Source organism: Rhabdaerophilum sp. SD176 (assembly GCF_030143245.1).
Classification (GTDB): domain Bacteria; phylum Pseudomonadota; class Alphaproteobacteria; order Rhizobiales; family Beijerinckiaceae; genus Rhabdaerophilum.
In genome coordinates, this window is the sequence record NZ_JARJNS010000007.1 from 112,513 (window position 1) to 168,874 (window position 56,362).

Consider the following 56,362-nt stretch of genomic DNA (forward strand, 5'->3'; position numbering starts at 1 on the left):
TCGCAACAAAGCTTGGTCTCGGCCTGCATCCCATCAGCCAAGCCCTGCAGGAATATCCGGAAATGACGCCCCTTTTTGCCGAGGCGCGGCGATTGTGCAGGGTTGAAACGGGCGAAACACTTCAAATGCTCGCTCGCCTCGGCTACGCAGATCCAGTTGCGCCAACGCCACGTTGGCCGTTGGAGGCAAAGCTGATCCGCGCATGACCAATCCGGATGCCTTCTTCGCATTCTTCACAGAAGTCGGCATCCTTGCGCAGCTGTCTCAGACACAGTTCGAGCGCTTGATGCCGGCGGGGATGACCCTCGCGCAGTTCACCGTCCTGAACCATTGCGTGCGCGTTTCGGACGGGAGATCTCCCGCAACACTCGCACGCGCCTTTCAGGTGACGAAAGGAACGATGACAAGCACGTTGCAACGATTGGAGCAGAAAGGTCTGGTCGTCATCCACGCCGACCCCAAAGATGGCCGCTCGAAGATCGTGCGCATCACAGAGGCGGGCCGTGCCATGCGGGAGGCCTGCATTGCCACGACATACCCATGGGCCGAAGACCTGCTTGCGAAATTCGATGCAAAAGAGATCTCGGAACTCATCCCGCGACTCGCTGCGTTGCGCAGTATTTTGGATGCGGAGCGGGATTGAGCGTTCTTACCCAGCCATTCCCCAGAATGTATTTGCAATAGCGGCTGGTTTTGGTGATCCGCAACGAAGCACCGGAACGACTGAAACGGGGGCGCGAAGCTGACGACTCCAAAAAGCAGTCGTCAAGGCTGGCAGACTACATCATGCCCTGACGAGGCTGTCGCCTGCGACCTTGCGGAAGCGCCGCAGCGCATCAACCGCCCAACGCCCGGAGAGCAGGAAGCGCACCGGCGAGGATGGCTCGAAATGTCCTGCGACCCACGGGCCTTGCCCTTCGCCCCAGGCCGGAATTGCCGCGCCCTCCTTTCGCTTGCGGAAAATGATGGTTGTGCCGTCACTCCGAAAGCGTGGATCGGGCTCGAGCCCCGCGACCATGCCGGCCCAGATGAGCGCCTGCGGCGTGAAGTTATAGACATGCGCGAAATGGAAATGCTGGAAGCTGTGCCGGCGCTTGCCCAGCGCGTTCGGCACGGACACGAATAGCACGCCATCTTCCGCTAACCATTCAGCCATGCGCTTCAGCGCGCACACCGGTTCGCGCAGATGCTCCAGCACGTGGTTCGAGGTGATGACATCGAAGCTGCCGGGCGCGAAATCCACCTGCTGCCAAACCGCACTTTGAACGGGTACGCCATACTCTTCGCGCGCGAAGTCTGCGAAGCTCTCGCCTGGCTCGATGCCCTGAACCTGGTGCCCCGCCTTGGCCGCGAGCGCGAGAAACTCGCCGGAGCCTGAGCCGAAATCAAGCAGCCGCTTTTGGCCGGGAAGTGCGGGTTCAAGCAGCCGAAGCCGCGTCTCGGCATCCCGCTGGCTGCGGGTGATATGAAAGCGCGGCGGCTTCTTCGAGAACGCGAACTGGTAATCAAGCCGGTATTCGCCCGCGTAATAGGCGTTGAGCTCCGCATCCGTGGGCATCGGATCGGTGCGGATCAGCCCGCATTGTTCGCACGCCACGGTTTTCAACGTCTTCAGCCGCCGATCGGTCTGGCTGATCGTGAGTTTGTGATGCGAGCCGCAGAGATTGCACGGCACGTCCTCGCCGCGATAGGCGTAGGGCGTAAGCGGGATCTGGTTGCGGATGGTGGCGAGAAGCTTCGGCATCGACTTGACCTCGCGAGGATGAGCCCCGAGCTATAGGGACCGAGCCTGACGGGAACCTGATGGATGAAACTGCTGCTGATCGAGGATGTGCCGCCACTGGCCCATCTCACCCGCGAGGCTCTGGAAACGGAGGGTTTCACCGTGGACCATGCGGCCAATCTAGAATCCGCGCGCGCCATCGTCTCCGTTGCCCCACCGGATGTGATCGTTCTTGATCTCGGACTGCCGGATGGCGACGGGCTCGACCTGCTCCATGGCCTGCGGAATGCGGGCAATGCGATTCCGGTGCTCGTTGTCACCGCGCGAGCAGGCCTCAATGACCGGATCGACGGGCTCGATCGCGGCGCAGATGATTACATCGTGAAGCCTGCGGCTCCGGCCGAGATTGCCGCGCGTTGCAGGGCGCTTCTTCGCCGCCCCGGCGGGTTGCTGGGACGGAAATTGCAGCTCGGGAATCTCGCCTTTGACACGGCATCACGGAGCGTGACGGCTGCCGGACGACCGGTTGCGCTCGCGCGCCGCGAAATCGATGTGCTTGAAGTGCTCTTGCGCAAGCTCGGGCAATCCGTCCCGCGACGGGTGATCGAAGATGCGATCTACACCCTGGATGAAGCGCCCGGCCCCAACGCTCTCGAGGCGTCCGTGTCGCGCCTTCGGCGGCAACTGGCCGATGTCGGCGCGAATGTAGAAATCCATACCATCCGGGGCATTGGCTATCTCATCACCGAGGCGGGCGGAGCATGAGCCAATCACTGGTTACTACGCTCATCCGCCGGCTTCTGCTGGCCGGCGGGCTGCTCACCCTGCTCAATATCGTCTTTGTCACGGCCTATTACAGCGCCGACCCCGAGGGTTTGCGGCGCGAAAAGGTGAGCCACCAGATCGATCGCCTTGCCGAGGCGCTGAAGGTGGGGCCGGATGGCCGTCTTGCCTTCACGCCTTCGGAACGGCTGAAAGGCACCTTCACGCGCCATCCGGATGCCTATGCCTTCCGCATCGAGGACAGCGCGGGCGGCGTTCTGGGCGAGGCGAATGTCTCGCTTGTGCCCGCCGAACGCTGGAACGTGCCCAACGGTCCGGATGCGTGGTGGAGCGATGTGCAGGTCAACGGCCGATCCGTTCTCGTGGGTTCACGTCGGGCGAATGTCGCGGGCGAGCCGGTGCGCATTGCCTTCGCGGCAGCGGGAGACCCCTCGAACCTGCTGCTCTTCGTCTATTTCGACGAGCTTTTCGTGCATGTCGTCGTCTCGCTCCTACCCTTCGCCATCTGTCTGATGATCGTGAATGCAGTGACCGTGCGCCAGTCTCTGCGCTCGCTGGTTCATGCCGCGGACGCCGCGCGGAAGGCCGGCCCCAGCCATGGCATTGCCACCCTGCCCACGCGCGGGCTACCGACAGAAGTGTTGATCCTCGTCGAGGCCATCAACGACGCGCTTCGGCGGTTGGGCGAGGCGCTTGAAGCCGAGCGCGCTTTCACCGCCGAAGCCGCGCATGCCTTGCGCTCGCCACTCGCTGTGCTGTCGGCACGCATCGAAACGCTGCCGAAAAGCGGCGAAATTGATGCTGTTCGCGCTGATATCGCGGCCTGGCGGCGCCTTGTGAACCAGCTTCTTTCGGCTGCTCAGGCCGATACGCTTGTGGTCGATCCAGCGCGGCAATGCGATCTCACTGCGATCGCGGAGGGGGTCGTCAGCGCGATGGCGCCGCTGGCGATCCGCGAGGGGCGCGGTCTTGCGCTGGAGGGCGCTGCGCCGGGCATGGTCCGTGGCGATGCCGACGGTATCGCACATGCCCTTCGCAATCTCGTCGAAAACGCCCTGCGCTTCTCTCCGCCCGGCGAGGAGGTTCTCGTGCGCGTTACGGAGCCTGGGCTTCTCGCGGTACTCGATCGTGGGCCGGGCATTCCGGATGAGCAGAAACCTCTGGTTACGAAGCGGTTCTGGCGCGCCAGTGCATCGGATCTGGGCGGCACCGGCCTTGGTCTTGCGATTGTCCAGCGGATTGCCGAGGCGCATGGCTCGACGCTGGAGATCCGGGACCGGCAAGACGGCGGCACAGTGATTTCGCTTCAGTTTTTACCGCCCTCTACGCGATGAGTTCACTCAAGGCACGGCAGAACAATGTCTGCTACTGGGATATCAGTTGATCGATTTTTACGACCGAAACGGGCGCGCGGAGCGGTCGATCAAAGCAGTGTTGATTTATCTAGAGAGTCGGGTTGGCCGCGTCCCATAGCCGTTCTTCTGTGACCCTCCGGCGTAGCTGTGGCCCTTGCCGGATGGTTGCTTCGGAACTGAGCCATCCCGAAAAATCGGCTGTGGACAACTTCAATTCCGTGGGAAATCTCGTGGGAAATATCGTCGGCAATAGGCGTCTAAACCATTGATTTGTATAGAGCGCTGAGAGTCCCTCCCTCTCCGCCATTAACTTCTTGTTAATATTTATTTTGACGCCCGCATCAATGCGACGGCCTTGCGGATCGGTTGAGCACCACCCGCCTCGGCGCCTTGCCCCAGGGCGCCTGTTCAACCGGAACCGATAGAGCGGCATGACATGCCAACGCCCGGGTCAATGTTGCGATGGCAGCTTGGGGCTTTGCGGAATGCCCGGTTCCTCACGCATGATGTGAAGAACCTTCCGCTCGTAGATTTGACAAGACGTCCAAGTGCCAGGTCGTCAGTTCTGCCCGGCAACCCAGCCCATGAGTTACAGAACTGGATTGACGCGGGGTTTGCTGGCGATGATGTAGGGGTTCTGTGGATAGGCTCCCAGAATGCGCTGCTCAACGATCTCCAGACCGGCGGCACCGATCATGGCCCGCAGGTCTGCAATCGTCAGTCGGTGCGCCGGCGGGAACAGGCCGACCATGCCCATGGCACGAAACAGAAAGCGCAGCTTGCGGCTCAGATCCCCGAAACACCATGTCTTGCTGATCAGAAGGCCGCCGGGCTTAAGATGATCGTGAATGTCAGCAAGCAAGCCCGCCGGATCATCGACCAGGTGCAGCACATTGAAGGCACAGATCGCGTCAAACGGGCCGGATGAAAAGCTCGCTTCGGCATCGGCAACGCGGAACTCAAGATTGCCCGGTGCCGGCTTCGCCCTGGCAATCCGGATCATCTCGGCAGAAAAGTCCGTTGCGATGAATTGCGCGACATTCGGCGCCAGCCGGATCGCGGCACCCCCGGTTCCACAGCCCAGTTCGAGCACCGTATCGTCCGGTGTCAGCAGCGAGGCCGCATCGGCAATCAGGGCTTCGTAAGCAGCGACGTCCTTGATCTGGCGAGCGGCGTAACGTTCCGCGAAGCGGTTCCAGAACAACTGCCCCTTCGGGTTTGTCATGGGCCATCCGTCCGTTGGGCTGTGGAGAGGAGCGCTGGAGAACCTCCCCCGCCCTGATCGCTCGATACTGGGGGTATGGACGATCCTGGCGGGGGAGGAATGCAGCCGCGAGAAATGGCTGCACGCTCGATATCCAACTTATTGGCCAATCACCCGGATCGCCGGATTCGCCACCTTGTCGGCCATTTCCTTCGGGTTGGCCACGGCCACGCCTTCGATCAGCGCGTCTGGCGTCAGCTTGCGATTGGGCAGGTAGATCGCACAAACACTGATCTTCCCGCCCTGCTTCAGAAAGCGTTCCGCAAGGGCCTTGACCGAGGCCCCTTGCGGCGTGACCGGGGCCATCTGCGCAGCCGGTGCGGCTTTCAGGACGATATCACCCGCCTGGCCACAGAGGAGCACTTCAACCGCATTCCCGCTTCCCTGCATCTGATTGGCGAGAACAAACGAGAAGGCCTGCGATTCTGCCGTTTCAGCAGAAAGGAGCGACAAAATGGACTGGCCAGCAAAGGCGGGTGTGGAACCGAGCAGGACAAGACCGGCAAGAAAAGACTTGAGAGTGATGGTCATGGTCATGATCCTTACCTGGATTACTGCTGAGCCATCGGGAACTTGGCCTTGTCGAGCTTGTAGCCCCACGGAAGGCCGGCGTTTTTCCAGCCATCGACCAGGCGCCAGTTCTGCTTGTCGCCCGCTTTTACGGTGTCGCCTTCAAAGCCGTCCGTCACGACGTAGACCTTCGAATAGCCCTTGCCCCAGAGTTCCTTCGCAGAAGGGGCTCCGCGCTCACCGCCAGACCGGCACATGAGAAGGATCGGCGTATCTTTGGAGAGGCCTCTTGCGGCTAGGGCCTTGGCAAGATTGGCCTCGAAGTTCGGATCTTTCTCGACCTGATAGACCGAGCGCTGCTCGTTCCATTTGCCGCGATTGGCGACCATGAAGGGCACCACCACATCCACAGCCGGAGCAAAGCCGGTGAACATGATCTCGATCGGATCCCGCACATCCACGAGCAGAACCTTGTCGCCCTGCGCCTGCTTCATGGCGAAGGCTTCCCTTGAATCGACATAGAGTTTCCAAGGCGTCTGGCGATCAGGATTGGCGGGCTCGGGAGCAGCCAGCGCGGAGACTGTGCCGAGAGCCAACGCGCCTAGAACGGTTATGTGTCGAAGTTTCATGATGATCACCTTGGTCAAGGAATGTTGGAAGGATGGAGGAAGGCGAGGTTCAGCGCCGGAAGGCGCGTGAGTGATCGGAATTGTCGCGGACGATCAGGCTGAGCCCGACATAGGCCACCATGGTGGCGCCGATCACTCCGGCCACCCAGATCGCGATCGTCAGCAGCCAGTCGATCGGCCCGCCGAGGAGATCGCCCGGGCTTGAAGCCGTCACCCACATCATCAACGCGACGGCCGCAAAACCACCGAGGAGGCCGATCAGCTCGGCACGGATCAGGCGCCGAGAATGCACGCCACCATCACGGATGAGGACAACGAGGAGGGCCAAGGCCCCCACTAGAATGAACGCGATGAGCGGCCAGAAGAGCGGTCCCAGCATCTCCTGGAACACGACAACAAAAACCATGGGATCTAGCTGTTTCATGGGCGTTGCTCCTCAGGCCTGTCCGCGCAACATGGCGAGATAGGTGGGTTTCAGGGCGATCTCCTTCATGACCCAGGAAATCCAGAGCTCCTCAAGCGGCGCGATGATCCCCGGGAACGAAGGCGTCAGATTGTTCTCGTAATCGAACTCGACGAGCATCGCCCGGCCGATCCGGGTAATGAGCGGGCAGGATGTGTAGCCGTTATACGCCTCGCTGGACGTGCCGCCGGAGAGGCTCGCCACCAGATGATCGACGGCAACCGGCACCTGCCATTTCACGCTCGCAGCGGTCTTGCCCTTGGGCACGCCGGCGACATCGCCGACCCCGAATACATTCGGAAAGCGCTTGTGGCGGAGCGTTTTCATGTCAACTTCCATCCAGCCATCGGCTGCAAACGCGCCGGTTTGCCAGGCCAGAGCGCTTTCGCGCACAGCCTTGGGTGCCCGCATCGGCGGAATGACATTCACGAAGTCGTAGCGGATCTCCTGGCTACCGGCCGGCGTCCTGAACGTGGCAATCTTTCGGCCGGGATCGATGGCGGTCATCACATGGTCGTGGACCATTCTCACGTTCCGGTCCTGGAACAGCATCCTGACCTTTTCGGAGACGATCGGCACGGAAAACAGTGCCTTGTTCTGCGCGGCATAAATCAGTTCGGTCTTGCCGCGCGTGCCGGCACGACGCAGGCGATCATCGGTGATGAAGGCATATTTCAGGGGCGCGCCGGCGCATTTCATTTCCGTATCAGGGCGGTGGAACAGGCCCACCCCACCCGTGTCGGTAAAGCGCGCCATTTCCCGCCAGGTCGCCTCGGCCGCTTCCGGCCCTGCATAGACCGAACCGATCCCGTTCTTGCCGATCAGCCCGGTTTCCATGCCGGAAATCGCGCCGTAATCGAGCTGAAGTCCGGTGGCGACAATCAGGAAATCATACGGAATGGTCTGCCCGCCTGTCGTCTTCACCCGGTTCTGTTCGGGTTCGAAGGCGGCCACGCTGTCCTCGATTAGGGTTGCACCGGCAGGGATGTAATCCCGCGTCTGGGAGATCGCGTAATCCTTCGGCTTGAGGCCTGCGGCGACGAGTGTGAAGCCGGGCTGATAGAAATGCGCCTTACGGGCATCGATCAGGGTGATCGCGGCCCCATCGAGGCGCTGTACCAGCCGCGATGCGCTCGCAAGCCCGGCCGCCCCGGCACCGACAATGACAATCCGGGCTTTTGTCGCGAGCCGAGCCTGCGCGGAGGCCGGACGGCTCAGGATGCCAGCCGTCGCGGCCGCTCCCAGGGACAGAAGTGACCGGCGCGAAAGTGAATTGATTGACTTCGAAGCCATGCGTGAACCTCCCCGCCTGCCGCGATGTTCCGGCCCGACTTGATCGGTGCCCGGCGGCGAACGGAGAGATACATGCGATTTATCGCATGTGATCGAAATGCGAATTCGCAATGGAAGAACGAACCAGTCTTCAGAAGGCTGCCAACGCCATTGAACTTTCGATCAAGCGTCGATCAGACGACGAAGATTGGGCACATCGCACAGGAAGTGATTGGTGCGCGGTTCGGAGATGAAACCCTGCCGCTTCAGCTCCGCCATGGTCCGGCTGGCCGTCTCGGTGGTCAGCCCCAGAACGGCACCGAGATCTTCGCGGCTGAAAAGATCGCAGCGCTCTCCGTCGTGCCGTTCCGTCAGCCAGAGCAGCAGACGCACGACACGATCGCGCGATGAGCCGGTCGAGAATTCGGTGATCCAGCGATCGGCATTGCTGAGCGCCTTGTGCCAGCGTGCCATCAATTCATGGAAGAGCTGGGCGTTGCTCTGCGAGAGCATGCGGACGAAATCCACCGGCAGCCGGCAGATCTCCGTATCCTGGAGCGTTGTCGCTGTATGGGGATATTCCGGTTCGATCAGGGCTTCGAGACCGATGAGATCGGTCTTTCCCATCAGGCGGACAATCCGTTGCGTCCCGTCGGGCAGGAACTGGGTAAGCTTCACAAGCCCGTTCCGAATGGTGAAAAGCGAACCAGCAGGATCGCCGGCGGAATAGATCACGGCGCCGGCAGGGAAAACCGACTGATCGATCGGCCGGTGAAACCGCTCGAAATCATCTTCCTTCAGCCCGGCGAACAACACTGAGTTCCGGATCATGCAATTCCGGCAATCCGCCGTTCCGCTCCAGGCCTCATGCAATCCGATACGCTTCACAACATCTCCCCCTTAATCGGCGCGAGAGTGTCTGGGCCCCTCGGGGATTGCAAGGCTGTGCTTGCTTATCGCGACAAGTTGACCGGCTTCCAGCCGGAAGATCTCGTCCATCTCGGCAAGCCCGGCCAGCCGATGCGTAAGCAGGAGCAGGCTTGCTTCTGGATGATCCGCGAGGACAGCTACCATGACGGCGGATTCGGTTTCTGCATCAAGCCCCTCGGTTGGCTCGTCAAGGATCAGGATGGCGGGCCTCCGCAACAGCGTTCTCGCCAGAAGCAGGCGCCGCGCCTCGCCGCCGGACAAGGCCCGGCCATGCGCACCGACCCAGGTGTCGAAACCTTCCGGCAGGCTTTCGATCAGCGGAAGAATCTGCGCCGTCCGACAAGCCTGTTCCAGGGCCACGTCCGATGCATCAGGATCGGCAAAGAGCAGGTTGCCGCGAATCGTCCCGCTGAAGATGTGATCGTTCTGGGCCAGCAACGCGATATGCTTCCTGAGATGTTCGCCGGAGAGCTGCCGGTAGTCATGCCCGTTCAGGACAAGGGCACCGTGTTGCGGGGCGAGGAACCGAAGGGCCAGTGCTGCCAGCGTGGATTTGCCGGAGCCGCTGGCCCCCAGAATGGCGATGCGCTGCCCTGGTTTCAGCACAAGGTCGAGATCACGCAAGCCTTCACCCGCCGCTCCGGGATATCGGAAACACATATTGCTGAAATGCAGGGTCAGAGGTGCGAAAACCGGTTCGGGTTGAGCCGGCTCCGGGACCGCTTGCTCACGATCGGCGATCCCGAAAACACGTCTTGCCGAAGCCAGCACGACCGGAACGGACTGGACCGCCAGCGGCCATCCGGCGACGGCGTCGAACAGAGCCACTGTCATGAGCAGAAGCATCGGCAATTCGGCCGGCGGCAAGCCCCCAGCCTGTACAGCGGGTATGCCAATCACCAGAAGAATGACAACGCCGAGATGCGCGAAAAGCGGGATCGCGGCATTGCCGAACGCTTGCCCGCGCGCGAGCCGATCTTCCGCAGCGAGCAAGCGATCCGAATGGCCGATCAGGCTTTTCCGATGGAGGCCCTCCGGATCGTAGATTGCAAGTTCCGCCTGCCCTTCGATCGCCTCGACCGATGCGGAATTCAGATCGGCCGTCGCCTCGGCTGCGATTGCGGCATCGCGTCGGTGGATCGCGAGGAGCACGATCGGAACGCCCATGCCGGCACAGGCGAGGAGCGCGCCAAGCACGAAGGCGACAAGCGGTTGGCTGATCGCAAGCCAGATCAGCACCGGAAGGATGACCAGCATACCGGCCAATATGGGCGCCACGATCCTCAGGAAGGCGAGTTCCATGCGGTCAATATCGACACGCAGGCGCGTCAGCAGATCGCCCGCCGAAATGCCTTCGAGCGAAGCCGGGGCTGCCCGCTCGATACGGCCAAAGAGCCAGGCGCGCAGGCGGGCAACAAACCGCAAGGTTGCCTCGTGGCCAACCAGCCGCTCGGCATAGCGGCCCGCCGTTCGAAGGATGGAGAATCCCCGGATCATCGCGGCCGGCGTGAAGTAGTTCATGGAAAGACCGGCCAGTCCGGCGAGAGCCATGGACGTAATGAACCAGCCCGATGTCGCCATCAGCGCCACATGGGCCGCAGTCGCCACGGCCGAGACAAAGACCGCCAGCACCATCCAGCCCGCATGGGGCCGCATGAGCGAGAGAAGACGCCAGAACGTCATCATGCCGATGCATCCGCCGGCGCCAGCCCGACCCGGCCCGCGTCGAGCCAGATTGTCCGATCCGCCAATGCCCGCGTTTCTCCACGATGGGCAATGATCAGGAGGGTCCGGCCCGGCTTCAGGGCTCTGATGGACCCGTGGATCAAGGCTTCGGTTTCCGGATCGAGATGGGCCGTCGGCTCATCCAGCAGCACGAGCGGCGCATTGCGATAGAAGGCGCGTGCGAGCCCAATCCGTTGCGCCTCACCGCCCGACAAGGCATGGCCGCTGGCACCGATGACGGTGGAAAAGCCCTTGGGCAGTCCAGCGATCCGTTGATCAATCCGGGCCTGCTCAGCGGCCCGGCGCACTCGATCCGCGTCGGGGTTTCCATCACCGAGTGCGATATTGGACGCGACAGTTCCGGTGAACAGTGTCGGCTGCTGGGGGATATAGGCAATCGAGCGCCGGAGTGCCGCCAGCGGGATCGTTTCCAGCGCCTGCCCATCGATCCGGATAGCACCTGAATCCGGCATCACGAAGCCCATGAGAAGGCTGAAAAGGCTGGATTTTCCGGCACCGGATGGGCCCGCAATCGCCACGCATTCGCCAGCGGCGACAGCAAGGGTGATGCCCGTCAGGCCTGTTCGCTCGCCGGGATAGGCAAGGTGCACATCCTCGATCGTGAGCGCCGGTGCATGACGGAGCAGCGGGCCTGTCATGCTTGCCGGCATTTCATCCGGCCGCGCCAGTTCAGGCATGGTCTCCAGTGCAGCCAGCCGCTCAGCGGCTCCCAAAGCCTCCATGCGGGCGTGATAGGCCGTGCCCATCGCGCGCAGGGGCAGATAGAATTCCGGCGCCAGCAGCAGGATGAAGAGCCCGTGCTGGTAGCTCATCTCGCCCCAGAGCAAACGGAACCCGATCAGCACAGCAATGATGGCGATCGAAACGGTAGCAAAGAATTCAAGCGTCAGTGCGGAGAGAAAAGCGATCCGCAGGACCCTCATCGTTTCCAGGCGGTAGGAATCCGCCGCTTCGGCCACGGCCTGCTGCATGCGCGGACCGGCGTTGAAGGCCTTGATGGTCGCCAGTCCCTGCATCGCATCCAGGAAATGGCCGGACATACGCTGGAGCTTCAGCCATTGCCGCTGGTTCAGGGCCTCGGCGCCCTTGCCAATCAGCACCATGAAGAACGGGATCAATGGAGCCGTGATCAGGAAGGCGAGGCCGGAGATCCAATCGAGCGGCGCAACGACAGCCAGAATGCCGAGGGGCAGCATCGCGGCTTGTGCAGTTGCAGGCAAATATCGGGAGAAAAAAGGCTCAACGCCACGCACGCCTTCAGCGAGAGCGGAGACGACCTCGCCAGTCGGGCGCGTGGAGAGACCAACAGGCCCGACCCGATCCACCTTCTCCAGCAGGGCCGATCGCAGCTTCGGCAGAATGGCGAGTGCTGCGGCAAAACCGGAGCGTTCGGCGATGTAGCTCGCCAAAATTCGCGCCAGGACTGTCAGTGCAAGCAGGACGATCAGGCCAAGCACAGTGTCCAGCGCCTGCTTCTCGACCAGCACCCGATGCAGGATCATCGCCAGCAGCCAGGCCTGCCCGACAATCATGATGCCGGAGATGCCACCGGCAATCATCGCGCGGGTCAACGGCTTCCGCGCGCGGGGCCGCCAGCGTTTCAGGAAGTCCAGCGCCTGAGGAGAGGAACTCGCCACGAGATGTCCGTTTCAACAGTCGCTGGGCCGCCTTGAACGCGCTTTCCTATCGTTCTCAGCCATGCACCTTGCGGCTGCCTGCCGATGCCGCCTCCGTCGCGGCCTCTTCGCTCTCGAACTCGTTCTGGAACTCATACCACATCACATTGATGACACCGAAGGCGAGAGCAGCCGTGACACCAAGAATCCACGCAAAATACCACATGATTTCAATCCTTTTCCGAGGTTCAGTAAGCGGAGTGCTTGTTCGCTTCGATCTGCGCGAGCGTGACCCGGCCCCACATCGCGCGATACGCCCAGAGCGTGTAAGCGAGCACGATGGGCAGGAAGATCAACACCGCAAAAAACATGATCTTCAGCGTGAGGTGACTTGAGGCGGCGTCCCAGACCGTCAGGCTGGCATTCGGCTGCGTGCTCGAGGGCAGGAGGAAGGGAAACATGGCAGCGCCCGCTGTTCCGATGATCCCGGTCATGCCGAGGCTCGAGGCAACAAAACCGATGCCCGGTCGGCCCGCCCTCGACAGTTGACGCGCGGCAAGCGGCATCAGAAGGCCCGTGATCGGCAGGAGCATGGCGACGGGAAGTTTCGCATAGATATCGAACCACGCGCCGGCCGCGCGTACCACTTCCTTTGCCAGCGGGTTCGGCAGTGCTGAATGCGCCGGCTCGGAGACGATGCGATAGCCATCAATGCCCAGCCACAGCCAGATCCCGCCCAGTGCGAAAGCCGCCGGAACGACAAGCCCGAGGCTGCCGATCGCGGAACGTGCCCGGTCAGCAATCACGGTATCCGCCCGCATCTGCAACCAGAGCGCGCCGTGCAAGGCCAGCATCGCGACGCTGATCGCACCGGCGAGCAGCGCAAACGGATTGAGCAGCGGCAGAAGCGCCCAGATAAAGCTGCCCTCGAAATGCGGCTTCAGGAAGCGATCCAGATGGAACGGCACCCCCTGAAGCAGGTTGCCGAACGCTACGCCAAAGATCAGCGCCGGCACGAGCCCGCCGACGAACAGGCCCCAATCCCACGCATTGCGCCATTTCGGATTCTCGAGCTTCGAGCGGTAGTCAAAGCCGACCGGCCGGAAGAAAAGCGCAACGAGCACGAGCAGCATCGCGAGATAGAAGCCCGAAAAGGCTGCCGCATACACCGCTGGCCAGGCCGCGAAGATCGCCCCGCCCGCGGTGATCAGCCAGACCTGGTTTCCATCCCAGTGCGGACCGACCGTGTTGATGATGACGCGACGCTCCGCGTCATTCTTGCCCAGGAAGGGCAGCAGCATGCCGACGCCCATATCCATGCCATCGGCAATGGCAAAGCCGATCAGCAGCACGCCGACAAGCACCCACCAGACGAGTTTCAGGGTTTCATAATCCAACATGGCCCGTTCCTTTCGTCGGTTATTCGGCAGGCTGGAAGCGCGCCGTCATCGGTGCTCCCCGCTCGTGGTGGTAACGGCCGGTATGCAGCGAACTGGGGCCCAGCCGCGCGAAGCGGAACATCAGGTACATCTCGATCGCGAGCAGCACCGAGTAGAAGACCAGGTAGGCCGCCATCGAGGTGATGATGTCGGTGGTGGTGAGTGCCGAGGTCGCAAGGAAAGTCGGCAGAACCTCACCGATGGCCCATGGCTGGCGACCATACTCGGCGACGAACCAGCCCAGCTCGCAGGCGAGCCACGGGAGCGGAATGCTCCAGACCAGAAGGTGCAGCAGCCAGCGGTTCTGTTCGAGCCGGCCGCGCGCCAGCAGATAGAAGGACAGGCCGAACATTCCAAGCATCGCAAAACCGAGGCCGACCATGATCCGGAAGCTCCAGAACAGGTAGGGCACGTAAGGCACGCTGTCCCAAGCCGCTTTCTTGATCTGCTCCTCGCTCGCCTTGGCCGGATCCTCGACATAGCGCTTCAGGAGAAGGCCATAGCCGAGATCCCTTTTGTGCTGGTCGAACAGGCTCCTGGTCGCTTCGCTCTTGTCGCCGGCCCGCAGCTTTTCGAGCGTCGCGTAAGCCGTGATCCCCGAACGGACGCGGATCTCGTTCTTCGCCACCAGCTCCGTGATGCCCGGCACTTCCTTGTCGAGCGAGCGCGTCGCGATCAAGCCCATCGCCCAGGGAATCTGGATTTCGAAACGGTTGGTGCGGTTTTCCTGATCCGGCAGGGCGATAACATTGAAGTTCGCCGGTGCCTGCTGCGTGTGCCATTCCGCCTCGATGGCGGCGAGCTTCATCTTCTGCACATCGCCCAGCTCGTAGCCGCTTTCGTCGCCGAGCACGATGACCGAAAGGGCCGAGGCGAGGCCAAAGCCGGCCGCCACCGCGAAGGAGCGCTTGGCAAAGGCCAGATCCCGTCCCTTGAGGATGTACCAGGCCGAGATCCCGATCACGAACATGGAGGCCGTGACATAGCCGGCCGCGACGGTGTGGATGAATTTCACCTGGGCGACCGGATTGAACAAAACCGCCCAGAAATCGGTCATCTCCATGCGCATGGTCTCGGCGGAGAATTCAGCCCCGACCGGGTTCTGCATCCAGCCATTGGCCACGAGAATCCAGAGCGCAGAAAGGTTCGTCCCGAGGGCAGTCATGAACACGACGCCGAGGTATTTCACCTTCGTGAGCCGATCGCGTCCCAGCAGCAGCAAGCCGACGAAGGTCGATTCCAGGAAAAAGGCCATCAGGCCTTCGATCGCCAGCGGTGCTCCGAAAACGTCGCCCACATAATGCGAGTAATAGGCCCAGTTCGTGCCGAACTGGAATTCCATCGTCAGGCCGGTGGTCACGCCAAGTGCGAAATTGATCGCAAAAAGCTTGGTCCAGAACCGCGACATGTCGCGGTATACTTCCTTGCCGGTCATGACATAGACCGACTCCATGATGACCAATATCCAGCTCAGGCCAAGCGTGAGCGGGACGAACAAGAAGTGGTACATGGCCACGGCAGCGAACTGCCAGCGTGAAAGATCAACGAATGTCTGGTCTATCATGGGATCATTCCTGTCTTGGCCAGGCCTGTTCGACATCCGGTTGCTCGTTTGGATGCCGCGGGCTTGTGGCCATGAATGATCGCTAGAACCAGAGCCGGTCTATCTCATTGAGGATCGTCAACGGGTGCGAAATCACGCATGCTCATATTGTCGCAGCGCCTCGTCCCGCGCGCATGCCGCCTGAGCACCGCATGTGCCCATTGCTCCATCGCAGCATTGGCGACCGGCATCGGTGCTTCGAGAAAGCTGATGACGAAGCGATCATCGAGTTCGCAGATCCCGATCGAGCGTGGGCGCAGCGCAAGGATTTCCGGGCTGGGAATGGAGAGCCCGAAACAGAAGACAATGTTGCGGGCATCCCGGATACCTTCGGCAATCTCGCCGTCAGCCAGTCCGCGCGTATGCGCGTAATGGTCGAAAATGCCGACGAACCGTGCATGACGATGGGCATCGATCCGTGTGCGGAAATGCGCAATCATCCCGTCGAGGGAAGCGATATCCGTCTCGCGCCGGGGCACATCGAGGATGAAGACGGGAAAGCGTTCATAGATGACGCGCTGTTCCATCAGGGCCTCCCCGTCATTCCGGGATGCAGATCTGGTGGCGGAACGCGGCAATGACCGTCCGCAGAAGCAGCCCGGCGATCACGACCGAGGAGACCGCGAGAAGGGCCAGCCCAGCGAACAGATATCCACTGCTGCCGGTCATCTCATGCATCACGAGCGTGGCGATCGTGATCGCGGCGAGCGGAAACGAGTAAGCCCACCACGAAACGAAGAAGGGAATACTCCGCAACCGATTGAGCTGCGAGAGCGCCAGCAGCGTCATGAAGACAGCGGTGAAAAAGAGAATGCGGGCGAAGCCGTCGAGGGTCTGGGTAAGCTTGATATAGGCGATGAAGCCGATGGCTGGCGGCGGGATCAGAATGAACAGCGTCGGCATCATCCGCGGCGGCAGAGCCGGCTGAAACAGCATGCGATGCATGAACAGCGTCAGCAGCACCGGCCAGAACACAATGCCGATCGAGAAGAAGAACCAGCCGAGTTCAGAGTATCCGAAGGTTACGGCCGGGATGGGCACGAGGATGTTTCCAACGATCGGAATGAACCACGCCGGATTGATGTGCTGAGGCTGGAATTGGGTCCCGTTGAACCATTGCGACAGGACGACGAGCGTCAGGGCGAGATGGGCTGGTGCCGCGACAAGAAACAGACCGTGGGCGAGCGTGGGCGCAATCTGGGCCAGTGCAATGCTCAGCAGCAAGGCACCAATTGTGATGGCGGGGAAAAAGTGCAGCCGGACCGGATGGTGGAATTCCTCGATGATTGCCGAGGGAAACCGGACGAGTTTCGCAACGTAGAGCGCGAGCAAGCCGATGAAGATTGCACTCGCCAAAGCGGTAAGTGCAAAGCCGGACCATGCGAGAAACGGAAGCGCTGCACTGGCTCGAAAATGCGCCACGCTCAATCCTGCGACACCCATCACCATTGCAAAGAGCGATACCGGAAGATGCGCAAGGCGATCTTCGGCATGAACAATGGTCGCGCTGGAGAGAGACATGGCTTTGGCCTTGCTGCGATGGACGAGATCGTCACTTTGCGCGAGAAGGCCGTCGCATGGCATTGCGAAAACTCAAGCGAACCAGGGATGCGAGGGAATTGGCGGGAACAGCCTTTGCAAACCTCGTTTGACCTCGAGTCTGAATGTCGCTTGGCAGGTTCTGCTGCTGGCGGCCTGGTCGGGTTGTCGCGAAAGCCGAAATCGGAAAGCCGCCTCTGTCCGGGCGCAATCCTCAAGAGTGAGGCGTGGGTTTCAGCTGAACCCGGCCGCCTGAGACGATGAGCAGGCCATCCTCTGTCATGGAGCGGAGCGTTCGATAGAGCGCCTCATGCGTCAACCCCATTTCCGCGGCCCAACTCTTTTTCGATTGGGTGAGGACCAACTGTCCGTTGGTTCCTTCCGTCTCAATGAAGTGGATGATTCGGTCCTCGGCAGTGCGCAGAGACAGGCGCTCGGCATGGGCACGCACCCGGCGCAACTCCTGACTGAGATGCCGGATCCAGACATCCTGAACCTCCGGCTTGTTCAGTGCGGTACGGAACTGTTCGATCGGGACCGCCCGAACGCGCGTTGTGAACCACCCCCGGTTCGCCGGAGGCCGTTTGGTTCAGGTTATGCAGCAATAGCTGGCTGGTCCAGCATGGCGTAGTAGCGCTCCTCAACTTCGGCGGGCGGAATATCGCCGATGGGGCGCATCACGTCGCTTTGTGACGAAGCTTTCGAGCACTTCGCCCTCGTGATCGACGACGCGCCAGAGATAGTGTTTCACCCTGTTGATCTTCACGGAAACCTCGTCGAGATACCAGCACCAATGCTGGAAAGACCGCATCGCCTGGACCCGACTGCGGCGGATCTCTGCCGCGAGAATCGTCCCGAACCGGTTCCACCAAAACCGGACCGTCTTATGCGTGATGTCGATGCCGCGCTCATGCAGCAGGTCCTCGACGTTCCGCAATGAAAGCGGGTAGCGGACAACCAACATCACCGCGAGGCGGATGATTTCAGGACTGGTCTTGAAGTAGCGGAAAATTCGCGCGTTGCTCATGCTGCCCGGCTAGCCGCCCTCCCCGTCAGCGGCAAGCCGACTTTTCCTCTGACACGGCCCGCAGGAAGCTAAGCCGGAGATCTCGCTCCCTGCGTGTCAGTTTCTGGGACCTGTAACCCCTTCATGGCTATCTCCCCCTTGCGCATTGCCTTCAGATCGCAAGACTCCGGACGCGGGCCATTCTGTTCGTCGCCTCAGGCCGCCCGGACTTCCGTGAGGAACCGGGACACGCTTTCCCGCATGGCTTCAGCCTGTCGGGAAAGCTCGGTCGCCGCGCTCAGGACCTGGCTTGAGGCCGTAGCGGTATTATCGGCTGCACCGGAGACATGCGCGATCGAGCGGGAGACATTCTCGGTGCCCTCCGCTGCCTCGCGGACATTGGTAGCGATCTCGAGCGTCGCATTCTGTTGCTGGGCCATTGTTCCGGCGATCTCGGTGCTGACCCTGTCAATACTCAGGAGCGCACCATCGATTGCCTGGATCGAGTCGATCGTGGAATTCGTGACGGTGCGGATCTCGCTTACAATCGAGGCAATCTCGGTTGTCGCCCTCGATGTCTGCGCGGCAAGATTCTTGACCTCCGAGGCGACGACGGCAAAGCCCCGGCCGGCCTCGCCAGCCCGCGCAGCTTCGATTGTGGCGTTAAGGGCGAGCAGATTGGTCTGCGCCGCGAGTTTGTTGATCAACTCGACCACCGAGCCGATCTTGTCGGCACCAAGGGCCAATGCCTGGATATCGAGATCAGCTGCCCGCATCCTTTCAACAGCCGATTTGATCGACGATGTCGCCTTGCCGAGCTGTCGAGCGATCTCCGAAGCTGTGACATTGAGCTCTTCGCCGGCCGCGGCAACACCGTTGACATTGGCGCTCGCCTGCTTGGCAGCCGTCGTGACGCTGGCCGCCTCGATCGTCGATTCTTGCGCTGCGTCGGACAAATCCTTGGCTGCAGCCGACAATTCGGTTGCCGCCGATGAAATGGCAAGCGTGACATCCTCGGCGATCCGCTCGAATTCGGTGATGGCAAGTCCGATCATGGCCGCCCGACGGGCATCCTGTTCCCGTCGATCGGTTGCATCCTGTTCAAGGCGCTCGTTCTCACGGAGGCCATCCCGGAATTCCGCCAGCGCAGACGCCATGTTGCCCAGCTCATTCTTTTCCCCGATGCAGGGAATGGCCGCAGCGTAATCCCGTTGGGCAACAGCCGTCATCGCCAGCGTCATGGACCGTATGGGTTTGACAACCTTGCTGAACAGCACAATGAGCCCAATGATCGCAACCACGCTTGCCGTAACGAGGGCAACAATCAGGATCGTGTGAAGCCGGCTTGCTGCTTGAGAGGTGAAGGTTAGGTCAGATTGCACATTGGACCGGATGCGTTCGAGCTGGCCCTTCTCATCCGTTCCGGAGATGCCACGGATCCGGTTCATGACATCCTCTGCCAGAGGGAGCACCATCTTGTCGAAATCCGACAGCAGGGCATCGTCAGCCCGCATCGTTCTGGGATTGGCGGCCTCGATCCAGTCCTGCGCCTCCCGAAGGCCTTTGATGCCTTCGGCCATCTTTAACCAGCTTTCTCGATTGCGAGGGTCGAAAAAGCGGGACGAGCGAGCGTTGTAGCGTTCAACCGCCTGATCAATGGCCGTCCATTCCTTGCGCCGCGCATCGACGTAGCGCTGATGGCCCGACGTCAGGTAGCCATGAGTGGCACTCAAGCTGGCGGAAATTCCGATCGCGACGTCTGACATGTCGTGTAGGTTTTGCATCCGCAGGTCTGCTGCCCGATCGGACCGGAATACAATTTCCGCAATATCACCGCGAACCAGAGCGAATGTAATCACCAACGGCAGCAACATCATCGAAAACAAAATTATTAACTTTGTTTTTATCGAAAAATCAGCCCACGACATTGCACGATTTTTCATGGATGACACCCATGCCTGGTAAAGACATTTCATATTCACAAAATATAATGCAATAGGTAAATTTTTAGGAAAAATGAGCTGCACGCACGAGCGCTTTGAGATAAAAAAGCTTGTCAACTATTGGATGAGAACTGCGCCTTCCATTCGGCAGTGCTTTTCTATTTTCTGAGAGGGCAGCCCCTCAGAGCGCTGTTTTCTATGCCCGATCGACACCGTTGGGGGCGGCGAGGCGTGGACCGCCTGTCTTCTTGCGAAAGGACCGCCAGAATGACCGCCTTGCGGGCACAACGCCAATGTCGGGTGCAAAGGCCCTTTTTCAGATCAGGCCGCCCGGACTTCCGCGAGGAACCGGGAGACACTTTCCCGCATGTTCTCGGCTTGCTGGGAAAGCTCGGTCGCGGCGCTGAGCACCTGGCTCGATGCTGCGGCCGTGTTACCCGCGGCACTCGAGACATGGGCGATCGAGCGCGAGACGTCCTCGGTGCCCCGTGCCGCCTCGCGGACATTCGTCGAGATCTCGAGCGTCGCGCTTTGCTGCTGGGCGACCGAGCCGGAGATTTCCGTGCTGACCCGGTCGATCGACTAGAGCGAGCCATCGATGGCCTGGATCGAGTCAATCGTCGAATTCGTGACATGGCGGATCTCGGTGACGATCGAGGCGATGTCCGTGGTGGCCTTTGCAGTCTGCGCAGCAAGGTTCTTGACTTCAGATGCCACGACGGCGAAGCCACGACCGGCCTCACCGGCGCGCGCCGCCTCGATCGTCGCGTTTAGGGCCAGAAGGTTGGTCTGGGCGGCGAGATTGTTGATGAGCTCGACGACCGAGCCGATCTTGTCTGCGGCAAGGGCGAGCGCCTGGATATCGGTATCCGTCGCGCGCATCCTCTCGACCGCATCGCGGATCGATTGCGTAGCTACCCCCAGTTGCCGGGCGATTTCGCCGGCTGTCGCGTTGAGTTCCTCGCCGGCTGCGGCGACCCCGTTCACATTGGCACTCGCCTGATGCGAGGCTGCCGGAACGCTTGCGGCCTCCATCGTGGATTCCTGCGCGGCATTCGAAAGATCGTTGGCAGCAGCGGACAATTCCGTGGCAGCGGAGGAGATCGTGAGCATCACGCTCTCGGCTGTGCGCTCGAAACCGGCCACAGCTTGCGCGACGGCGGCTGCGCGACGCGCATCCTGCTCCCGGCGCAGGGCTGCCTCGGCTTCCATCCTGTCATTGGCTTGCAGCCCGTCGCGGAATGTTGAGAGCGTGTTGGCCATATCCCCGAGTTCGTCGCGCTGTCCCTCAGCCGGGATCGTCACCTCATAATCCTTTGCCGCAACCGACCGCATCGCTCCGGTCATGGCTACGATCGGACGCGCGATGGTGCGGATCATCAGGAAGACAATCGCCACGGCAACGATGAGGGAAATGGCCCCTAGGACCTGGCTGGCAAGCTCCATCCGGTCAATCGTCGCCTTGGCCTCATTTGTATCCCCGCGGAGCAATGCGATCTGCCGCCTGGCCTGCCCTTCATCGGCCTTTCCGTCGCCCTCAATAATTTCGATTGCGCGGCGAGCCTTGGGGGCATGCGTCTCGGCAAAGCGCCGGACCTGCTCGTCGCTGGCCCGCTCGCCACTGGGGATTGAAGCCTCCATCTGATCCTGCGATGTCTTGATCTCGGAAATCAGACCATCCAGTTCAGCCCAACGCGCCTTGTTCGTTTCGTTGGTGAAGGTCTTCGCTTCTTCCCGGTAAGCAAGCCGGGCTTGATCAAGCGATTTCCAGGATGAAGCGCGTGCCTCCCTGAACGAAGCATCCCCCTACAGCATGTAACCGCGCACCGAAGCAATCGAGTCGGCGAGCTCGAACGCCATCGCCGAGAGGTCCAGTACCGTGGGAAGGCGCTGATCCACCACAAAGTCAAGCCTCTGGTCGACTGCAGCGATCTGCCGCAACGAGTAGATGGTCGATCCAACCATCGGCGCCATCAGGGCGGTGAGCACCCATGCAATCTTGTAGACGAGCTTGAGGTTGGAGAACCAGTTTCCGGCTTTGGCCGGCGTGCTTCAATGCGGCTCCATCGGCGAACTCCTCGAATTGTTACATCGAATCCGTTGGAGCAACTATCGCGCTTTCAGCTAAATTTATCGCAAATGATTAACGTTTAGACAGCTTCTGAGCTACAAGAAATCTCACATTTATTGATCATTGTGGCTATTTTTATGCATTTTGGTGCTTTTATACAATCTTTTCTTCTCTTGTTGCCTACCAAATTGTCATTTTTGATTCCAGGTCCCATTTCTTTTTGCTTGCATAGATATTTGTGGGCGCCGAATGCTTGGATTCACTTTTGGATCCAAGCATTGAATCACAAAAGGCCATGACTGCCGGCCCATGTCGCTATCGGCTCCCTCGCCTGCACGCATTGGAATGCGTGAAGGAAGGGATGATGTCATGCCTCGTCGGTGTTCTGGACCGCCGTGAGGCACAATATCGATGACCGGGAATGTGCCGGGCTCAAATTGAATTACCGCTGCTTTTTCAGACGCGACGAATGTCTGGTTTCAGTTGAAATCGTCGGAGCTGCGAACGACCGGGATGGGGGCTGGAAGCAGACAGGCAGAATGTCTCTTTGAGGCGCTCTGAGGCCACAATGTGGTCTGGGCGCTGGGATTCCTTCTCAGGCCATCGAGGAGCGGAAGGAGCCGGCGAATGGAATTACTGTCGCGGGTTGACGCGTGTTGCCCACGGCCCCGGCGCGAAATCCGGCACGAACAGGCACTTGCCGCCGTAGCTCGACTTTGCCGCCTCGCAATTCGCCTGCACCACGGGCATGGTCGGGCGGTTACCCGTTTCGATCCAGCCCTGAAGGGCCTTCAGGATGGCGGGGTAATGCGGCGGGCTGGTTTTCGAGTGCTGGTTGTCGTCCACAAAGGTCTGGAACAGCCGTTGCCCGTTGCCGGCAGCTTCAATGACCCGACGATACTCGTGTTGCTGTTCCACGAAAACGGTGGGATCGTGGATCTGATGCATGGTGATCACCGGGATTGCGATCCGACCTGTGGGGTCGCTTTCGGCAGCCAGTGCGCGCACCGCTTCGGGGTCGGCGCGCACCCGCATCACCCGGCGGTTGAAGGCCTCGTCATCGGATGTCCCGCGATAGCGGACCTTGTCATTTCCGAAGGGCGATTTCCCGCCGGTGATGAAATCCGCAATATCCCGGAACACGAAGGTTGCCCACTGGATATGGGCGAGCAGGGCCCGCGGGGGTATGCGACTTGCGGCGGCCATGTCACGCAGGGCGCGTTGCTGGGCTTCGCTCCGCTCCTCCGGCTTCAGGTTGGCGCCGGTACAGTGATTGAACCATGTGGCAACCTGCTGTCTGGTGAGGCTGGATCCGGGCATCAATCCGGTGCCGAGGGAGTCCGGCGCCTCGCCTGGCGCGGGGTGTACGTTGCAGATGGCCTGGAAGGCGGCGCGCACATCCATGCGCATGTCATAACCGCGGGTGCCTCCGGCAAGCACGCCGGAGGTGAGCATCGCGCCATCATAGGGACGCTTGCCGGAAGCGTCGGGTGTGTTGAATTTCTCGATCAGGATCGCGCCGATATTGCCGCCCCAGGATTGGCCATGCGCGATCGTGTATCTCGGCGGCCCGAAGGCCGCGATGTAGATCTTGCGGGCATTGTCGGCATCCTCCGCGCCCTGCGTTACGCCGAAGCCGCCGCGACGGCGGCTCGTGGCCACCCAGTCATAGCCCTCGCGCACCGTTTCAATGAAGCGTTCGAGATCCTGGTCGGTCATCGCGGCATCGGGCTTGCGCATGCGCGGACCGCCATAGGTGTGGACGATCAGCGAGCCGTTGCCATTTTCGGGGCGCGCGATGAGGACGAAGGCGCCATTCGGGTCCTGGGTCGTGAAGCAGCGGATGCCGGGGCCGACCTTTTCCGGGCATGCCCGCGGTGTCGGCGTCTGCGCAAGGGCGTTCTGGCCAAGCAGGGCGAGAAACAGGCCTGTCGGGATAACCCAACGAAGGGATTTCATGGCAAGCCTCATTTCATGGCCTCCTGCTGTTCGAGCACCGCTGCAAGAGAGTGATGACAGCGGATCGAATGTCTTTCCAGCGTCACCTGCTGCAGTGGAGGTGTTGTATCACAGGTCGTGCCAACCTTGCGATGGCAGCGTCGCTGGAAGGGGCAACCCTGCGCAGGTCGGGAGAACTCGGTTACGTCATCGGCAGAAGGCACGGCTGGCGATGCGGTCCGTTTCGAGAACCGCTCCGTGAAGCACTTTGGTGAAAGAATGCGTGCGTTGCCTATCCGGCCCGGCCAGCCGCAAGCCGATTTTTCTCTGACAATGCCCATGACCGGGGTCGGATCGTCACCGAACGGTGTGGGCCATCAAGCGCGACGTCTTTCACGCGCTCCAAGGCCATTCCAGCCGGTCGAGGGTCGCGGGTAGCAGAGCAGGGTCGCCGAGCGCGATCATCCCGTCGGCATGGAGCGGGTTCCCGCCATCGAGTGCAGTGACGATGCCGCCGGCCCCCGCGACGATCGGAATATGCGCGGCAATATCGTAGATCTCGAAGCCGCCCCAGCCGATGGCGATGTCGATATGACCGGCCGCGAGCATCGGCAGGGAAAAGCAATCTCCACCATAGACGAGCATCCGCACGGCGCGGCCCAACCGTTCGATGGCGGCATGGGCAGGCGCATCCCGCGCAAGTGTGGAACTGACCCAGACCGAGGCCTGAGCGAGATCGGCACATGGCCGGGTCGAAAGCGGAAACGTGCGGCCCTCCCGGCTTCCCAAGGCCTGCGCCCCATCTCCCCAATAGCGTTCCCGGAGGTAGGGCTGGTCGTTGAGGCCGAATACCGCCTGCCCGCGATGGAGCCGGGCGATGAGCGTGCCCCAGACCGGCTGCCCGGCAATGAACGACTTCGTGCCGTCAATCGGATCGATAACCCAGACATGCTCGGCATCCGGATTCAACCGCCCATATTCCTCGCCGATTATGCCGTGTCCGGGGTAATGGGCTTGGATGAGGTCGCGGATCGCACGTTCCGCGGCGCGATCGGCCTCGGTTACCGGGTCGAAGCCGAGGGCCGATCCCTTGTCGTCGACAGCCGGCACGGCGCGGTACCAGGGCAGGATCGCGGCGCCAGCCGCATCGGCAAGGGTGTGGGCAAAGCGATCCAGGGCTTCGTAGGACGCGTCGGTCATGCTGTCTGTCGCCGCCAACCCTGCGCGCGGATGACCAGATGGCGCAATGTCAGCTGGATGGCGGCCGCGACCATCGACAGGGCCATGATGACGACCGCAAAGGCAGAGGCCTGCCCGATGCGGCTACCTTCGACGAGATTGATCACGGCGATCGAAGCCGGGCGGGTCTGGGCCGTGAAGAGGAAGATGAGCGCCGAGACCGTCGTCATCGCATTGACGAAGAAATACCCCGCCACGTCGATCAGCGTCGGCAGAAGGACAGGTGCATGGATACGCCTGGCGGTTCCGGCCGGGCCGATCCGCAGCGCTTGCGCGGCCAGATCGATCTCCCGGTCGAGGCGGAGCAATTCGTTGACGACCATCAGGTGCGGCACCGTGTAGAAATGGGCGACAGTGCAGAGAATGATCAGGGCCAGGCTGCCCTGCAACGCATGGAGCGGATTGGCCGGATTGTTGAAGAAAAAGACATAGCCGAGGCCAAGCACGAGGCCCGGCACGGCAACCGGCATCATGGCGACACCCTGCAAACCGTTCCGGACCATCCCGTTTCCGAGCTTCCGTGCAATCAGCCACCCCGACAGGGCCACGAGCCCCGTTCCAGCCAGGGCCGTTCCGAAGGCGAGAATGAGCGAATTGCCGAGGGCGCGGAACTCGTCGGCATCGGTGAAGAGGCGCTCGTAGTTCTGGAGACCCAGAGAGAGGTTGTAGGGCCAGAATTTCACGAGCGAGCCGAAGATCGCCATGCCGATGATGCCGAGGATCGCGACCGCCACCAGCGTGGCAAACAGGAACAGCATGAGATCGCGCAGCGGCAGCCGCTCGGCGCGGATCGGAACGGATTTCCCGGTGATCATCGCGCGCTGGCTTTTCCGCGCGAGCCAGTCAATGCCGTAGGCGACGACGGCCGGAAGCAGCAGGAGCACGCCGACGACAGCCCCCATCTCGAAGTCGAACCGGCCGATCACCAGTTTGTAGATGTCGGTCGCCAGCACATTGGTCGAGCCGCCGACAACGCTGGGAATGCCGAAATCCGTGAAGATGAGGATGAAGGCGATCGATGCGGCGCTGATCGCGGCATAGCGGCACGAGGGCAAGGTAACGGTAACGAAGCGACGCCAGGGCCCGGCACGCAGGGCCCGTGCCGCTTCGTAATGGCGCTGGTCACCCGCTGACAATCCGGCGGAGAGGATCAGAACGGCGTGGGGAAACACATAGAAGACACTGGCGATGACGATCCCGACAGGACCGTAGAGGCTTTCCCCGAGCAGCCATCCCTTGAGCCAACCCTGGTTGCCGAAGAGATAGACCATCCCGAAAGCCGGCAGCAGCGAGGGCGCGAGCAGCGGCAAAAGCGCGATCAGCCGGAAGATACCGCGCCCGGGCATGGCGGTGCGCACGAGGGCATAGGCAAAGGGAAAGGCCAGCGCCATCGCGATCACGGTGGCGATCATCGACAGGCTGAGCGAGTTCCACGCGGCGATGACAAGCCCGGGCTCGGCACCATAACGCAGGAAGTTATCCAGTCCGACGAACGCGCCATCCTTTCCGAGGAAAGCCCGAACCAGCAGGGCCCCGATCGGCAGAAGGGTTGCCGTTGCGAGGACGACCAGAAGGACCGGCGGCACGATCTGCCCGGTCGGATCAGGCCGGACCTGCCGCGCCGCCATACCCGATACGGCGCTGATCTCAGCCATGATCGTCGAGAAGGAAAAGCTGGTCCGGCTCGACCGACACCGTCACGTGATCACCGAGACCAGGCGGATTGCCGAAGCGCGGAAACGGGATTTCCGCGACGAAGGGGCCCCCGTTCTGGATTTCCGGCTGGATTTCGAGGCGCAGGCGATCACCGAGGAATGCCATCGAGGAAACCCTTCCCCGCGTCCCGGCGGCGCCGCCGGCCGCCTCCATGCCGATCCGGACGGCTGATGGGCGGAAGCACAGATAGCCGGCTGACCCGCCCGGCACCGGACTCCCGCCAAGCCGGAACGCATGCCCTCCGGCCTGCACGATATTTCCCGAGATCGACGTGACAGGCAGCGCGTTCACCTCGCCGAGGAAACGTGCCACGAAGAGATTGGCGGGGCGCTGGTAAAGCTCGGCGGGGGTGCCAATCTGCTCGATCCGGCCGGCATTCATCACGACGACCCTGTCGGCGATCGACAGGGCCTCCTGCTGGTCATGCGTGACCATGATGCTGGTGATGCCGATCCTCCGTTGCAACTGGCGGAGTTCATCCCGCAGACTGGCCCGGACATTGGCATCGAGGGCCGAGAGCGGCTCATCGAGCAGGAGCAGGCCCGGTGACAGGGCCAGTGCGCGCGCTAGGGCGACCCGCTGCTGCTGTCCGCCAGAGAGCTGGCTCGGATATTTGTCGGCATGCCCCTCCAGCCCCACCAGCGCGAGTAATTCCCGGATGCGGGCAGTGCGCTCGGTGCGCGAGAGCGGCAAGGTTTCCAGCCCGAAACCGATATTCCTCGCCGCGCTCCGGTTCGGGAAGAGCGCATAGGACTGGAAGACGATGCCGAAATCCCGGGCTTCCGGGGGCAGAGCGCTGATTTCCGAGCCCGCCTGCCGGATCGAACCGCTATCAGCGGCCTCAAACCCGGCAATCAGCCGCAAGAGCGTGGTCTTGCCGCATCCCGAAGGACCGAGGATGCAGAGCAATTCTCCCCGCGGCACATCAAGGTTGACATCCCTGACGACAACCGCGCTGCCAAAACGCTTGGTCAGACCGACCAGCGAAAGATAGGGGGCGGCGATTGCCGCCGCCCCTGATGTTACTGGCTCCGAAACAACGGAGAAAGCGGTGGCAAGTCCGGCCATCTCAGTTCTTCGGCGGAACCTTGACGCCGTAGCGCTTCTGCCATTCCGCCATGACGGCTTCCCGGCTGCTGGCGAGCTTGGCGAAATCCATCTTCAGGAGTTTCGACTTCTCGTCGGCCGGATAGTTCTTCGGCAGGACCTGGATGTCGTCATAGGCGGTGATCGGGAGATACTTGGCCGAGATCTCGGCGGCCTCGCGCGAGGAAATCCAGTCTGCCATCGCCTTGGCGTCAGCCAGGTTGCGGGCGCCCTTCACGATGGCTGCAGCCTCGATTTCCCAGCCCAGCCCTTCGGATGGCAGGATGATCTGGATCGGGGCCCCTTCGTTGATCGCCTTCACGCCCGGCGTTGCATAGGAAATGCCGATGATTGTCTCGCCGGAACCCGCCTGCCGGCACGGGGCCGAACCGGAATGTCCGTATTTCGAGACATTCTCGTGCATCTTGTCCATGAACTCCCAGCCGCCCTTTTCACCGAAGATCGTCAGCCAGCCATTGACGGCCAGCAAGGCCGTGCCCGACGAGAGCGGCGACGGCATGGTGATGTGACCCTTGTAGACCGGGTTGGTGAGGTCAGCCCAAGACTTCGGTGCCGGAATGTTCTTCTTGGCCGCCTCGACCGTGTTGAAGCAGAGCGAGGAAGCCCAGGCGTCGATGCCGACCCAGACCGGCTCGGCCCGGTTGTCGCGCATGACAGGGGCAACCTTGTCGAAATGGGCCGGCTTGTACGGCAGGAGAAGGCTGCGGGCATCCGCCGCCATCAGGGCCGAGACAGCGTTGCCCATGATGATGTCTGCCTGCGGGGAGGCCGCTTCGGCAATGACGCGCGCGATGATCGGCGCCGTCGACCCGAGGATGGCATTGACCTTGACCTGCGGATGCTTGGCTTCGAAGCCCTTGATGAGGGCCTTCGCCTGATCCTCGTCCAGCGAGGAATAAACGGTGAGTGTGCGCTGTTGGGCTTCTGCCACCAGCGGCACAAACGGGATAAAGGCCGCGATCGTAGCGGCAAGGATCGGCTTCAACATCGTCTGGTCCCCTGCATGCCCGACAGTGTTTTGGGCTGTCGAGTCCTAGGGACACTCGGCGACAAGCCGATGACACTCCCGGCACCCGGTTCGTGTCCCGGCGTTGTTCAGGTCAGAGGAAGGCATCCGGAAATCTGGGGGCAGCTCAATTTTTACGCGGGACTTGAGCCCAGTTCCGCCTCTGGAGGAAAACCAGATCACCCGCATACAAAATGTAGCGACGACGAGAAAGCCTTACTTCTTTTGCCCGGCCACCCATGGCGCGATATGCCATTCGACCTTGACGTTCTCACTGCAGGAATTGTCAAAGCGCCGCTTCGGGTTATCGATAAAGGCAACGCCCATTTCCCCGACGCAAGGCTGGTAGAGCAACGCACCATGGCCCGCCTCGGGGATCATGAAGGCCTGTGCATTGGTCAGTTGTTCGATGGCAATCCGCGCCCAGCTTGCGGGAGTCTGCACATCAAACAGGCTGCCAAAGGAGAGTGTGGGAATATCGCTCTTCACAGGCACATGCCAATTGTCTCGCGGCTGCGGCTTGATGGGGCCGCACCCTTCGAAGAAGGCCTTCGCGGTTCTATCGGAAATTCCGGCAAGCTGAGGATATTTCAGCTTTGCCGTCAATGACTTGTAGCCATCCATCGAATTGAACGGGATATCCTCCTGGCAGGCATAGACATCAAGATAGAAGCCGAAGAGGAACGAACCCAGAGCCGTGTAGGTATCCCGCCGGATGATTGCAAATGAACCCTCGATCTCCCGCGCGTTCATGCCGGCGAGGAGCGCCAGCAGGCGATCCTTGGTTGCGCCGGCAAAATGTGTATTCACGAAGGCCTGGAGACGCTCGCGACTGGGCACAGCGCTCTGCATGCTGGCGTAATCGGCCAGAACCACCTTCACGCGTTCCTTGTCGCCACGCAGGCTTTCGACCATGGCCGTGGCGAGTTCGGCATCGAACAAGCGGGTCAGCGGGCCGAAACGCTTCTCGGATTCCTGGCTCTCGCGCAGGCCTTCCACCGCACGGGCCGCGTTCCTGCGCGCCCGCGCCTCGATCGCCGCACTATCGAGAAGCTGCTGCACCAATGCCTTCTGGCCTGCATCGAGTTTCGCTGCCGCAGCGGTGAGTTCGGCATCGCCCGGCTTGGGCATGTCGAATTTCATGTCGAAGACCTTCTCCACCGTCGGCATCTCCCGGCCGCGCCAGAGCTCATAGACATAAGCCGGTATGAACCGGGTGATGGGTGCCGAGCCGTATTTGCCGTTCCGCGTGATCACGGGCATCAGGACAAATTCAACGGGCACTTTTTCACCGCGGAAGGTGATCTCGCCCTTGGCTGCCTTGTTGAGGGCCTCGACAAAAATGCGACCGAGTTCCGGGTAAGCCTCGTTGCACACCCTGTCTGCCGCACATTGATCCACAACGTGCTGGATCGCTTCATCATGCTTCATCGCGAAGGAATTGTAGAGCTGGATCCAGGACGGCGCGACGCCATCGATGATCACCGAGCGAATGTTCTGCGGCGCAACCCGCATCACCTCGAGAGCCAGCTTCGTGCCGTAGGATATGCCGTAGATATTGTAATCCCTGTAGCCGAGCGCCGACATGATCACCGGCAGGTCGAGCGCGTTCTGCGTCGTATTGTAAGCGGCCAGTGGAATGCCCTTCGCACCCAGTTCATCAGTGCACCGCCTGATCTGCTCCGCGGACGGGATACCGCCTCCGGCTTTGACCAGATCAACGACATTTGCTGAAAGCGCCTGGAAGCAATTGACCGACGCCCCGGAAATACCGGCGGAACGCTGGTCATAGATCACGATGTCGCGTCGCGAACGCCACGGGCGAAAAGCCATTTCGAGGGTCGGCAGCATCGTCATGGCGCTGCCGCCGGGTCCCCCCTCCAGATAGACGACCGGATCAGGTTCCGGGTACCGGGTCGAAGCCCTAAGCACCGCGAAGTTCAGCGGGAGTTTTCGACCGCCGATCTTGCTGCGCTCCTCCGGTACCCGAACAGTTCCGCAAATGATCGTTGCCCCCTCGATCTCGTTCAGTGGAAGCAGGCGCGGGCAAGGCTGGATCGAGACAATGGCGTTGGGCTGGAGGCTTGCGGCCCGCAAGGTCGCAAACGGATCAGGCGATGGCGTGCCTGACAGCGAAGCAATGAGAGCAAGGACTTGGGCGTGATCCATGGCAGGCTCCCTGGCAGGCTGGGGTTTCACCCCGCATGCTTCCCCATCGTGCCAGACGGTGACAAGATGGATTCAACGAGAAGATGCCATGATCTTCAGAGAACCCGCATTCCGGTTGGAAAGGACCGACCATGACAGGGAACAAGACAGTTGATCGACGGGCGGTTCTTTCGGGTGGCGCCGGCTTCGGGCTCGCGGTGGGAATGGGGGTCGGATCGACGATCGGACAGGGCGTCGTTAAGGAGGTTCATGATCTCCGCCCCGGCGAATTTACCTGGCATCCCGATCGGTCTCCGAAGGGACCGGTGGCGGTGATTGTCTCGATTCCGGAGCAGCGGGTCCATGTCTACCGTAACGGGATCCGCATTGCCGTTTCTACCTGCTCGACAGGGAAACCCGGTCATGCCACGCCGACAGGGGTTTTCGTGGTCCTGCAAAAGGACAGGCACCACCGCTCCTCGACCTACAACAATGCGCCGATGCCGAACATGAACCGCTTGACCTGGAGCGGAATCGCCCTGCATGCAGGCAACCTGCCCGGCTATCCCGCTTCGCATGGCTGTGTGCGCCTACCGTTCGAATTTTCGGCCAACCTCTTCGGGATCACCCATCTGGGAACACCCGTCATCATTTCCGGAAGCCGCTCCGATCCCTGGGAACTCGTTCATCCCGGCCTTGTCCTGGGCGACGGCGCAGAGGCCTCGATGGAAAAAGCGGTCTCGGCACTCGCGGGCAAAAAGCACCCGTCGGATTGGCCGGACGGGCATAGCCAACCGATCACGTCAGTCCTTGTCTCGGCAGCCGATCGCTCGATTCGATTGATCGAGGACGGCCGCGAAGTCGCCTTCGCCTCGCTCTCGATTGGCGGCTCCCCCCGTCTGGGCGAGCATGTCTTCACCCTGCGGGGCGCATCAGGCCAAGGCCTCTCGTGGCATGGCGTGAGCCATCATCCCGATCCGGACAGGCCTGCAGCGCCCGAGGAGGCCCTCCTGCAACGCTTGCGAGCAGACGGCGCCTTTGTTGAAGAGATGCGCAGTCGCCTGCATCCCGGCATGCTGATGGTTGTCACCGATCTGCCGGTTTCGCCCGATCGCCGGACGGGAACCGATTTCGTCGTCATGGCTGATTCCGACCCGCATGCCTGACATCCGCCATCGCGCGCAACAGATTCCGCGACCGGTCAGCAGTCACTCCCCATCCGGCGTCATGGCCATGACATCGCGCAATTGACGGGCAGGTGTAAAGAGGCATCGGAATTTCTTGATGCCCTCGGCACCCTTGTCCACGGTTCCATCGAGACGCAAGCCATTCGCTGCCCGCCTCAGCGCGCCCATCCGGACACGCGGCGGCGGGACGGCATACATGTCCGCTACGCGGCTCTGACATTGATCACGCATCATCCGGTCAGATGTACCGGGGCTGACACCGCCGACGGCTCCCGTGACTTCAAAAGAGATGCGGTATCGGCAGGTCTCGTTCCGGCGAGCCGCATTGCGCATCAGATAGATCTGGAACCGGTATTCACCGGCAATCGTGGCACTCTGGCCGAATTCATTCCCGGCGGACGAGCCGATATGGACTGCGCCTTCCTGGCCGGGTGCAAAGGCATTGAAGTAACAGGAACGGTTCGATGGCGAAAAAAGGACCTGCAAGACCTGCCCCGAGCCGGTCCGGAGCCGATAGGTGGCATCAGTGTTTCCGCGCAATGTCCCGCGAATCTCGCGTGCGGTCGTCCCCGGAGCAAAGCTGACCTGCCGGTCAATCGACTGGGCCGATGCAGCGGAGGAAAGCAGCCACAGGGCGACAGGCAGTCCAAGAAGCAGCCGAATTTTCACGAGAGCCCCCTTTGCACGGAACACGATCGACATTCGAATGATAGGGCATGCTGTGGCACGAGGCAAAGTCGTGTCTGGTTGTTTGGCGGGGGCGAATCTCACGCATGTATTCCGGTTTCGGACAGCCTCTTTCCGGCCCCATCCCGCCATGCGACACGCCGGAGCGCAAGATTGGGAAAAGGCAATCCCGGTTGACCCGGCAAGGCCGGCATTGGGGCCGATTGTCGAATGCCGGCCATTCCAGAGCGGAGTCAAAAAACAGCCGTATGTTCATGCGCGGCACAAAAATAGACCTGACGCGCATTGACTGGACTATTTGCCGGGCCCTGCAGCCGAACCGGCGACGATATTTTCGAGCCACCGGTTCAGACAATCCACCGACCCAGGCTCATCGAGGAAGGGGACATGCCCTCGATCGTCCACCTGGGCATAGATCATATCCGGTCGCTTGACCCGCATGGCCGAAACGGTTGCCGGGCTCAAGACGTCGGAATTCTTCCCGCGGATCAGAGCAATGGGAAGACCTTCGCAAGCATCGAAAAGCGGCCAAAGTTCGGGAAGGGGCGCGGAAAGCGCAGCCAGAACGCCGTTCCGAAGCGCCGGATCATAGGGCAACCCGACATAGCCATCGTGTTGCACAAAATGACGAACAGCCTCTTCAGCCCAACGCAGTTCAGGGACATTCCGGAAACCGGGCATCGCCGCAGGCAGTCGGTCTGCAATTTCCTCGAGGGTTTCGACCGCCGGGGGAATGCCGACATAGGCTCCGATCCGGGCCAGACCGTCACGTTCGAGAACCGGACCGACATCATTCAGGCAAAGGCCAAGCAAGCGGGTCTTGTCCTGCATCGCCATCATCATCCCGACGAGGCCGCCCCGCGACGAGCCGATAATGGCCACGCGGGCGATCGAGAGGTGATCGAGCAGCGCCACGGCGTCGCGTGCTTCCTGGGCGACGGTGTAGGTCGCAGGGTCGGCCCAGGCGGATCGACCGCGCCCGCGGCTATCGAGCCGCAGAAAGCGAATGTCTCGCGGCAGATGGCGCGCGAGATAGTCAAAATCCCGGCTGTCTCGTGTCAGACCGGCCAGGGCCAGCAGAGGTAACCCGGCCCCTTCATCTCGGTAGGCGAGGCGGATTCCCTCCTCCGCGAGAAACGCCTGCATGCCCTGTTCCTCTGTTCCGGGTTCAAGGCCGGGGGCCCTGCTCGGCCTTGCCAGCCCTGAAAGCGTCGACGGCCTAGATCCAAAGAGTGCGCGATTATTTTACTGCGCTGTCCAGCCGCCATCCACCGGCAGGGATGCCCCTGTAATCTCGGAGGCTGCCGGCGAGCAGAGAAAGGCCGCCAGGGCGCCGATCTGCCCGGGATGGACAAACCGCTTGGTCGGTTGCGCCGCCAGAAGCACGTCCCGGATCACCGCGTCTTCGGAGATGCCGCGCGCCTTGGCTGTCTCGGGGATCTGGCGCTCGACAAGGGGAGTCCGGACATAGCCGGGGCAGATCGCATTGGCCGTGACACCCGCTTCGGCACCCTCGAGAGCCAGGGTCTTGGTCAGACCGACAAGGGCGTGCTTGGCCATGACATAGGCCGACTTGTAGGGCGAGGCGACGAGACCATGCGCGGATGCAATGTTGATCACACGTCCCCACCGGCGTGCCTTCATCGGGCCGAAAGTGGCCCGGCACAGATACCAGGCGGATGTCATGTTGACGGCCATGATCTGGTTGTAGCGGTCGATCGGAAAGTCCTCGATCGCCGACACCGTCTGGATCCCGGCATTGTTCACGACGATATCGACCTGACCGAATATTTCCGTTGTTTCGGCAACCAGCGCGTCGATCTGGCCGAAGTCAGACAGATCCGCGCCGTTGAAAGCGATCGGCGCGCCGGTCTCGATTTCCATGGCTGCCCGTTCGGCCTCGATTTCGGCCGGGTCCCCGAACCCGTTCATCATGACAGCATGGCCGGCGCGGGCCAGGGCATGGGCGATGGCAAGGCCGATGCCCGACGTGGATCCCGTCACGATCGCGGTTCGGAATTCGCTCATGGCATGCCCCCGGCGAGGTCCATTTCCGGTACTGACTCGGGAACGATCAGGATTGCTTCGGTCGCGTCGACAATCTCGGCAATGGTCACCCCCGGCGCCCGTTCCTTCAGGACAAGCCCGTCATCTGTGGGCTCGATCACGGCGAGATCGGTCACGATCAGGTTGACCCGGCGCTCGGCCGTCACGGGAAGCGTACAGCGCGGCACGATCTTCGATTGTCCCTTGGCTGCATGCTGCATGGCAACGATCACCCGTGCGGCGCCGGTCACAAGATCCATGGCGCCCCCCATGCCAGGCACCATCTTTCCGGGAACCTTCCAGTTGGCGAGACGACCTTGCGCATCCACCTGGAGGCCGCCAAGGACGGTCATATCGAGATGGCCGCCCCGGATCAGGCCGAAGCTCATGGCGCTGTCGATTGCCGCAGCTCCGGGCACAGCGGTCACGAAGCCCCCGCCGGCATCGGTGAGATGGCGGTCTTCCATCCCCTCGGGCGGCCGTGCTCCCAGCCCGATCACGCCATTCTCGGCCTGAAAGAACACGCCGAGGCTGGCCGGTACATAATTCGCCACCATCGACGGGAGACCGATGCCGAGATTGACGAGGGTTCCGGGTCTGATTTCCCGGGCAACCCGACGGGCCACGCGTTCCTTTGCGTCCATGTCGCACTCCCCCTATGAGGCACGGATCAGAAGGTGGTCGACCAGGACGCCGGGCGTTCTCACGGCATCCGGCGCGATAACCCCGACCGGAACGATGCTTTCCGGCTCGGCAATCACGGTCCGTCCGGCCAGGGCCATGATCGGATTGAAGTTCTGCGCAGTGAGCATGTAACTGAGGTTGCCGACATAATCGGCCTGCCATGCACCGAGGAGCGCGAAATCGGCGGTAATCGGCGTCTCGATCAGCCAGCGCTTGCCGTCCAGTTCGATGGTCGGCTTGCCCTGCTCCACCTCGGTTCCGAGCCCGGTCGGCGTCAGAACGCCGCCAAGGCCCACACCTCCGGCCCGGATGCGCTCGACCAGGGTACCCTGCGGAACAAGCTCGCAGGTCAGTTCGCCGGCGATCATCTTGGCCTGGGTCTCCGGATTGAGGCCGATATGCGAGGCAATCACGTGACGGACAAGACCGGCCGAGATCAGCTTGCCGATACCGCGTCCCGGCATGGCCGTGTCATTGGCAATGATCGTCAGGTTTTTCGTTCCCCGCGCGACGATCGCGTCGATCAGGCGCTCGGGCGATCCAACGGCCATGAACCCGCCCACCAGCAGGCTGGCGCCCTCCCCGATCAATTCGGCAGCGGCCTCGGGCTTCAGCGCGCCTTTCATGCGGCCTCCTTGTCGATGAGCCCGGCAAGCGCGCGCGTGGCAAGTGCAATGACCCGCTCCTCATTGGTCGGGATGACCATCACACTCGTCCGTGCAAGATCCGACGAGATGACGCGGGCATTCGCTGTATTCGCGGTATGGTCAATTTCGATGCCCATCCAGGCGAGGCGTTCACAGATCCGGGCCCGGATCATGCGCGAATTCTCGCCGATGCCGCCACAGAAAATCAGGGCGTCGATTCCGCCCAGGGCAGCGGCCATCGCGCCGATCTCGCGCTGACAGCGGAAGACGAAATAATCGATCGCCTCTGCGGCTTCCCGTGTCCCGGCGCCTTCAAGCGTTCGCATGTCGTTGGACAGCCCCGACAAGCCAAAAAGGCCGGATTGCTTGTACAGAAGATCGGAAATCTCGCGCGCGGACATGCCGCGTTGATCCATGAGATAGAGCACCACGCCCGGATCCAGCTGGCCACACCGCGTTCCCATCGGAAGGCCATCCAGGGCGGAGAAACCCATGGTCGACGCGATGGATCGCCCGCCCTGCATGCCACACATCGAGGCCCCGTTGCCGAGATGGGCGACAACCACCCGCCCCGCAGCCAGATGGGGCGCCTGCGATGCTATCGTCGAGGCAATGTATTCATAGCTCAAGCCATGGAACCCGTACCGCCGGACACCCTGCTCGTAGAATTCCCGCGGCAGGGCAAAGGTATCATTCACCCACGGATGGCTCCGGTGGAAGGCCGTGTCAAAACAGGCGACCTGCGGAACGCCGGGAAAGGCCTCCATGGCCGCGCGGATCCCTTCTAGATTGTGCGGCTGATGAAGCGGGGCGAAGGGCGACAGGGTAGCCAGTTCCTCGAGCAACCCGGCATCGACGAGGGCATGAGTGGCCCGGTCCGCCCCGCCATGGACCACCCGATGACCAACCGCCGCAAGCGTCATGTCCGGCCAATGGCTGCCGAAGCCAGCGAGAACGGTCCGGATCGCCGCTGCATGGCTGGACATGTCACCTGAGGCGGGAATGGCCGCGCCCTCGTGATCCCGCAACCGGATCGAGGCTTTGGGGCCGATACCGTCCACCAGCCCTGTCGCCAGCGGTGTCTCCCCGGCAACAGGAAACAGGGACACCTTGAGCGATGAGGAGCCTGAATTCAGGGTGAGAATCGCCTTCATCATGCCTTGCTGCCCGCAAAATGATGGATCGCTGCCACAGCACAGGAGGCCAGTCGTGACATCGGGCTGTCGGACCGGCTGTTGAGGATGACGGGCACCCTCGCACCGAGGACGAGCCCGGCGCCTTCGGCATGGCTCATGAAGGACAATTGCTTGGCCAGCATGTTTCCGGCATCGAGGCTCGGCACGACGAGAATATTCGCGCGGCCCGCCACGGCCCCCTTGATCCCCTTCGTCCGGGCAGCGCTCATATCGATGGCATTGTCCATCGCAAGCGGCCCCTCGACCTGACCACCCCGGATCTGGCCGCGATCCGCCATCTTCGAGAGCAGCGCGGCATCGATCGAGGACTGGATCGCCGGGTTGACGGTCTCGACCGCGGAGAGGATGCCCACACGAGGATCCATACCCAGCGACAATGCAAGATCGATCGCGTTCTGGCAGATATCGACCTTGGTCATCAGATCGGGTGCAATGTTGATGGCGGCATCGGTGACGAAAACCGGCTCGGGCTGGCCCGGCACATCCATCACGAAGACATGCGTGAACCGACGGCCGACCCGGAGGCCGATCGTCTTGTCCAGCATCGGCCTGAGCAGATCATCGGTATGAAGGTGGCCCTTCATGATCGCGGCGACCCGTCCGTCGCGGACCAGCTGGCAGGCGCGCTCGGCCGCAGCCACATCCCCCTCGATATCGACGATCTCGATCCCGTCGAGATCGGCTTCAAGGGCTTCTGCAGCTTTCCGGATCGCGGCTTCATTGCCGACGAGGAGCGGCGCAATGATGCTTTCCCTGGCCGCCAGGAGCGCCCCGCCAAGCGAATTGGCCTCATCAGGGCAGACAACCGCCGTCGGCAGGGCCGGCAAGGGCCGGGCCCGCTCGAGCATGGCCTCGAAATGCCGGTGCCGCTGGACGATCAGACCGGGCACCTCCACATTGTCGCTGTCGAAGCGTTCGGTCGGCGCCACGACGACCGCGTGGCCTGAAAGAACCGGCTCCTTGTCCCCGGCGCGAACCACTGTGGTGGCGAGATGGATGGTGCCGTCCTCGAGCTTGTCGAGCACTCTGACACTGGCGATCACTTCGTCACCGGCATGGGCCCGGGTATGGAACTGGAAGGTCTGGTGGCGATAAAGCGTGCCAGGCCCCGGCAATTTGGTCCCCAGGACCGCAGAGATCAGTGAACCAATGAAAAGGCCCGGCGCAACGCGTTCGCGTGTCCCATCGCCGTCGAGATCGCTGTCGGCCAGGTGCATGGGATTGAAATTTCCCGATGCGGCGGCAAACACGTAGAGATCGTCGGCCGTGATCAGACGACGGATTTCCGCCGAATCGCCGGGCTCGATTTCCGAGAAAAGCCGGTTACTCAGTCGCATTCTGCAACCCCGCCTTTTTTCGACGACCGGAGGGCGAGGCCACTTCGCTGGAAGCCTCGGCCGCAACGGGCTCTACGGGATGCCCGGCGACTGGAACAGTATTGGCCGAAGCGAGGGGATCCTCAAGCACATTGCCCGTCAGCGGCGGCAGATCGAGAACCTCGCGGAAACGCTGCAGCATCGACAGCGTGCGCGGGCTCATTTCCTCGATCGGCCCCGGCACGAATTGCACCACCTGAAGCGCCAGTTCCCGATCTTGCGGATCGCGAAGGAGAAGCGGAAGCGTCTCGATCGCACGATCCGGCTCGTAGCTCGCGATCAGGGTCTGCTGATGGATGATCATCGCGCGGCGTTCCGCGCCAAGCGAGCGGAAGGGCTCGTCCTGCGTCAGGACCTGCGATGAACGCTCAAGGCGGTCCCGCCGGACCTGCCCCCGGTTTTCAGCCAGAAGGACCAGCATCCGGATCACGGCCTCCGCAAAGCCGCCCTGTTCCATGGCATGGATGGCCTGCGCGACCTCGGGGAGACCGCGCAATTCGCCCTGGCTCTTCAGGGTGCGGCGCGCTTCATGGGAACGGCCGAAGACCCGCGCCCAGGGCGTGCTCCACAGGGCGTGGAAAGCCAGTTCGACGCTCATGTCGCGCAGGTCGCGCCAGAGGTCGATGGCCTGTTCCGTGGATTGAACCCACAAGGCCTCGGCGGCGAGAAAGGGATTGTCCGGATGGGCCGGCATGCGCTTCTCTCGGATCGTTCCCGCCAGTTGCTCAACTTGCTTCATCATGGGGTTCTGCGACGACATCATGGCCCGGCTCAGGCGCTGCGGGTGCAAGGCCCGAGACAATTCCGCGGATGTCTCTGTCACAAGGGACCGGACCGCCGGTCGGACGACAGCGTCGTAGACCTGCGCCTGGACTTCGGCAGCGCGTGCAACAGCAGCAAAAGGTCGCTCGTCGAAGAAACCATCGTCAAGCGCGCGGATATCATCGAATGTCCGCTCCGAGAAACTGACGATGAAATGCTTGCGTCCGTCCCGCTCTACGACATCGTCAATGGACATTTCGTAGAGGCCCGGCGCCAGCGCCTCGATGGTCTTCAGTGTCGAGGCGACCTCGGTATGCTCCTTTTTTGCAATCTGCGAGGAGACGAAGATACCGAGATGGCCGACCTGATCATGCACCATGTAAATGATGCGCTGGCCGCGGATCCGGATCTCTGCCACATCGGCATAGGTCTCGACGATCCAGTTGAGGGCCTGTTGCGGTGGCGTGATGTTGTCGCCATGGCTGGCGAACACGATGATCGGCGCACGGATCGCTTTCAGATCGACAGGCCGCCCGGGTTCGAGCCGGGCCTCGTTCTTGACGAGCCGGTTGCCGACGAAGAGCTGTTCCACAATCCAGCGGATTTCCGGCTCGTTGAGCAGGAAGAAGCCCCCCCACCAGCGTTCGAACTCGATGAAGCCCTCATCCCCCTTGTCGATATCCCGGAAAAGATCTGTGTATTTCCGGAACAGGGTCCTGCCGGGATTCAGCATCTCGAAATTCTGGATGAGATGGGCCCCGTCGAAGATCCCCCCGCCCAGGTCGGAGAGGAACATCGGGATCCAGGTCCCCCCCACGACGCCCGCATTGTAACGCATCGGGTTTTCCCCGATCCGGCCGGACCACGGGGCTACCGGTGCTCCATTGATGATGATGGGGCCTGTCAGGTCCGGGTTCGCCGCCGCGAGAAGCAATGTGGCCCAGCCGCCCTGGCAATTCCCGGCAACAATCGGCCGCGGCGAATTCGGGTGGCGGCGCATCACCTCCCGAACGAAGGCGGCCTCCGAGCGCGTCACATAGGAAAGATACTGCCCCGGTTCCGGCTCGCGGCGGAAAGCAACAAAATAGACCGGGTGCCCGTCACGAAGCGCGACACCCACCTGGCTGTCTGCCTTGAAGCCGCCGATTCCAGGGCCGTGCCCGGCGCGCGGATCGATGATGATATAGGGCCGCTTCATTTCGATAACGGTGACGCCTTCCGGCGGCAGGATCTTCAGAAGCATGTAATTCGATGGATACGGGAGATCCTTTCCATCCATGACAATCTCGTACCCGTAAATCAGCACGGGCGGGCATCCCGCTTCCTCATGTTCGAGAAAGACATTGCCACGCTTCCGCAGCGTGTCGGCCGTCAGGATGGCGCGCTCGCCGACATCCCGCAGATATGAAACCCACGCCTGCCCGAGCTGGCCTGCGCCCTGGGCGAAGCGGATCTCGCCGAGCAACCGCTCGGCATCGGCGATCGTCTCGTGCATGCGGCGCGTATGGACATCGTTGATCCGCTTTCCATGGCGTGAACTGGCCGTGGTCAGGATGTTGAATGTCGCGCTGCTGGCCTCGATCTCGGCGGTGGCATCCTGCATCAGCCGGCGGGTCGCGGCGATGAGGTCACCTTCCGGTCGCGGGATTGCAGGCTGACGGCGCGGATCCATGAAATCGAAGATGCTTGCCATGGTTCATTCTCACGCTGTGATGGAGTAGCCGCCATCGATGTCATGGATGCCGCCCGTGAGATTGCGGGCGGCAGGTGAAGCGAGGAACGCCGCCATGGCCCCGACATCGTCGATCGTCGCCAGCTGGCGGGTCGGGGCACGGCGTGCCGCTTCGGCGAGCAACTCGTCGAAGTGATCGATGCCGCTGGCTGCCCGTGTGGAGAGCGGCCCGGGCGAGAGGGCGTGAACGCGGATCCCGCCGGTGCCGAGTTCGGCTGCGGCATACCGGACGGCGCTCTCCAGCGCAGCCTTGACAGGGCCCATCAGATTATAATGCCGGACAACCCGCGATGACCCGAAGAAGGACACCGACAGGCAAGTCCCGCCTTCCTTCATCAACGGTTCGGCCATCCGGATCATGCGGAGGAAGGAATGGACAGAGACATCCATGGCCTTGGCAAAGCCTTCGGCCGAGCAATCGATCACCCGCCCGTGCAGGTCATCCCGGGGTGCAAAGGCAATTGAATGCACAAGGGTATCCAGCCGCCCCCATCGCCCGGCAATCTCGTCGAAGATGGCTTCGGTCTGGCCTGGCTTTGTCACATCGAGCGGACCGACAATCTCGGCGCCGATTTCCTCAGCCAAGGGCCGGACATGGGGCTCGGCCTTGTCGTTGAGCCAGGTGACGGCGAGGTCACTGCCCTGCGCCTTCAGCGCCCGGGCGCACCCCCAGGCAATCGAATGCTCGTTCGCAATGCCAACCACGAGAGCCTTCTGGCCGGCACATGAAAAGAGGTCCATGAACTGATCTCGACATTTTATGTGGTCAGCATCATGGCTAGTGCCAATGCAAAACATTTTGATGTCATTGGGATCTGGTAGTTAAACCTGCCGCCGCCCATTGCTCCCATTATCCCGGCCGCACTCCCGGTCGAAAATTTTCAGGAAAATTCGGAACAAAACCTGGGTATTTATATAGTCGGCAATACTATTGCCAACTTGCATCCTGTCATTTTAATGCAATCCGCAACGAATACCTGTTGGAAAGAGACAGTTGTCCTTCGGGAAATTGTCATCAACGGGGGATTTTTCCATGAGCAACGCAATTCGGCGCTCGTTTCGAGCGGCGGCAACGCTTGTCCTGGCCCTCGGCGCAAGCCATGTCGTCGCGGAACCGATCCGGGGCGCCGGCTCTACCTTTGCCGCACCGGTCATCGCGAAATGGTCAAAGACCTACACCGATATACGGACCGATGGCGGCGACTTCACCTCACCGGACTGGCGGGTCGATTTTGAGCCGGTTGGTTCGCTGGCAGGCATCATGCGGCTGCGGCAACCGGAACTCGATTTTGCGGCAACCGATGCACCTCTTGCCGCCTCGGAGGTTTCGAAATCAAACCTCTTGCAGTTTCCCGTGGTCATTGGCGGCGTCGCCATTGCAACAAACATTCCCGGCATTGCCGATGGTCAGTTGAGGCTCAATGGCAGCATCCTGGCCGACATTTATCTCGGCAAGATCCAGAATTGGTCCGATTTGGCGCTGCGGGAACTCAATCCCGGGCTGCAGCTCCCGGATCTTCCGATCCGGGTGTTCCACCGCAAGGACGGCTCGGGGACAACCTACACCTTCACGGATTATCTCTCGGCCGTCAGCCCGGAATGGAAATCGAAATATGGCGCCGACACGCTGATTGCGTGGCCGCTGGGGACCAGCGCCGTGGGAACAGGCGGAGTGATCCGCGCTGCCCGGGAACAGCAGGGATCGATCGCCTATCTGGAATTCGGGCAGGCCTCACGCGCGAAGCTCCCCGTTGCCCGCCTGGGCAACAAGGCGGGAGAGTTCGTTCAACCCGATCCGGAGAGTCTCATTGCGGCCGTCACAGCCGAGGCCTGGAGGCCAGAGGACCACTTCTTTCGTAGCCTCGTGGACCAGTCCGGCCCGCGGGCCTATCCGATCGCTGCGGCCACCTATGTCCTGATCCCCCGCGATCGCGGCGAGGCGCGGATCCAGCGCGTCATTGATCTCTTCATCCTCGCGCTCGAAGGCGGGCAGCGGGATGCAGCGGGTCTGGGGCTCGTGCCGTTGCCGGACGTCCTCGTGAACACCGTCAGACTTTACTGGGCCAACGCTCGAAAGGCCGGCGGCTGAGCCTCCGTTCGACAGCGCGTCTTCAGCCGCAGCCATATCCAGAACCGAAGGGTGAGTCATGAACATCGACATTTTCAGGGACATCCTCGTTCCCGTCATTGGCGGGTTGGGGATCTTTATGCTGGGCCTCGAATTCATGTCGAACGGGATCCAGGCCCTTTCGGTCAACAAGATGCGGGCATTCCTCGCCAAGGCCGCCGGCACGCCGATCAAGGGCGTCCTTGCCGGGACGCTGATCACCGGGGTCATCCAGTCTTCCACCGCAATGACGGTGATGACGGTCGGGCTCGTCAATGCAGGCGTCGTTGCCCTGCGCCCGGCAATTTCGGTCATCATGGGGGCGAATATCGGAACCACCCTGGGCAACGGGCTGATTGCCCTTCCCCTCGGTCCGCTGGGCTTGATCTTCTCCGGAATTTTTGCGCTCGTCTATGTCTTCGCCAAAAGCGAGAAAGTCAGGAATATCGCCCTCGCTTGCATGGGCTTTGCCCTGATCTTCTACGGTCTCAACCTGATGACAGGCGGCCTGCGCCCCTTGCGCAACATGCCCGAAGTCATGGAGCTCATGCGTTCGCTCCGGGCTGACAATTTCGGCGCGCTGCTCGCCTGCGTCGGCATTGCCGCCCTGATCACGGCCTTGATTCACTCGTCCTCGGCAACCATCGGCATTGTGATGGGTCTGGGCGCTGCGGGGATCCTGGACTGGAAGACCGCGGTCGCCTTCTCGCTCGGGGCCGATCTCGGCACGACCATTACGTCTTGGATGGCGTCATGGAACCTTTCGAAGAACGCAAAGCGCGCCGCCTACGCCCATATCTCGTTCAATGTCATCGGGGTCTGTGTCACGATCCCGCTGTTTTTCCTGTCTATGGATGTCCTGAGCTATGTCATGACCAATTGGTTCGCGGGTGATCCTGGCAAGCCCGTGCTTGTGAACGGCAAGGAGACATTCCCGCTCGTTCCGGTGGCGGTCGGGCTCTATTCGACCTTCTTCAACATCTTCAACACGGCGCTGCTTTTCCCCTTTGTCGGCGTCTTCGAGAAGGTGCTGGCCCGCATCGGTCATGCCGATTCCGACGATGTCGAGGACTATTCGGCACCCCGATTCCTTGACAAGGCGATCGCCGACGATTTCGCCAAGGCCGTCCCGGCAATCCAGCAGGAAACCCAGCGCCACCTCGCTGCCGGCGCGCTGTTCCTCGACATTGCCCGCGGCAGCAAGAAGGCACCCGCCGATCCCGGTGAACATTACGCAGCCACGGATGTCCTCAGCCGGGACATCCGCGCCTACACCGCCAACCTCATGGCGCGCGATCTGCCCTATGAGCAGCTCGATCTCGTCGCGAGCCTGATCGAGGAAGAGGATTTCACCAATGCCCTGGCGGAATCGCTCCATCAGGTTGCGCGGCGCGTGAAACGCGAGCAATTCGGTGCGGAAGCGACGGCGATCGTCTCGGCGGCGCTCGACAAGCTGGAATATGCGCTGCGAGACATCCTGCCCGACTACGGGGTCAAGGCGCCCAACATGCCCGCAATGCATGCAACGCATCCCGATGTCGAGGTTTTGCGGGCGCGAGCCCTGGCGCTCGGTCCCAATGCCGGCGCGCGGGAGCGCGGCGCGATCCTTGCCCTGCTCGGATCGGTCGAGCGGGCGGAGTTGCTCATCCGGCGGATTGATGCCGAACGGAAATCCGTCAACCGTGCCAACATTCTGGCCAAGGCGCGCAATGCTGCAACGCCGGGGCGGCCCGAACCGACGGGTGGCATGGCGCCGCTCCCGGCTGAATGATAGACGTTCAGAAGCACCACGCTTGGGGGAAGGCCGCGCGGATAGCGCGGCCTTTTCAGCGAATGGGGATCATTTGGCGCGAAGGATTTGGCCATGAGCATCGGATTGATCGCACTCCTCGATGACATTGCAGCCATCGCCAAGGTAGCGGCAGCATCCCTTGACGATGTGGCGACGCAGGCGGCACAGGCTGGCGGAAAGGCCGCAGGCGTGGTGATCGACGATGCCGCGGTGACCCCCGGCTACGTGACGGGATTCTCGCCGGCGCGGGAACTGCCGATCATCCGGCAGATCGCCGTGGGCTCACTGAAGAACAAACTCATCATTCTCTTGCCCGCCGCCCTGCTGTTGAGTTCTCTCGCGCCCTGGGCGATCACGCCGCTTCTCATGATCGGCGGAGCCTATCTGTGCTACGAGGGCGCAGAGAAGGTCTTCGGACTCGCCTTTCCTCACGCAGCACACCACCATGAGTCCGAACTTGCGCCGGTCGACGTCGATCCCGGCACGCTTGAACAGCAGAAAATCGCAGGGGCCATCAAGACCGATTTCATTCTCTCCGCCGAAATCATGGTCATCACGCTGGGTTCGATACCCGCGAAGGACATCCAAACTCAGGCGGCAGTGCTTGCCATTGTCGGTATCGGTATCACCGTGGCGGTCTATGGGGTAGTTGCCCTCATCGTGAAGCTGGATGATATCGGGCTCTTGCTTGCCCGCAGCCCGGCATCCGGAACCCGAGGCGCCGTGATGCGCGGCGTCGGTCGCCTGCTGGTCCGAGGGACACCGAAGTTTCTGGTCGGCCTGGGCCTTGCGGGGACCCTGGCCATGCTCTGGGTGGGCGGTGGCATCTTCATTCACGGTCTCGAGCAATTTGGTCTGGGCCGGCTTGCCCACTGGCTTCACGATGCGGGCGCGATCGCAGCGGGATGGATTCCCGCACTTCCCGGGTTCATGGCCTGGCTTGGCGAGGCCGTGTCTGCAGGTGTGTTTGGCCTCGCCCTCGGGCTTGCCTTGATGCCGGTTGCCGCGCGGATCGTATCGCCGCTCTGGTCTCTCCTGTCGCGCGCTCTGGCAGCCTTGCGGAGCCGTGCCGGCGCGGCGCGCACCAACGGCGGTTCGTGAAACAGAAGCGCGTCGGCATGAACATGCCGACGCGCTGATTTGCAACTGGACGGGAAGTACCTTGGTTCTGAAGCCGGTCAGGCCGCGGCTTCCGACTTGTCCGAGGCTTCCGCCTCGTCCTCGTCATCAACGCCTTCGGCTTCTTCCTCGTCCTCGTCGCCATCTTCATCATCGGCGTCGGTTTCCCAGGAAAGCTGGAACTCCAGCTCCTCGCGGCCATCTTCGCGTTCATGCTCGATCGAAAGGATTGCCGATTTCGCGACCGTCACGGTCTCGCCTTCGACATCCACGGAAAAATCACCGCCCTGTTCGAGGGTGTCAGCCAGCTCACGCAACTTTGCAACAAATTCGGCAACAGGGAGTGTCATTTCAACGTCACGATCATTCGACATATCGAAATCTCCATTTTATCTACGATTGCAAAGTTACATAAAAATGTGAATTTGAAGCAAAATTCACGTATCAAAAAAATAACAATAAAATATATTTTGGTTTTAGCGATTGTATATTTTCAAAAATATTTGGGAATATTATTAGCAAGCAAAGAAAATATGATAGACAAGACAAAAGATTGATACATCTATATTTGTCGATTTATAATTTTTACACCCGCTTCCAAGCGTTCCGGAAGGCGCTGCCAGAGGAGAGGCCGCTCGCCGCTACCCGAGCAGGCGGCCAGCCAGACCGCCTGAGCAACGCGCATGACTTCCGCTATTCCAAGACTTCGTCCGCGATCATCCGCCTCGCGATGATGACGGTTGCCCGGATACACGAGGCAAACGTCAGCGCCCGGCCCCTTCCTGTGCGTTGGGAACACGAGGACGTTTACGCAGTGATGGCGTGCAACGCCTCGGCAGTCGCCTTGTCCGCCGGAAAGAACACCTCCAGCGCAAGTTCTGAAAGCGTGATGTCCACAGGTGTACCGAAGACAGTTGTGGTCGACAGGAACGAAAGGATGCCCCGGGCAGTATTCAGACAGAAAGGCACCACGATGTTGGAATGATCCGGGACGGGCACGTTTTTGTTCGCCTGGCTGGTCGGCAAAGGACAGGATTGCAAGTCCCTCATCAACAACTCGAGCTTCGGATCGGCTGTGATTTCGATCTGATGGCGCAGTCGCGCCAGCAGATGCATGCGCCATTCGGGAAAATTGACAATATGCGGGGCGAGGCCTCCCGGGGCGAGGCTCAGCCGGAGCACGTTGACAGGCTGCTCGAGGAGACTCTTGTCGGCGACCATCTCGAGCAACTTCGGAACCGCTGCATTGGCGGCGACGAGTGTCCAGTGCCTGTCGATGGCAATTGCCGGAAACGGCTCGTGAGCCTTCAGGACGAGATCAATGGCTGACCGCGCCGCCCTGAGCGCTGGATCATCCAGCCTGCGCTCCGGAAAGACCGGTGCATAGCCAGCCGCGAGCAGCATCAGGTTGCGCTCCCGGAGGGGCACCTTCAGGTGCTCTGCCAGACGCAACACCATCTCGCGGCTCGGTAATGACCTGCCGCTTTCGATAAAGCTCAGATGCTTCTGGCTGATATTCGCATCGAGTGCGAAGGCCAGCTGGCTGAGCCGGCGGCGCTGGCGCCAATTGCGTATGTGATTGCCAATGGATTGTTCGGCAGCGGCGATCGACGCATTCATGATTGCAGCATAGACCGGCAGGAGCGCCTGGCCAATTACCTCCGGCTTAATCGACGGGCACTGCCGAAACGCGCATCGTCCTGTCCATAGATCCAGCACAGGAGAGGCCGATGCCCATTTCCATGACTCCCTCACCATTTCTGCGGTTTGCGTTGGTCGGTGATGCCCTGGCCAGCGGCGGGACCGGCTTGCTCCTTGCCGGCGGAGCCGGCTTTCTCACCGACGTCTTTGGTTTGCCGGAGCCATTGCTGCGCTACGCCGGTCTCTTCCTGCTGCCTTATGGCGCCTTCGTGGGCTATATCGGCACACGCGTCGTGGTTTCGAAGGGGATGATATGGGCCATCATTCTCGCCAATATGGTCTGGGCCGTTGAAAGCGTCCTCTTGTTGGTCGGGGGCTGGGTATCGCCCACCACCCTCGGCACCGCCTTCATCATCGCGCAGGCCCTTGTCGTTGCGGGCTTCGCCGAGGCGCAGTGGATCGGCCTGCGGAAGAGCCAGGCCACAACCTTGGCTGAAGCATAGGGGCTGCCGAACAATGCCAGCAAGGGGCTCCCTTGCGCGGTGGCTCTGCCGGACGAACGGCAAACCCGTCGGCCGGCAGAAAGCCGAGATCTTGATGCCAGGGAACCAGCCGGCTCAAGAAGCCAATGTAACGAACTGGTCGCGAGGATCGAAATGACCCATGTAGACCTCTCCGCATTCTGGAAGTGACGCCATGGACCTTGGAACGCTCGGCCGAGCCAAATTTGATGATCCCGTTCTGACAGCAAAGGGCGAACGCCGGGCACGGGTCGGCCTGAAAGCGTTGGAAACCCTTTGGTTCAACACCGGCACCTTGTGCAACATTACCTGCCAGAATTGCTACATCGAGAGTTCGCCGAAAAACGACCGGCTGGCCTATCTCTCCCTTGCCGATGTTCGAAGCTATCTGGACGAGATCCGCACCGGGAACCTGCCGGTCAAGATGATCGGGTTCACGGGCGGCGAACCCTTCATGAACCGTGAGATGATCGCGATCCTCGAGGAGACCCTCAATCGCGGTTTCGAGGTTCTCGTCCTCACCAATGCGATGCGGCCGATGATGCGCTTTCAGAAGGCGTTGAAACAGATCCGCGAGGCGCATGGCGGGTTGATCCGGTTCCGGGTTTCTCTGGACGATCACCGAGCCGAAATTCATGATCTGGAGCGGGGCACGGGCTCTTTCCGGAAAGCGATGGAGGGGCTCCGGTTCCTTTCCCGCGAAGGGTTTCAGATCGAGATTGCGGGCCGGCGTCTGGGCGCTGAACCGGACGAAGTGGCCCGTGCCGGTTATCGCAACCTCTTCGCGAAGGAAGGGATCGGCATCGACTGTGATGATCCGGTGCAACTCGTCATCTTCCCGGAAATGCTCCCCGATGCCGATCCGCCCGAAATCACCGAGGCCTGCTGGCGCATTCTGCACAAGAGCCCTGAGGATGTGATGTGCGCAACATCGCGAATGGTTGTCCGTCGGAACGGAGCGGATCGCCCCTCGGTGCTGGCCTGCACGCTGATTGCCTATGATCCCCGGTTTGAACTGGGACATACGCTCGCCGAGGCAAGCGCGCCCGTCGCCCTGAACCACCGCTATTGCGCAACCTTCTGTGTTCTCGGCGGGGCGGCCTGTGGTGCCACCAAGGGCTGATTTTCTGCCCGGTTGGCGATCAGCCCGTCGTGAAGTGCTACGCGTCAGGTGCGGCCAATCGGCCGGAACGCATCAGCAGGATGCGGTCGGCAAATTCGGCAGCGAGTTCCGGCTGATGCAGCGTACAGAGGATGGCCAGCCCCTTCGACTTTGCCATCTCGCGCATGAGACCGAGAACCAGCCGCGCGGCGTGCGGATCAAGGCTGGCGACAGGTTCGTCCGCAAGCAGGATGCGGGTTTCCTGCATGAGGGCCCGAGCGATCGCAACGCGCTGTTGCTGCCCGCCGGACAAGGTATCGGCGCGCTGGTATCGCTGGCTGGCGAGACCGACCGATGCGAGCGCTGTTTCGGCTTTGGCCGTGAGGCCTTCCGGGTATAGCCCCGAAGCGATACGCCAGAGCGGGAGACGTGGCAAAGCGCCTGTCATCACATTCGCCAGGGCCGTTCGCCGTCGGACAAGGTTGAACTGCTGGAAGACAACGCCAATCCGGCCGCGGGCTTGCCGGAGTGCTCGCCCCTTGAGAGAGCCAAAGGCAACGCGATCGATTTCGATCGAACCGGCATCCGGCTCGATCAATCGTGTGATGCACCGGAAGAGCGTGGACTTCCCCGAGCCACTGGGGCCCAGCACAGCAACAAATTCGCCGGCCGCAATGTCAAACGAGACATTGTCGAGGGCGTCAAGCCCGCCGAAGCGTTTCGTGAGGCCCGCAACAGCAAGAACCGGCGTCATGAAAGCCTCCGCCGAAGCCAGGCGCTCAGCTGATCGATAAGCGTGACCATCACCAGAATGACGAGAAGGATTGTCAGCACACGGTCAAACAGCAGCAGATCGACGCTGTTCTTGAGTTCCTGTCCGATGCCCCCGGCCCCGACAATGCCGAGGACAGTGGAGGCCCGCACATTGAATTCCCACATGTAGAGAAGGATCGAGGCAAGCTGGGGCAGGACATCCGGCAACTGGGCATGGAAGAACACCTTGAGGCGGCCAGCCCCGCTCATCCGTGCCGCTTCGACGGGCCCGTTCTCGGCGGTTTCGATGGCCTCGGCCCAGAGCTTGGCGATCGATCCTGCCGTATGGACCGCAATGCCAAGAACGCCGGCGAAGGGGCCAAGGCCGACCGCAGCAACGAAGATCAAGGCGAAGACGAAGGAATCGATGCCGCGCAGGCCATTCAGGAGCCAGCGCGCAGGAAGGGCCGCAATCGGCGAGATGCCGATATTCCGGGCCGAGAGCAGGCAGATCGGCGCGGCAATGATCGCACCGAAAGAAACGCCGATTGTGGCCATGGCGACCGTTTCAAGGCCGCGCCGGATGAGGACGTCCAGTTCGCTCAGATCCGGCGGCCAGGACCGCGCGAGCCATGTCCAGAGGCGCGGCAGCCCTTCAACGAGCCGTGAAAGACTGACTTCCGAGACGTGAAGGCATAGCAGGTAGAATGCGATGCCGAGAACAACCAGCGGCAGGAATGCCCGGGCCTGGCGAGGGCCGGGTTCAGTCGCTCCGCTTGGTCCCGTGTTATTGCCATCCCGGGGCCGATCCACGGCCACGTCCTCGATCCGATCGGCCACAGCAGCCCTCAGGCCTTGGGTTGCAGGCGGCCGACGGCCATTCCGGCCGCTTCGATGAGGGCATAGGCGCTGTGACCGGCCTTGATCCACCCCGTATAGCGGGGGGCCATGATGGTCCGGGCATCCTCCTCCGAGATCGCGGTGACGATGTCCTGGATCCGCGCGGTCATCGCTGGTTCGAAGCCCGCGCGCACCACAAGCGGGTCATTCGGCAGCGGGTCGGAGGTCCAGACAATCCTGACCTCCTCGCGCTTGACGAGGCCACGATCCGCCATGCTGTTGAAGTTGCGATCGAAATCGGTCGCGAGGTCCACCTGCCCGTTGGCGACAGCCGTCACATTGGCCGGATGGGAGGCACCGTCGCGATACTGGAAGAATGTCTTCGGATCGATGCCCCGCTGCCGGAAATAATGGGTCGGAATCAGCCAGCCTGACGTCGAGCCGACATCCGCAAACGAGATCCGCAATCCCTTCGCGCCCTCCGGCCAGGAGGGAATCGTCAGGCCGGGACGGCCGAGGATGATGGCGTGATAGAACGGGCGGCCATCATATTTGACGGTGGCGATTGCCTGTGCGCCGCCCTGATGATGGGCGAGCACATAGCCCCACGGGCCCATCCAGGCGAGATCGGCCTGCCCATTGGCGAGCGCGATCGCAATCCCGGCCCAATCATTGGTGACCACGAGGTCATAGGGTCGGCCAAGGCGATCGGCGAGATGCTTGAAGAACGGCTCGAAGGCTTTCCGCGTGTCTGACGGTGTTGGCTGAAAAGGGCCAACGGCAAAACGCAGGCGAGTTTCCCGTGCCCGGAGGATCGCCGGTGCAGCCAGCAGGCCGCCGGTTGTCAGAATCAGGGATCGACGGCTCAGCATGAGAAGGCTCTCGCTTGTCAGGTTCTCGGACGTGAACGATGCCATCCCTGCTCGAGCAGGTCGGCCTATGCGAGATTTCGGTCTGCCGATCAGTAACGTTACAGCAGAGGCCTGCGAAAACAGGGGGAACGGAAGAGGTGCTCTCATGAACGACAAGGCCTGGCTGCTCTTTGGTGGTCCCTACAGCAACCTTCAGGCGACAGAGGCTCTGCTGGCCGAGGCAAAACGGCTCGGGTTCCCGTCAGAGCGGATGCTGTGTACTGGCGATCTCGTTGCCTATTGCGGTGATCCGGTCGCAACCATCGACAGGATCCGCGAGGCCGGCATTGCCGTCGTGATGGGAAATTGCGACGAGCAGCTCGGGGCCGGAGCCACGGATTGCGGATGCGGGTTCGAGCCGGACAGCGCCTGCGCGCGCCTCTCCGCCGATTGGTATTCCTATGCGAACAGCGTCGTACGCCCCGATCAGCGCCTTTGGCTCGCCGGCTTGCCGCGCCGCATCGACCTCGATATCGGCGGCAGGACATTCGCGGCCATCCATGGCTCGGCGAAGTCCATCAATGCATTCGTCTTTTCCGGTACGCCGGAGCCGGAAAAGCTAGCCAGCCTCGAGGATGTCGGTTGCGACGGCGTGATCGGCGGGCATTCAGGTCTTCCGTTCACCGACCGGATCGATCATCGCCTCTGGCACAACCCCGGCGTGATCGGTATGCCGGCCAATGACGGCACCGCGAGGGTCTGGTTCAGCCTGCTCATCCCGGAACCGGCGGGGCTGAGGATCGAGCATCGTGCACTTGCCTATGATGTTGCCGGGGCACAGGCCGCGATGGCGCGTGCGGGGCTGCCGGCCTGTTATCGCGAGGCTCTGGGCACCGGACTTTGGCCAAGCCTCGACGTGCTGACCGAGCGCGAGCGGATGGCAACCGGCAAGCCGATCAAGGAGACAGGCTTCCTTTGGTCCGCGCCCTTGAAAGACGAGGTCCCGCAGGCTGAAGCCGCGGCCTGACCGGATCTTTACCGATGAAGGAGCGCCTGGCGGAAGGTCAGGCGGAGGTGGTGCCATGTCGTTCGGAACCAGCCGTTCCGCGCGTATTTCCGGGCGCTGGTGAGGACAGTCACGCCGACCGGGCGAACCGGCATGCCCAGGCGATGCGCCTTCTGGATCAGCAGATGATCTTCGCCCGTTGATGTCCGCTCATCATAGCCTCCGAGGCGCATGAAAGCCTCATGCGAAAGGCAGAGTGCCTGATCACCGAACGGGATGCCGAAGCACCGGGACCGGAAATGCACACCCAGCTCGGTCAGGCGCATAAGGGGGCTCCCGTCGAAACGGAGGTCAAAATAGTAGATGGCCTCCGCTTTTTGCAGGCAGGCCTGAAGCGCCTCGATCGCATCCGATGACAGGATGGTATCCGCATGCACAAACCAGAGATATTTTCCGGAAGCCATTGCCGCCGCACGGTTCATGCTGGACGCGCGCGTTCCGCCGCGGGCCAGAATGATCTCGAAGCTCGGAGGCAAGCTGTCGAGCAGCCGGACAGGGCGAACTTCTCCTGTCGCGAGCGGGATGATCACGCTCAGGGCGGGCTCCTTCTGCGCGCTCGGCTGGCAGAGTTCGAGCTCGACCGGTTGCTCCGTCGTGGCAGGTGTTCTGATCCCATCGATCATTCTTGCCTCCGCCAGGTAGCCGTTCAGCGCCGTGAAACCGGGATCTGTCCAGCCGGAGGCATCTGACGCCAAACCGCACCGGTTGGACCTTCTGTTGATCTGGCTACGTTCCCAAATACGCGACACCCGTCAGTTCTGTTACAGACATTTTGCGACCGGCAGGGAAGAACAACACGGGCACACACCCTTTCGGCAGCGTTGGACGCTCGTCAGCGAAAACCAGATCAGATCAGCAGCTCCGCCCAGCCCTTGAACCTGCGCCTGCCGGAACCATCCGTTCGACGGACCTCGCCCTGGATCACCGACATGGCGAAGCCGCCCTTTGTCCAATCCGCCACAGCCTCGAGATGGACCGTCGAGGCTTCCAGCTGCCATTGCCCGCCGGCATGTTGAAAGCCGATCTCCCATCGGGTCGGCCAACGGTAGTCGCGATCCGCCAAAGCCTGGGTCTCCTTGATGGAAAAATCGATTGCGGAGAGCGTACCAGGCGCCTCGAATGTGGCCATCCCGCTCTCACGCGGCGTCCCAGGCTGGATGCGTTCGTGATAGCGGATATAGAGGTCGTGGTAATCCTCGGTCATCAGGTAGAGACCGTTGAAATTGGACCAGTTGGCGCCAAAATCGCTGGTGAAGCGATTATATCCCGTCTGTGCGATGAACTCGAAGAGAACGCGCCCTTTCAAGGTTCGTCCGCGCCAGTTCAGGATGGCCGGCGCAGCGCCGATCCAGTAATCGCGATCCTCGGTCTGCCGGCGCAGGACCGGAACCAGCCTGTCGACTGACATCTCGATGCCGTTGGTTGCGCTGGACATGCGGATGCCGCTCTCGATTGTCCCCCGAAACTGGAAATGCCCGGAATCGGGAATGATCAGAAGTTCGCGCCCGGGATTGGGATAATGCGCGCTGCCGACAATCGGCACGATGCCTGTGCCTTCGGCATACATCATGATCCAGTGATCGGCGAAAAACTGGTCACCGGTCTGTCCGCGATTATTGTCATGGGCAAGATAGACCGAGCCCTCCGCATCCGATCCCACAAAGGAAAAATAGTCGGAATGGTAGCGCTTCGTGACCTCGGCCCAAGCCGGATGGCTGGCGCAGACAGCGAGTCCGGTGCCCAGGCCAAAAAGGTCGCGGCGATTGAATGACATGAATTGACCTCTCCCTGCCTGGGCAGCAACGATGCCGGCTCATGCGTATCGCGCAATTCACGTTCTCTCGATCACGGCTTCTCAAAAGCGGCGGAGCCATGTCCAGCGCGTTCACGATTGCCTGACAAAGGCGTGAAGCGCTTTGGCTGTAACGGGAATTCCGCCAGACACGAATATACTCGCAAGAAACACGAGTTCACAGGAACCCTGATGGCCGGTGCAACCACTCCATCGCTGCCGCCGAAGCGCCCGGAAATCCGCGGCGATACCGTTCATGCCGATCTTTGCATTCTGGGCGCAGGATCCGGAGGGCTTTCCGTCGCAGCCGGTGCCGTCCAGATGGGTGCATCCGTTGTCCTGATCGAAAAGGGCGAGATGGGCGGGGATTGCCTCAATACGGGGTGCGTGCCGTCAAAGGCCCTGATTGCAGCGGCCCATGTAGCCCATACCCATCGAATCGGGGGCCGGTTTGGCATCCATGGCGCGGAACCGGAAATCCGGTTTCACGAGGTGCACGACCATGTCCATGGCGTCATCGGCGCGATCGCCCCGCATGACAGCGTCGAGCGGTTCGAAGGCCTGGGCGTCATGGTCATCAAGGCCGCCGGTCAGTTTGTCGATAGAGAAACGGTCGAGGCCGGTGGCCGCCGGATCAAGGCCCGCCGCTTCGTGGTGGCGACGGGCTCGCGGGCGGCCGTACCACCGATCCCGGGCCTCGCGGAAGCTGGCTATCTCACCAATGAAACGGTTTTCGAACTGAAGGAACGTCCCGCCCACCTGATCGTGATTGGTGGTGGACCGATCGGGATCGAGATGGCGCAATCCTTTCGTCGTCTGGGATCGGAAGTGACCGTCATCGAGAAATTCGGGATCCTCTCGAGGGATGAGCCGGAGGCGGTCGAGGTCGTGCGGGCATCGCTTTCCGGCGACGGCGTGCGTCTTGTCGAAGGCCTTGGCGTCAGCGAGGTCGGACGGGACGATGGCGCGGTTACCGTGACCCTGGATGCCGACAGCCCGTTTGGCCGGACACTGTCCGGCACGCATATCCTCGTAGCGGCTGGGCGGCGTCCGAATATCGAGAGCCTCGGACTCGACAAGGCAGGTATCGCCGCATCGCCGAAGGGAATCACCGTCGATGCGCGGCTGATCACCAGCAACCGCAAGGTCTTCGCCATCGGCGATGTGGCCGGCGGCCCGCAATTCACCCATATCGCCGGCTATCACGCCGGAATTGTCATCCGGAACGCCTTGTTCGGGCTGCCGGCCAAGGTGGATTATCGCGCCTTGCCCTGGGTCACATACACGGATCCCGAACTCGCCCATGCCGGGCTGACCGAGGCCGAGGCCCGCAAGGCGGGCCACGCCGTTGAAACCCTGACCTGGTCCTTTGCCTTGAATGACCGGGCACAGGCCGAACGGGCAACTGAGGGTCT

The 56,362-nt window shown here is 61.7% G+C and carries 54 protein-coding genes (2 of these 54 running past the window's edge); 14 read left to right on the top strand and 40 right to left on the bottom strand.

Annotation, left to right across the window (positions count from 1 at the left end; genetic code table 11):
* Both P0652_RS16750 and P0652_RS16755 read left to right on the top strand, forming a co-directional pair.
* Positions 1–206, top strand: partial view of an Acg family FMN-binding oxidoreductase gene (locus P0652_RS16750; RefSeq protein ID WP_284180013.1) — the end only. It extends 946 nt beyond the left edge of the window; the window shows 206 of its 1,152 coding nt (coding positions 947–1,152); the start codon falls outside the window, past its left edge; it ends in the stop codon at positions 204–206.
* Positions 203–643, top strand: a complete 441-nt coding sequence (locus P0652_RS16755) for a MarR family winged helix-turn-helix transcriptional regulator (RefSeq protein ID WP_284180014.1) — start codon at positions 203–205, stop codon at positions 641–643. Before P0652_RS16750 ends, P0652_RS16755 begins: the two co-directional genes overlap by 4 nt.
* A gap of 141 nt (positions 644–784) precedes the next feature.
* Here the strand turns inward: P0652_RS16755 and P0652_RS16760 are convergent, their stop codons facing one another.
* Positions 785–1,744 carry a class I SAM-dependent methyltransferase gene (locus P0652_RS16760; protein ID WP_284180015.1) on the bottom strand — a complete coding sequence of 320 codons (960 nt, stop codon included), beginning with the start codon at positions 1,742–1,744 and terminating at the stop codon, positions 785–787.
* A 63-nt stretch (positions 1,745–1,807) separates the two neighbouring features.
* Here P0652_RS16760 and P0652_RS16765 point away from each other — a divergent pair, with 63 nt between their 5' ends.
* Entirely contained in the window at positions 1,808–2,488 is a 681-nt protein-coding gene (locus tag P0652_RS16765; RefSeq protein ID WP_284180016.1) for a response regulator, read from the top strand.
* Complete coding sequence (locus tag P0652_RS16770; RefSeq protein WP_284180017.1) at positions 2,485–3,840, top strand: sensor histidine kinase; 1,356 nt, start codon at positions 2,485–2,487, stop codon at positions 3,838–3,840. Before P0652_RS16765 ends, P0652_RS16770 begins: the two co-directional genes overlap by 4 nt.
* A gap of 610 nt (positions 3,841–4,450) precedes the next feature.
* Here the strand turns inward: P0652_RS16770 and P0652_RS16775 are convergent.
* From P0652_RS16775 to P0652_RS16835, 13 genes are all read right to left on the bottom strand, one after another.
* Positions 4,451–5,086: a class I SAM-dependent methyltransferase gene (locus tag P0652_RS16775; protein ID WP_284180018.1), complete on the bottom strand. Its 636-nt coding sequence runs from the start codon at positions 5,084–5,086 to the stop codon at positions 4,451–4,453.
* Positions 5,087–5,224: 138 nt separating this feature from the next.
* A complete protein-coding gene (locus tag P0652_RS16780; RefSeq protein WP_284180019.1) occupies positions 5,225–5,725 on the bottom strand; it encodes a DsrE family protein in 501 nt (166 codons plus the stop codon).
* Positions 5,677–6,264, bottom strand: a complete 588-nt coding sequence (locus P0652_RS16785; RefSeq protein ID WP_284180020.1) for a rhodanese-like domain-containing protein — start codon at positions 6,262–6,264, stop codon at positions 5,677–5,679. Before P0652_RS16785 ends, P0652_RS16780 begins: the two co-directional genes overlap by 49 nt.
* Positions 6,265–6,313: 49 nt before the next feature.
* Complete coding sequence (locus P0652_RS16790) at positions 6,314–6,688, bottom strand: DUF5368 domain-containing protein (RefSeq protein WP_284180021.1); 375 nt, start codon at positions 6,686–6,688, stop codon at positions 6,314–6,316.
* A 12-nt stretch (positions 6,689–6,700) separates the two neighbouring features.
* The gene (locus P0652_RS16795) at positions 6,701–8,020 is read right to left on the bottom strand and encodes an NAD(P)/FAD-dependent oxidoreductase (RefSeq protein ID WP_284180022.1); all 1,320 of its coding nucleotides are present in this window, start codon (positions 8,018–8,020) and stop codon (positions 6,701–6,703) included.
* Between the two features lie 162 nt (positions 8,021–8,182).
* Positions 8,183–8,830, bottom strand: coding sequence for a Crp/Fnr family transcriptional regulator (locus tag P0652_RS16800; RefSeq protein ID WP_284180023.1), 648 nt, complete (start codon positions 8,828–8,830; stop codon positions 8,183–8,185).
* 69 nt (positions 8,831–8,899) lie between these two features.
* The gene (gene cydC, locus P0652_RS16805; protein WP_284180024.1) at positions 8,900–10,615 is read right to left on the bottom strand and encodes a thiol reductant ABC exporter subunit CydC; all 1,716 of its coding nucleotides are present in this window, start codon (positions 10,613–10,615) and stop codon (positions 8,900–8,902) included.
* Positions 10,612–12,312, bottom strand: coding sequence for a thiol reductant ABC exporter subunit CydD (gene cydD, locus P0652_RS16810; RefSeq protein WP_284180025.1), 1,701 nt, complete (start codon positions 12,310–12,312; stop codon positions 10,612–10,614). The genes cydC and cydD overlap by 4 nt, the downstream gene beginning before the upstream one ends.
* 55 nt (positions 12,313–12,367) lie before the next feature.
* Complete coding sequence (cydX, locus tag P0652_RS16815; protein WP_284180026.1) at positions 12,368–12,517, bottom strand: cytochrome bd-I oxidase subunit CydX; 150 nt, start codon at positions 12,515–12,517, stop codon at positions 12,368–12,370.
* Between the two features lie 22 nt (positions 12,518–12,539).
* Positions 12,540–13,691 carry a cytochrome d ubiquinol oxidase subunit II gene (gene cydB / locus P0652_RS16820; RefSeq protein ID WP_284180027.1) on the bottom strand — a complete coding sequence of 384 codons (1,152 nt, stop codon included), beginning with the start codon at positions 13,689–13,691 and terminating at the stop codon, positions 12,540–12,542.
* 19 nt (positions 13,692–13,710) lie between these two features.
* Positions 13,711–15,294, bottom strand: a complete 1,584-nt coding sequence (locus P0652_RS16825; RefSeq protein ID WP_284180028.1) for a cytochrome ubiquinol oxidase subunit I — start codon at positions 15,292–15,294, stop codon at positions 13,711–13,713.
* A gap of 104 nt (positions 15,295–15,398) precedes the next feature.
* On the bottom strand, positions 15,399–15,860 hold the full coding sequence (locus tag P0652_RS16830; RefSeq protein ID WP_284180029.1) for a DUF6858 family protein: 462 nt from the start codon (positions 15,858–15,860) through the stop codon (positions 15,399–15,401).
* Positions 15,861–15,873: 13 nt separating this feature from the next.
* Entirely contained in the window at positions 15,874–16,755 is an 882-nt protein-coding gene (locus P0652_RS16835; protein WP_284180030.1) for an SLAC1 anion channel family protein, read from the bottom strand.
* A gap of 48 nt (positions 16,756–16,803) precedes the next feature.
* Between P0652_RS16835 and P0652_RS16840 the strand changes: the two genes are divergently transcribed.
* A complete protein-coding gene (locus P0652_RS16840) occupies positions 16,804–17,136 on the top strand; it encodes a hypothetical protein (protein ID WP_284180031.1) in 333 nt (110 codons plus the stop codon).
* Between the two features lie 376 nt (positions 17,137–17,512).
* Here the strand turns inward: P0652_RS16840 and P0652_RS18750 are convergent, their stop codons facing one another.
* Together P0652_RS18750 and P0652_RS16850 are read right to left on the bottom strand one after the other, a co-directional pair.
* Positions 17,513–17,899, bottom strand: a complete 387-nt coding sequence (locus tag P0652_RS18750; RefSeq protein WP_349774992.1) for a DDE-type integrase/transposase/recombinase — start codon at positions 17,897–17,899, stop codon at positions 17,513–17,515.
* Positions 17,900–18,093: 194 nt separating this feature from the next.
* The gene (locus tag P0652_RS16850; protein ID WP_284180032.1) at positions 18,094–19,905 is read right to left on the bottom strand and encodes a methyl-accepting chemotaxis protein; all 1,812 of its coding nucleotides are present in this window, start codon (positions 19,903–19,905) and stop codon (positions 18,094–18,096) included.
* 283 nt (positions 19,906–20,188) lie between these two features.
* On the opposite strand from P0652_RS16850, the gene P0652_RS16855 reads away from it, so the two are divergent.
* The gene (locus P0652_RS16855; protein WP_284180033.1) at positions 20,189–20,407 is read left to right on the top strand and encodes a hypothetical protein; all 219 of its coding nucleotides are present in this window, start codon (positions 20,189–20,191) and stop codon (positions 20,405–20,407) included.
* Here P0652_RS16855 and P0652_RS16860 read toward each other — a convergent pair.
* From P0652_RS16860 to P0652_RS16895, 8 genes are all read right to left on the bottom strand, one after another.
* Positions 20,404–21,462, bottom strand: coding sequence for a methyl-accepting chemotaxis protein (locus P0652_RS16860; protein WP_284180034.1), 1,059 nt, complete (start codon positions 21,460–21,462; stop codon positions 20,404–20,406). The genes P0652_RS16855 and P0652_RS16860 overlap by 4 nt on opposite strands.
* A gap of 165 nt (positions 21,463–21,627) precedes the next feature.
* Complete coding sequence (locus P0652_RS16865) at positions 21,628–21,810, bottom strand: hypothetical protein (RefSeq protein WP_284180035.1); 183 nt, start codon at positions 21,808–21,810, stop codon at positions 21,628–21,630.
* A 715-nt stretch (positions 21,811–22,525) separates the two neighbouring features.
* Positions 22,526–23,851, bottom strand: a complete 1,326-nt coding sequence (locus P0652_RS16870) for a hypothetical protein (RefSeq protein WP_284180036.1) — start codon at positions 23,849–23,851, stop codon at positions 22,526–22,528.
* Positions 23,852–24,223: 372 nt separating this feature from the next.
* Positions 24,224–25,030: an inositol monophosphatase family protein gene (locus P0652_RS16875; protein ID WP_284180037.1), complete on the bottom strand. Its 807-nt coding sequence runs from the start codon at positions 25,028–25,030 to the stop codon at positions 24,224–24,226.
* Positions 25,027–26,724: a putative 2-aminoethylphosphonate ABC transporter permease subunit gene (locus P0652_RS16880; RefSeq protein ID WP_284180038.1), complete on the bottom strand. Its 1,698-nt coding sequence runs from the start codon at positions 26,722–26,724 to the stop codon at positions 25,027–25,029. The genes P0652_RS16875 and P0652_RS16880 overlap by 4 nt, the downstream gene beginning before the upstream one ends.
* The gene (locus P0652_RS16885) at positions 26,717–27,853 is read right to left on the bottom strand and encodes an ABC transporter ATP-binding protein (protein WP_284180039.1); all 1,137 of its coding nucleotides are present in this window, start codon (positions 27,851–27,853) and stop codon (positions 26,717–26,719) included. The genes P0652_RS16880 and P0652_RS16885 overlap by 8 nt, the downstream gene beginning before the upstream one ends.
* A 1-nt stretch (position 27,854) precedes the next feature.
* Positions 27,855–28,880, bottom strand: coding sequence for an extracellular solute-binding protein (locus P0652_RS16890; protein WP_284180040.1), 1,026 nt, complete (start codon positions 28,878–28,880; stop codon positions 27,855–27,857).
* A 234-nt stretch (positions 28,881–29,114) separates the two neighbouring features.
* Positions 29,115–31,067 (bottom strand): alpha/beta hydrolase, encoded by a 1,953-nt coding sequence (locus P0652_RS16895; RefSeq protein ID WP_284180041.1) that lies wholly within the window; start codon positions 31,065–31,067, stop codon positions 29,115–29,117.
* Between the two features lie 131 nt (positions 31,068–31,198).
* Here P0652_RS16895 and P0652_RS16900 point away from each other — a divergent pair, with 131 nt between their 5' ends.
* On the top strand, positions 31,199–32,212 hold the full coding sequence (locus P0652_RS16900; RefSeq protein WP_284180042.1) for a L,D-transpeptidase: 1,014 nt from the start codon (positions 31,199–31,201) through the stop codon (positions 32,210–32,212).
* Between the two features lie 42 nt (positions 32,213–32,254).
* On the opposite strand, the gene P0652_RS16905 is transcribed toward P0652_RS16900, so the two are convergent.
* The 9 genes from P0652_RS16905 to fabI all read right to left on the bottom strand — a co-directional run bounded on the left by P0652_RS16905 (position 32,255) and on the right by fabI (position 42,104).
* A complete protein-coding gene (locus tag P0652_RS16905) occupies positions 32,255–32,902 on the bottom strand; it encodes a hypothetical protein (protein ID WP_284180043.1) in 648 nt (215 codons plus the stop codon).
* A gap of 312 nt (positions 32,903–33,214) precedes the next feature.
* Positions 33,215–34,066 carry an alpha/beta fold hydrolase gene (locus P0652_RS16910; protein WP_284180044.1) on the bottom strand — a complete coding sequence of 284 codons (852 nt, stop codon included), beginning with the start codon at positions 34,064–34,066 and terminating at the stop codon, positions 33,215–33,217.
* Positions 34,067–34,165: 99 nt separating this feature from the next.
* A complete protein-coding gene (locus P0652_RS16915) occupies positions 34,166–34,948 on the bottom strand; it encodes a 3-hydroxybutyrate dehydrogenase (RefSeq protein ID WP_284180045.1) in 783 nt (260 codons plus the stop codon).
* Positions 34,945–35,610: a 3-oxoacid CoA-transferase subunit B gene (locus P0652_RS16920; protein WP_284180046.1), complete on the bottom strand. Its 666-nt coding sequence runs from the start codon at positions 35,608–35,610 to the stop codon at positions 34,945–34,947. The genes P0652_RS16915 and P0652_RS16920 overlap by 4 nt, the downstream gene beginning before the upstream one ends.
* Before the next feature lie 12 nt (positions 35,611–35,622).
* Positions 35,623–36,276 (bottom strand): CoA transferase subunit A, encoded by a 654-nt coding sequence (locus P0652_RS16925; protein WP_284180047.1) that lies wholly within the window; start codon positions 36,274–36,276, stop codon positions 35,623–35,625.
* A complete protein-coding gene (locus P0652_RS16930) occupies positions 36,273–37,454 on the bottom strand; it encodes an acetate/propionate family kinase (RefSeq protein ID WP_284180048.1) in 1,182 nt (393 codons plus the stop codon). The genes P0652_RS16925 and P0652_RS16930 overlap by 4 nt, the downstream gene beginning before the upstream one ends.
* On the bottom strand, positions 37,451–38,830 hold the full coding sequence (locus P0652_RS16935; RefSeq protein ID WP_284180049.1) for a bifunctional enoyl-CoA hydratase/phosphate acetyltransferase: 1,380 nt from the start codon (positions 38,828–38,830) through the stop codon (positions 37,451–37,453). The genes P0652_RS16930 and P0652_RS16935 overlap by 4 nt, the downstream gene beginning before the upstream one ends.
* Entirely contained in the window at positions 38,817–41,324 is a 2,508-nt protein-coding gene (locus P0652_RS16940) for a DUF3141 domain-containing protein (protein WP_284180050.1), read from the bottom strand. The genes P0652_RS16935 and P0652_RS16940 overlap by 14 nt, the downstream gene beginning before the upstream one ends.
* 9 nt (positions 41,325–41,333) lie before the next feature.
* Positions 41,334–42,104, bottom strand: a complete 771-nt coding sequence (fabI, locus tag P0652_RS16945; protein ID WP_284180051.1) for an enoyl-ACP reductase FabI — start codon at positions 42,102–42,104, stop codon at positions 41,334–41,336.
* A gap of 292 nt (positions 42,105–42,396) precedes the next feature.
* Between fabI and pstS the strand changes: the two genes are divergently transcribed.
* The 3 genes from pstS (at position 42,397) to P0652_RS16960 (ending at position 46,363) form a co-directional block, all read left to right on the top strand.
* The gene (gene pstS / locus P0652_RS16950) at positions 42,397–43,452 is read left to right on the top strand and encodes a phosphate ABC transporter substrate-binding protein PstS (RefSeq protein WP_284180052.1); all 1,056 of its coding nucleotides are present in this window, start codon (positions 42,397–42,399) and stop codon (positions 43,450–43,452) included.
* A 58-nt stretch (positions 43,453–43,510) separates the two neighbouring features.
* Positions 43,511–45,241: a Na/Pi cotransporter family protein gene (locus tag P0652_RS16955; RefSeq protein WP_284180053.1), complete on the top strand. Its 1,731-nt coding sequence runs from the start codon at positions 43,511–43,513 to the stop codon at positions 45,239–45,241.
* A gap of 93 nt (positions 45,242–45,334) precedes the next feature.
* Positions 45,335–46,363, top strand: coding sequence for a DUF808 domain-containing protein (locus tag P0652_RS16960; RefSeq protein WP_284180054.1), 1,029 nt, complete (start codon positions 45,335–45,337; stop codon positions 46,361–46,363).
* 77 nt (positions 46,364–46,440) lie between these two features.
* Here the strand turns inward: P0652_RS16960 and P0652_RS16965 are convergent, their stop codons facing one another.
* Together P0652_RS16965 and P0652_RS16970 are read right to left on the bottom strand one after the other, a co-directional pair.
* Positions 46,441–46,731, bottom strand: a complete 291-nt coding sequence (locus P0652_RS16965; RefSeq protein ID WP_284180055.1) for an amphi-Trp domain-containing protein — start codon at positions 46,729–46,731, stop codon at positions 46,441–46,443.
* A 457-nt stretch (positions 46,732–47,188) separates the two neighbouring features.
* Positions 47,189–47,989, bottom strand: a complete 801-nt coding sequence (locus tag P0652_RS16970) for a helix-turn-helix domain-containing protein (RefSeq protein ID WP_502947547.1) — start codon at positions 47,987–47,989, stop codon at positions 47,189–47,191.
* 122 nt (positions 47,990–48,111) lie between these two features.
* Between P0652_RS16970 and P0652_RS16975 the strand changes: the two genes are divergently transcribed.
* Together P0652_RS16975 and P0652_RS16980 are read left to right on the top strand one after the other, a co-directional pair.
* Positions 48,112–48,525, top strand: coding sequence for a hypothetical protein (locus P0652_RS16975; RefSeq protein WP_284180057.1), 414 nt, complete (start codon positions 48,112–48,114; stop codon positions 48,523–48,525).
* Between the two features lie 193 nt (positions 48,526–48,718).
* Entirely contained in the window at positions 48,719–49,666 is a 948-nt protein-coding gene (locus tag P0652_RS16980; RefSeq protein WP_284180058.1) for a radical SAM protein, read from the top strand.
* Positions 49,667–49,703: 37 nt separating this feature from the next.
* Here P0652_RS16980 and P0652_RS16985 read toward each other — a convergent pair whose 3' ends face one another.
* From P0652_RS16985 to P0652_RS16995, 3 genes are read right to left on the bottom strand one after another with little or no spacing between them, the layout of a single operon-like run.
* Positions 49,704–50,399, bottom strand: a complete 696-nt coding sequence (locus P0652_RS16985; RefSeq protein ID WP_284180059.1) for a phosphonate ABC transporter ATP-binding protein — start codon at positions 50,397–50,399, stop codon at positions 49,704–49,706.
* The gene (gene phnE / locus P0652_RS16990; protein WP_284180060.1) at positions 50,396–51,211 is read right to left on the bottom strand and encodes a phosphonate ABC transporter, permease protein PhnE; all 816 of its coding nucleotides are present in this window, start codon (positions 51,209–51,211) and stop codon (positions 50,396–50,398) included. The genes P0652_RS16985 and phnE overlap by 4 nt, the downstream gene beginning before the upstream one ends.
* A gap of 35 nt (positions 51,212–51,246) precedes the next feature.
* Positions 51,247–52,155: a phosphate/phosphite/phosphonate ABC transporter substrate-binding protein gene (locus tag P0652_RS16995; protein ID WP_284180061.1), complete on the bottom strand. Its 909-nt coding sequence runs from the start codon at positions 52,153–52,155 to the stop codon at positions 51,247–51,249.
* 100 nt (positions 52,156–52,255) lie between these two features.
* Between P0652_RS16995 and P0652_RS17000 the strand changes: the two genes are divergently transcribed.
* Positions 52,256–53,116, top strand: a complete 861-nt coding sequence (locus tag P0652_RS17000) for a metallophosphoesterase family protein (protein WP_284180062.1) — start codon at positions 52,256–52,258, stop codon at positions 53,114–53,116.
* 8 nt (positions 53,117–53,124) lie between these two features.
* Here the strand turns inward: P0652_RS17000 and P0652_RS17005 are convergent, their stop codons facing one another.
* Both P0652_RS17005 and P0652_RS17010 read right to left on the bottom strand, forming a co-directional pair.
* Positions 53,125–53,778, bottom strand: coding sequence for a glycosyltransferase (locus P0652_RS17005; RefSeq protein WP_284180063.1), 654 nt, complete (start codon positions 53,776–53,778; stop codon positions 53,125–53,127).
* Between the two features lie 224 nt (positions 53,779–54,002).
* Complete coding sequence (locus tag P0652_RS17010; protein WP_284180064.1) at positions 54,003–54,929, bottom strand: hypothetical protein; 927 nt, start codon at positions 54,927–54,929, stop codon at positions 54,003–54,005.
* 210 nt (positions 54,930–55,139) lie between these two features.
* On the opposite strand from P0652_RS17010, the gene P0652_RS17015 reads away from it, so the two are divergent.
* Positions 55,140–56,362, top strand: the 5' portion of a protein-coding gene (locus P0652_RS17015; RefSeq protein ID WP_284180065.1) for a dihydrolipoyl dehydrogenase family protein. 256 nt of this gene lie beyond the right edge of the window; 1,223 of the gene's 1,479 nt are visible here — the first part of the coding sequence; its start codon is at positions 55,140–55,142; its stop codon lies beyond the right edge, outside the window.

What these genes read in the sequence shown, in the direction of transcription:
- P0652_RS16875 (WP_284180037.1), bottom strand. Translation starts at nt 25,030, where the DNA reads ATGACCGACGCGTCCTACGAAGCCCTGGATCGCTTTGCCCACACCCTT.
- P0652_RS16975 (WP_284180057.1), top strand. Translation starts at nt 48,112, where the DNA reads ATGCCCATTTCCATGACTCCCTCACCATTTCTGCGGTTTGCGTTGGTC.
- P0652_RS16840 (WP_284180031.1), top strand. Translation starts at nt 16,804, where the DNA reads ATGCGCAAGGCGATCTTCGGCATGAACAATGGTCGCGCTGGAGAGAGA.
- cydX (WP_284180026.1), bottom strand. Translation starts at nt 12,517, where the DNA reads ATGTGGTATTTTGCGTGGATTCTTGGTGTCACGGCTGCTCTCGCCTTC.
- P0652_RS16800 (WP_284180023.1), bottom strand. Translation starts at nt 8,830, where the DNA reads ATGATCCGGAACTCAGTGTTGTTCGCCGGGCTGAAGGAAGATGATTTC.
- P0652_RS16925 (WP_284180047.1), bottom strand. Translation starts at nt 36,276, where the DNA reads ATGAAAGGCGCGCTGAAGCCCGAGGCCGCTGCCGAATTGATCGGGGAG.
- cydB (WP_284180027.1), bottom strand. Translation starts at nt 13,691, where the DNA reads ATGTTGGATTATGAAACCCTGAAACTCGTCTGGTGGGTGCTTGTCGGC.
- P0652_RS16790 (WP_284180021.1), bottom strand. Translation starts at nt 6,688, where the DNA reads ATGAAACAGCTAGATCCCATGGTTTTTGTTGTCGTGTTCCAGGAGATG.
- P0652_RS16940 (WP_284180050.1), bottom strand. Translation starts at nt 41,324, where the DNA reads ATGGCAAGCATCTTCGATTTCATGGATCCGCGCCGTCAGCCTGCAATC.
- P0652_RS16870 (WP_284180036.1), bottom strand. Translation starts at nt 23,851, where the DNA reads ATGAAATCCCTTCGTTGGGTTATCCCGACAGGCCTGTTTCTCGCCCTG.
- P0652_RS16900 (WP_284180042.1), top strand. Translation starts at nt 31,199, where the DNA reads ATGACAGGGAACAAGACAGTTGATCGACGGGCGGTTCTTTCGGGTGGC.
- P0652_RS16985 (WP_284180059.1), bottom strand. Translation starts at nt 50,399, where the DNA reads ATGACGCCGGTTCTTGCTGTTGCGGGCCTCACGAAACGCTTCGGCGGG.
- P0652_RS16785 (WP_284180020.1), bottom strand. Translation starts at nt 6,264, where the DNA reads ATGAAACTTCGACACATAACCGTTCTAGGCGCGTTGGCTCTCGGCACA.
- P0652_RS16915 (WP_284180045.1), bottom strand. Translation starts at nt 34,948, where the DNA reads ATGAGCGAATTCCGAACCGCGATCGTGACGGGATCCACGTCGGGCATC.
- P0652_RS16935 (WP_284180049.1), bottom strand. Translation starts at nt 38,830, where the DNA reads ATGCGACTGAGTAACCGGCTTTTCTCGGAAATCGAGCCCGGCGATTCG.
- P0652_RS16960 (WP_284180054.1), top strand. Translation starts at nt 45,335, where the DNA reads ATGAGCATCGGATTGATCGCACTCCTCGATGACATTGCAGCCATCGCC.
- fabI (WP_284180051.1), bottom strand. Translation starts at nt 42,104, where the DNA reads ATGGACCTCTTTTCATGTGCCGGCCAGAAGGCTCTCGTGGTTGGCATT.
- P0652_RS16855 (WP_284180033.1), top strand. Translation starts at nt 20,189, where the DNA reads ATGTTCTCGGCTTGCTGGGAAAGCTCGGTCGCGGCGCTGAGCACCTGG.
- P0652_RS16825 (WP_284180028.1), bottom strand. Translation starts at nt 15,294, where the DNA reads ATGATAGACCAGACATTCGTTGATCTTTCACGCTGGCAGTTCGCTGCC.
- cydC (WP_284180024.1), bottom strand. Translation starts at nt 10,615, where the DNA reads ATGATGACGTTCTGGCGTCTTCTCTCGCTCATGCGGCCCCATGCGGGC.
- P0652_RS16895 (WP_284180041.1), bottom strand. Translation starts at nt 31,067, where the DNA reads ATGGATCACGCCCAAGTCCTTGCTCTCATTGCTTCGCTGTCAGGCACG.
- P0652_RS16765 (WP_284180016.1), top strand. Translation starts at nt 1,808, where the DNA reads ATGAAACTGCTGCTGATCGAGGATGTGCCGCCACTGGCCCATCTCACC.
- P0652_RS16995 (WP_284180061.1), bottom strand. Translation starts at nt 52,155, where the DNA reads ATGGCATCGTTCACGTCCGAGAACCTGACAAGCGAGAGCCTTCTCATG.
- P0652_RS16775 (WP_284180018.1), bottom strand. Translation starts at nt 5,086, where the DNA reads ATGACAAACCCGAAGGGGCAGTTGTTCTGGAACCGCTTCGCGGAACGT.
- P0652_RS17005 (WP_284180063.1), bottom strand. Translation starts at nt 53,778, where the DNA reads ATGATCGATGGGATCAGAACACCTGCCACGACGGAGCAACCGGTCGAG.
- P0652_RS16930 (WP_284180048.1), bottom strand. Translation starts at nt 37,454, where the DNA reads ATGATGAAGGCGATTCTCACCCTGAATTCAGGCTCCTCATCGCTCAAG.
- P0652_RS16760 (WP_284180015.1), bottom strand. Translation starts at nt 1,744, where the DNA reads ATGCCGAAGCTTCTCGCCACCATCCGCAACCAGATCCCGCTTACGCCC.
- P0652_RS16755 (WP_284180014.1), top strand. Translation starts at nt 203, where the DNA reads ATGACCAATCCGGATGCCTTCTTCGCATTCTTCACAGAAGTCGGCATC.
- P0652_RS16885 (WP_284180039.1), bottom strand. Translation starts at nt 27,853, where the DNA reads ATGGCCGGACTTGCCACCGCTTTCTCCGTTGTTTCGGAGCCAGTAACA.
- P0652_RS16830 (WP_284180029.1), bottom strand. Translation starts at nt 15,860, where the DNA reads ATGGAACAGCGCGTCATCTATGAACGCTTTCCCGTCTTCATCCTCGAT.
- P0652_RS16955 (WP_284180053.1), top strand. Translation starts at nt 43,511, where the DNA reads ATGAACATCGACATTTTCAGGGACATCCTCGTTCCCGTCATTGGCGGG.
- P0652_RS16860 (WP_284180034.1), bottom strand. Translation starts at nt 21,462, where the DNA reads ATGGAGGCTTCAATCCCCAGTGGCGAGCGGGCCAGCGACGAGCAGGTC.
- P0652_RS16890 (WP_284180040.1), bottom strand. Translation starts at nt 28,880, where the DNA reads ATGTTGAAGCCGATCCTTGCCGCTACGATCGCGGCCTTTATCCCGTTT.
- P0652_RS16910 (WP_284180044.1), bottom strand. Translation starts at nt 34,066, where the DNA reads ATGCAGGCGTTTCTCGCGGAGGAGGGAATCCGCCTCGCCTACCGAGAT.
- P0652_RS17010 (WP_284180064.1), bottom strand. Translation starts at nt 54,929, where the DNA reads ATGTCATTCAATCGCCGCGACCTTTTTGGCCTGGGCACCGGACTCGCT.
- P0652_RS17000 (WP_284180062.1), top strand. Translation starts at nt 52,256, where the DNA reads ATGAACGACAAGGCCTGGCTGCTCTTTGGTGGTCCCTACAGCAACCTT.
- P0652_RS16965 (WP_284180055.1), bottom strand. Translation starts at nt 46,731, where the DNA reads ATGACACTCCCTGTTGCCGAATTTGTTGCAAAGTTGCGTGAGCTGGCT.
- pstS (WP_284180052.1), top strand. Translation starts at nt 42,397, where the DNA reads ATGAGCAACGCAATTCGGCGCTCGTTTCGAGCGGCGGCAACGCTTGTC.
- P0652_RS16920 (WP_284180046.1), bottom strand. Translation starts at nt 35,610, where the DNA reads ATGGACGCAAAGGAACGCGTGGCCCGTCGGGTTGCCCGGGAAATCAGA.
- P0652_RS16980 (WP_284180058.1), top strand. Translation starts at nt 48,719, where the DNA reads ATGGACCTTGGAACGCTCGGCCGAGCCAAATTTGATGATCCCGTTCTG.
- P0652_RS16770 (WP_284180017.1), top strand. Translation starts at nt 2,485, where the DNA reads ATGAGCCAATCACTGGTTACTACGCTCATCCGCCGGCTTCTGCTGGCC.
- P0652_RS18750 (WP_349774992.1), bottom strand. Translation starts at nt 17,899, where the DNA reads ATGAGCAACGCGCGAATTTTCCGCTACTTCAAGACCAGTCCTGAAATC.
- P0652_RS16880 (WP_284180038.1), bottom strand. Translation starts at nt 26,724, where the DNA reads ATGGCTGAGATCAGCGCCGTATCGGGTATGGCGGCGCGGCAGGTCCGG.
- P0652_RS16795 (WP_284180022.1), bottom strand. Translation starts at nt 8,020, where the DNA reads ATGGCTTCGAAGTCAATCAATTCACTTTCGCGCCGGTCACTTCTGTCC.